Source organism: Flavobacterium sp. PLA-1-15 (genome assembly GCF_049060005.1).
Lineage (GTDB): Bacteria > Bacteroidota > Bacteroidia > Flavobacteriales > Flavobacteriaceae > Flavobacterium.
The window spans coordinates 1-57,671 of record NZ_JBMGQS010000022.1 but is presented as its reverse complement, the minus strand read 5'-3'; the positions used below and the strand labels follow the sequence as shown (position 1 = coordinate 57,671).

The window sequence follows — 57,671 nt, the reverse complement described above, 5'->3', positions numbered from 1 at the left end:
ATAATAATTTTATCATAACGGCAATAAAGATTGAAAAATTGAAAGCCATTCCTGAAAACGTCGAATTGCCAAAATCGGATTTCAAAACAATGGATTTGTTGTCTTACAGGGACCAGCTTTGGAAAGCCAGATTTACAACAATAAAGATTTTTGAGAATGAAATCATTAATTTTTCGGATGCTTCTAAATCAAATGACAGCATTTTACGATTTGGAAACGGAACTATCATTCTTAAAAAAGTAAAAATTCCGAAGATTACATCTGGAAGTCAGATTTATGTAGATTTGACCGAGCAATCAAATGGTGATGCCTACGACAGGACAGGTTCGGTATTTTTGATTCCGATGGATTCTAAAATTTCATTTCTGGATGGCTTGCAAAAAGGAGCCAAGACACTTCCTTCCTACGAAAACGGGAATGGAAAATCCTACTTGGGAATGGTCCGCACCGAAGAATTTTCACCACTGATTGAGTTGATGCGCTTCTTTACTCCTTTCGGAATAAAACAATACAATTATCTTCAACTGAAGGATAAAACTTGGGAAGAAAGTGCTTTTTATCGTCAAGAAATTTCGGAACTTGTTACCGCTTTAGACAATCAAGAAGTGTACATTGGAACTTTCATAGGTAATTATGACAAGGGCGGTCATAAAATCAGTTTGAACTTGACTATTCATGCCGAAGAAAACAAAACGCCAAAAAGCACAATTGCATTCCCTATTTTTAATTCGACAAACGTAATGGAAATGGCCGGTCAGGATTATGCAACGATGTTCAACAACGAGAGTGGCTTGGAAGTAAGCTTTACATTGGATAGAGACATCAAAAATGCTAGATTACGATACATCACTACAGGACATGGCGGTTGGGAAAATGGCGATGAATATTTACAAAAGAAAAACACAATTACTTTAAACGGAAAAGAAGCTTACAGTTTTGTTCCTTGGCGTACAGACTGTGGTTCGTATCGAATGTACAATCCAGCTTCAGGGAATTTTACAAATGGACTATCTTCTTCTGATTATAGCCGTTCCAATTGGTGTCCTGGAATGGCAACCAATCCCATCTATATTGACTTGGGTGATTTGAAGGCAGGAAAACATACAATGTTTGTGAAAATTCCGCTTGGCGAAGTTGAGGGGGGAAGTTTTAGTTTTTGGAATGTTTCGGGAGTTTTGATTGGAGAATAATCCTAAACTTATAAAAACAAAAAAAGCCTGACAAATTAATGTCAGGCTTTGTATTTTATATAAAAATCTACAATTTATTTAATTCCGAAGCTTTGATGGTAATTACTTTTCCATCACGCATAATAACCAATGATTGGTTCTTTTCGATCTTGCTTTTTATCATTCGTTCAGAAGACAATTTTAAACCTTTCAATACTTTTGAAATAAACTCTGAATGACTTTCTTTTCCTTCTTTCATCTTAAATATTTTTAGATTTCAATAAATCCCAATTATTTTTATTTGCAACAATTACTTCTGATCCAATTCCTTCGGCGATCAAGTCTGGGGTTTCATCTGAATTATCAAAAACTGCCCAATCGTTACACAAAGGTATGTAAATTTTAAATAGGTTTTCAATTCCGCGTTCGTATCTTCGTGCAACTACATCATTTGGAATATTGTGTCCGCCTTCGGAAACACGAATTGCAACACGATTCACTGCCATTTCAATTGTGGGCAACCAAAAAAACAAAAGCTTTACTTTGAATCCGTTTTGCTTGGCCCAAATTAATTTCTGCTTGTAGGATTTTGTAGAAAGTGTTGTTTCAAAAGCGAAATTTTCATCTGATTTTAAAAGCACATCAATTCTTTCCAACATAATTCTTCCTGCTTCAAATGCCACTTTTTCGGGTTGAAACGGCGAAAGTCCTTTTGCAATTTCATCTGCATTCACAAATTCCTTACAATCTAATATTTCGGGCAATATGGTAAACGAAGCCGTTGTTTTTCCCGCTCCATTACAACCTGCAATGATATAGATGTTTTTTTCTTTCAATGCTTTTAATTATACCTAACATGTTTTGGAAACCTGTTAGGAAATTATTTTCAAAATTATTTTATCGAACCAATAATATCATATTTTGTAATGATATGATGCTTACCATTTCCTAAATCGACCAAAACGGCTTGATTATCTTTGGTAAAAAGTTTAGAAACTTCCTCGATGGCAGTTCCCACTTTTACAACTGGATAAGGTTTCCCCATTACTTCACGGATTGGCTTTTCAGCTACATTTTTATCGGAAACATAGCTTTGGAACAAATCAGTTTCGTCAACAGAACCAACAAAACCATTTACGTCGATAACTGGAATCTGCGAGATTTTGTATTTACGCATTCTTTCAATGGCATGTGAAACCAATTCTTCTGTACGAACAATTACCAATGGCTTATCGATATGGTCTTTGATTACGTCTTCCGCTTTTTTGATTTCTTCATCAAGGAAACCTCTTTCACGCATCCAATCATCGTTGAACATTTTCCCTACATAACGGCTTCCTGAATCATGAAACAATACCACAACCACATCTTCTGGCTTGAAATGTTCTTTTAACTGCAATAATCCTTTAATGGCAGAACCTGCTGAATTTCCAACAAATATTCCTTCTTCAAGAGCAATTTTTCTGGTATAAACTGCGGCATCTTTATCAGTCACTTTTGTAAAACCGTCAATTAAAGAAAAATCAACGTTTTTAGGAAGAATGTCTTCTCCGATTCCCTCTGTAATATAGGAATAGATTTCGTTTTCGTCGAAAATTCCAGTCTCGTGGTATTTCTTGAAAACAGAACCATAAGTATCAACTCCCCAAATTTTAATGTTTGGATTTTTTTCTTTCAAATATTTCGCAACTCCAGAAATTGTTCCTCCAGTTCCTACTCCAACTACGAAATGTGTAATCTTGCCTTCCGTCTGTTCCCAGATTTCCGGACCAGTTTGTTCGTAATGAGCAATGGCATTAGATGGATTGTCGTATTGGTTCACGTACCAAGAATTTGGCGTTTCTTCACCCAACTTTTTTGAAACTGAATAATAGGAACGTGGGTCAGTTGGCTCGACATCTGTAGGACAAACCACAACTCTTGCTCCAACGGCGCGAAGGATGTCCATCTTTTCTTTTGATTGTTTGTCGGTTATTACGCAGATAAGCTTGTAGCCTTTTACGATTGCTGCCAAAGCCAATCCCATTCCTGTATTTCCTGAAGTTCCTTCGATGATGGTTCCTCCTGGTTTTAAGCGTCCGTCGGCTTCTGCATCTTCGACCATTTTCACGGCCATCCTGTCTTTTACGGAATTTCCTGGATTGAAGGTTTCTACTTTGGCCAAAACCAAGGCATCTACTTCTTTTGTTACTTTGTTTAGCTTTACTAATGGTGTATTACCTATAGTTTCTAATATATTTTTAGCGTATTTCATTTTATTTGCGGTTTTATTGCGAAATGGTTGCAAAGGTATTGATATTTAAGTGGTTTCCAAAAGTGCTATGGTATTTTCTCTAACCCTGATTGAGGCATTGTTGGAGCTCTTGGCATTTTTGACCAAAAAATACCAAAGCGACTGCCGAAAGCAGGAAAACGGATTACTGAAAATGCCCGAGCGTTTCGTTCCTGAGATTACTGGAAGAAATTCCACACGAGTCCAAAACGAACCATAAAATCCCTGTATGGATAGCTTGGTGCCGAGTAGAAATCATTTCCTGTGAAGCTAGAATTGAAATGCTCTGCTTTTAGATAGATTCTGGTTTGACGAATTTTAGCATTGATGAAGAAATCGAACATTGGGAATTCGCCAATTTCTTTTTGATTTTGCACATAGAATTCTCCAATCAACGGATTGTAATCGTTGGCAAAATATTTAGTAAAATAGTTGAACGTTATACCTGTTTGAAGAAACATCGCTTTTTTGAAGAAATGATCAGAAAAATAGAGGGTGTTTCTTGTAACCAATTCGGGAACATTTAAAATTGGATTGTCTTGATCTACTTTTTGATAGAGGATGGTGTTGTCTAACGCAAATTTTCCGAAACGGAACTCTTTACTCACTTTTAGCGAGAGGTAGTTAATTGTATTATTATATTGCTTTGGAGACACTAAAAGTATATCTTCAACATTACTGTCGTCGCTAAAATACAATTTATCGTTTAAGGTTGTAAGTTGTAGTGAGGCACTAGCCCATTGAGTTTCGGCTTTTACTTCAAAATTATTGATTTTTTCATTTTTGAAATCATTCACCCAATTGTAGGCTTTGTAGCTACTTTGGTAAAGATTATACATGTGATCCGGCAATTTACTGAGGTTTTGGTATTGAAACGAGAATACATTGTCTTGGTTCAAAGTATAAGTTGCTGATAAATCCAAATTAGACATTTCTTGATCGGATATGGATTTTGAATAAAGTGCTTTTCCATTCCAACTTCCTTTTTGATAACGGTATTGACCTCCCAAAGTATTTACTCGATCGCCTATGGAACTTGGAATTGTAGGAGCATCATCAAAAACCAGTATGGAATTATAATAATAATTGTATCTGAAATCTTCTACAAAGAACTGAAACTGACCTAATGTTTTATTTTCATAGGTGGCACCAACTTTGTTATACATCCTGTTGTACCTAGTTTTATCTTTTATGTTGGCTGTTATGTATGCATCTCCAAATCTTTGGATGTATATATCTTGTGGCTCATTAGGTATCAATGAAACAAGTGATCCTTGCGTAAATTCAAAAAATTTATTTTCATAATTGAATTGATGATCGAAATATAGATTATTCTCGCCTTCTTCTTTATTAAAACGAAAGTGGTGATCTACGAAATATCGGTTACCGTCCAATAATGACTTTGCGTCTTGGAAATAAACATTAAGCCTGGCCCTATCTTTAAAATTAGCATCCTTTCCTTCGAAATCCTGGGGATTTGTTATTCCTCCATTTTCACCATTTGACATGTCTTGGGAGGTGATGTGAAGATTTACTGCATATCTTTTATTTTTTGTATGATAACTGGTAGTGAATCTAAAGTTTCCGGTACTTGATAATTGATTCACATATTTCCCTAATGACCTAACACCTTTATAAGCGATCGATAAATTTAATCTTTCGGAAGTGTTTAATGTTATAAACGCATCCAATGATTGGCCTTGCTCCATAACAGTTTTGAAATATAACTCTGTTAAAGGAGTAGCAACTGAATAATATTTAATTTGATTTGCTTCAAGGAAGTTAAAATGTTTGGCCTTGAAACCGAATTCTGGAAATGGTGAAAATTCATTTAAACCATATTGCAAGGTTTGATAGGTTTGTCCTTCATTGGCAAATGGCAGTAATCCAAAATTATCTCTTCGGAGATAATTATAAATATATTCTTTCTGAATTGTTAGAGAAGTGTCAATGTAAGTGGTATCTTTTTCAAGGGTTACAACTCTATACATGTCTATTGAAGCCTTTGGTGCTTTTGCTTTTAAAGGTTTTTCTCCGTCCGCATTACTACTTCTATCATTGGAATTCTGGCCAGCAGGAGGAAGATTCCCTTTTTGCTTTCTTTGCGCAACAGCTGTAACTGATAGGAGTAAAATTATAAAAACTAAAAACTTCTTTGCCATCTATGTAAAACATTTGAGCAAAGGTAATTTTTTTTGTGTTAACTAAAATAAAAAACCCGCTATAAAGCGGGTTCTAATTATATTTAAATCAATGTATTTTATTAAGATTACATCTTGATAAACTTCTTAGTTAAAGATTGTCCATTTGAATCAAACTTCACAAAATATACTCCTGCTTGAAGGTTAGAAACATCAATAGTTTTAGAGTTTAAATCAAATTTAGTACTAATAACTTTTCCAGTTATGTCAATTATAGAGATATTATTTATTGACGCAACATCACCTAAATTGAAATTTAGAACATTATTTGTTGGATTTGGATAAATTGACAATTTACTCAACTCAAATTCGGGAGCAGAAAGTGTTGTTGTATTAAAACCAGAAACTACCAAACTCACTGCTTGACTACCGCCTTGCAAAGTACCTTTGTGCGTGATTTCAATTGTATAAATACCAGAAGCATTATCTACATCTATTCTCTCAACGTTATCAACAGTATTATCCGCCCTAATTGCTGCTAATGCAACATCTGATAGTTGCAATTTCCATGGCAAGGTAACTACCGTACCTTTTTTAACTTTTATATCTAAATCGTTCACCAAAGCTGGTGTAGCCAAATTCAATTGATTATCTCTAGAATTTCCAGCTGGATCTAACCAGCAAATAGAGGCTTGTAATTTTTGGGCAGTTGTGACATTTACTTGTGTGGTGAATGTTTCCCCTTGATTTAATACTATTTCTGTTAGGATAGCAGTAGGTTGTGCATCAAATGACTTTTGCATTAGTAATGCCGCTTTTTCAGCATCCAATAATCCCCATCCAAACTTTGCATCAGGACCAGGACTTGGACCACTTTCTACAGCAGTATGACATACTAACCCCTTTAATGTTGACGATCTCATGAAATTTCCTGGATTCAATTGGCTGTAATATTGTTGCAATAACAATAATGTACCCGATGTATTAGGCGCAGCCATAGATGTACCTGACAAAGTATTATAAGAGGTAGGACCTGCATTAAAAGTAGACAATAAACTAGTCCCATCTGCTGCGATATCTGGTTTAATTCTACCATCATCAGATGGTCCTTGACTACTAGAAGTATTAATAACATTACTTATCAACACACCATTAATGGCTGTTGGATTTGCATTTGCTATCACCAAATTATTTTTAGCATTTTTTTCACCTGTTAGCTTATCATACCCAAACTTCAATCCTCCCACATAAGAATCAGTTCCATTATTACCAGCAGATGCTACCATAAGATAATAAGGGGCGTTGTTAGCAATTAAATCCCATGCACGCGCATCTGAGTTATAACAGCCCATATACCAAGTTGGTAATTGAACTCCATTGTCATTTACAATAGGCACCCCATATGAGTGATTAGAAAGCAATAATGCATTATTAGTGATTTCTGAAACCACCTCTGTCTCATCATTAATCCAATTATAAGATACTAGACTTGCTTTTGGAGCCATACCTTTTGCTGCCGGATTAACACCCTTTGCAACCATTGTTCCACCTACGTGAGTACCATGGCTATCAGGAGTAGAGCTTACAGGCTCATCAGGAGTAGTCACTCTTGTAACAGCAGGAATTGCATCGTTCATAAACTCAACATGGTTAGACATAACCTTTCCACCATCCCAGATACCAATTCTCATATCCTGACCTTCTAAATTCAAGCCTAATCCTCCACCATTATGAAGTTTGGCTGTTTTAGTAGCTTGAGCGGCGGCTTGATTTTGATTGGAAATATAAATTGGTTTTCCATCTACAATATCCTTGATCTCATAGAGTGCACCATCAGTGGCTGTATATCTCTTTTTAACATCAGAATTTGTGGCTAGGAACTTTTCAATTCTCTCTTTCTTAGCATTTTCATTTTTTTGAATATCTTTTGATAATGCATTCAAAGCAAAAACATCCGTTTTAGAGATAACGGTTCTTTTTTGCTCTTCTGTTTGTGCAAAGACAACATGCTGAATAAAAAAGAAAATAAATAAAGTAAAATATTTCATGACTATTAAAAATTTATAGAAAAGCAAATATATAAAAATATGTCTGAAAAAAATGTTAATAAAAAAGGCTATCACATTAGTGATAGCCTTTTTAACTAATTATTAGAATTTATTAGTTTGCCGGATCTGGCAAAGAGAAAGAAAACTCTAACATATCTGTAAATGTACCACCTTCAGCATATTTTTTTCCAGTACCTACATTACGCAATAAGAAAGAACCTGCACCGGCTCCGGAATTCATTCCGTCACCATATAAATCATAGATTACAAATTTATAATCACCATCAGGCAAACAGAAAGAGAATTCTTTTTTAGGTTGTGTAACACCAGCAGCTCCTTGAGTATAAGGACCACCTGAAGCCACTACGTTAGTACCTTCGTATAGTTCCCATACTGTTTCTTGACCGTATTGGTCAAGAATTAATTCAAGAACCAAATCATTTGTAGGACATACAACTTTAGGTGTCAACATCAAAGGAGCAGCTCCTTTAAAAGTACCATCCATAAAATCAGCATCAACAAAATCAATTGCTAAAACTTTTCCAATACTAGCAGATTTCATGGTTAAAGTAAATGAACCTTCTCTTGAATTAGCAGGAATTGTTACACTTGCAGGCAAAGTATATTGGCTAGGAGTAGCAGTAGTTAAATCTGGATTAACAACCAAGCTATAAACTCTATCAGAACCAGAAGCTTGAGTAGCATAAACTTTGATTTCGTGGGTTGCAGTAGTAGCACCTGGATCAAAACCAAATATTCCATCATTCTCAAAAGATATATGAGGTACAACTGTAGGGCTATTGTCTTCTTCGCAGCTTAGAAAAAGTCCTGCTGAAAGAAACAACAATAATAAAGATATTTTTTTCATACTAAATATTTTAATGTTTAATTATTCGTTATTGATTGAAGGCTCAATATTAATATTAGCATCAATCTCTAATTGTGGTACTTTTAAGTAAAACAATGGGCTATCCACAGGAACTGTCAATTGCACTCTATGAACATTATCTCTAACTATAGATCTTCTCAAACGTTTAGCATCCATAAATTCTACACCCACTTCACCGTAAAGCTCTTTTCTTCTTTCTAACAAGATCTCTTCCAAAAGTGCAGCACCTGTAGCAGTAGATCTTACAGCAGCTGGATTTCTATCCAATTGCAAAGCAAACAATAAATCTTTAGCACCTTCAGGGTTGTTCAAGTTAAATTGAGCTTCCGCATCGATCAAGACCATTTCAGATTTTCTCATGATTGGAATATCTGCATCGAAAGTAAAAGCAAACTTTGTAGTTACATACTTTCTCCAAGGAGTTGCCACACCATAGATGTCAAAAAATTTCTTTCTAATATCTGTATCCGCAAATTGATTCACAAACACTGAGTTCACATAAGTTGCTTGATAAGACAATGTCAAGTGATCCATCATTGAGTGAGGAGCCGCAAAATAATAAGTTGTTTCAACGTTATCTTGGTACATAGCCCATAACCAATCCTGATCAGTCATATCGTTAAAGCCACCTGCCCAGTTTGTAGACACTACAGCAGCTGCAGCATTTCCACCGTATGCAGCAACAGCAGCATCAGATGCTCCTTGCCAATCATCAGCAGTAACTAATAAAACTTGTGCTAAAATACCATTAGCAACAGATTTATTGATATAACTCTTACCTAATCTAGTTTCTGGTAAATCAGCAATCGCTTCACGCAAATCTGTTTTAATCAAATCATAAACTTCTTGAGTTGTACTAGCTGGCGCTCCAGGTGTATCTCCTGTTACTGGTCCTAACATGATAGGCAATTTTGCAGCTGTAGGATTTGAAGTATAGTTAGGTGCATAATCCAAAGCCAATTGGAAATAGTGGTATGCTCTAAGAGCTTTACCAACAGCGATTAACTCCTTTTTTTCCAATTCTGGTAAATTACTTCTTTCTACTCCAGAAATCAACTGATTTGCATGGAAGATAATTTCATAGTTAAATCTCCAATTGAAAACAGTTCTTCTGTAGTTTGGCTCTCTATTTTCATGCACATAATCAAATGCATACCAGTTATCGGCCTGAATCAAGTCGTTACCTTTCATAGATCTTGCGAAGAACAAAGAATACAAACCTCCTGAATCTGTAGAAGTATATTGTCCTCTATATCTTCTCATTATACCAGTAATATATGACTCTGCCAATGTTTTGCTTGAAAACACCACATCACTTGTCAAAGCTGATTCATCCTTTGGTTCGTCCAAGAACTCATCTGAACAACTTGTAGTCACTACAAGAGCACTTACAAGAATAAAGGCAAATTGAATACCTTTTTTAAACAAATTTATTTTTTTCATAATACTATTTTATTTATTTAGAATGACAACGTTACACCTGTAGAAACAGTTCTAAACTGTGGAGATCTAAAAGCTGTAGTACCTCCAAAAGATTGTTCTGGATCTATTCCTTTGTGAGATTGGAATGTTACAACGTTATCAGCTTGAACGAAGAAACGCACATTGCTAAAACCAATGTTATTAACCATATCAGAAGGCAAGTTATATCCTAATGTTAAACTCTTTAATCTCAAATAATCATTATCAAACAAGAATCTTGTTGATCTAGCATTATCGTTATTATTACCCGCAACCAATCTTGGAACATCAGTAATGTCTCCTGGATTCTGCCATCTGTTTAGGTTATCTGGGTGCGCATTACCACCTGGAGAACCAAATCCATTCATCAAACTAGAATAGTCAGTATCAAGAATTTGACCACCTACACTAAAGTTGAAAATAAGATTCAAATCAAAGTTCTTGTATCTTACATTTGATGTAAAACCTCCTTCAAAATCAGGCAATGAAGAACCATGATATCCTCTTGTAGCTTCAGAGTATACTTTTGTAGTTTCTCTACCTGTAACATTTCCTTCAGCATCTTTGATGTCTTTGAACCACATTGCAGCTCCATCAGCAGGATCAACTCCAGCCCATTCTTCGATAAAGAAATCAAAAGCAGAATAACCTACTAACCATTGCTTACTTCCGCTAAGAATTGGACTATCGGTAACCAATTTTTTAATCTCATTGTTGTTTTTTGAAAAGTTGATACTTGTTTTCCAAGTAAAATCTTTTGTCTCAACGTTAGTAGAATTTAATACTACCTCGAAACCTGTATTATCAATCTTACCAATATTTGTATCTATTGATTCAACACCAAAAGAGATAGGAAGTGGCTTATCTAATATCAAATCCACAGAACTTTTTCTGTAATAATCAAAAGATCCTGTAATTCTATCGTTAAACAATCCAAAATCTAAACCAACAGAAGTTTGTGCTGTTTTTTCCCATTTGATATTTAAATCAGAAACTCCACTCAATAATACTCCTGAAATTCCTTCATTGTTCCAACCTGAACCAAAAAGAGATTGATAAGCAAACAATCTATCAATTTCCTGATTACCCATTTCTCCGTAAGATCCTCTCAATTTCAAATAACTGATGTATTTGCTGTTTTCCAAGAATGCTTCTCTAGAAATGATCCAACCACCACCAGCAGAGTAGAATGTACCCCAACGAGCAGCTCTATCAAATCTTGTAGTACCGTCACGTCTAACACTTCCTTCTACAAAATATTTATCATCATAGTTATAGTTTAACCTTCCGATATAACTGAAAATTTTATTTTGTCCCACAAATCCTGAAACACTTTCTGGAACTGTAGCACTTGTTAAATTTGAAAGTCCTGGTAAAAACCCAGTTCCTTGAGCAAGCATAGTATCACCAGTTCTTGTGTAAGCTTCAATCATAGCATCTGCTGCCAAGTTGTGGTTACCAAAATCTTTGTTGAAATGAAGACCATTTACAGCATTTAAAGTAGTGGTGATATCTCTAGATTGAGAAACCCTTCCACTAACAGGAGCAGCTGCTCCGAACAAATCATCATTAAAACTGAATGAATCAAACAAATAGTTTTCATAATTCAATCTAGTCTTGAAAGTCAACGAATCGAATATTTTTGCTTCAGCAAAAACTGACCCTAAGTAAGAAGTTCTTCTTTCTCTTTCTTTACCTAAAAAGATGTTTGCAACTGCATTCTCTCCACCATTTACTGGTCTTGTTGCATTTACAGATTGCCCAACTAGATTTCCAAAATCATATTGCAAAGCACCGTTTGCATCTAGAGCCAAAGCTCCTGTTGCATCTCTTTGATACAAAGGATAAATGCTTGAAAGATTATAAATCCAACCAATAGCCTGAGTTGTAGATCCTGAAGTTTGATCTGGATTTCCTGAATTAGAGTAAGAAAAACTTGAATTTATTCCCACTTTCAACCAATTTGAAACTTGAGATTCTACATTTAATCTTGTAGAGATTCTTTCAAACGCAGAAGTAATCACTGGACCATCTTCTTTCAAATAATCAACAGACATAAAATATGTCGTTTTATCATCACCACCAGAGATATCAAAACTATGGTTAGTTCTCAACATAGTTCTTCTAGTCAATTCTTTTTGCCAATCTGTTTCCCACAACAATTGTGCTCCAGGAACCAATTCTCCGTTAGAATTGATAGGATTAGCAACACCATAAGGATTATATCCTAATCTATCAATCAAACCAGCAGAAGCATTTGATGCCGCTGTAGTGCTGCTTTGACCCAAATCCATATTTGTATTTCTAAGAGCTTCCCATGTTAATTTCATGTTTTGCTCGGTTCCAACCATATCATGAAGACCAACCGCCAAACTTGAAACCCCTACTTGAGATCTGATATTGATTCTTGGAGCAGTACCTTTCTTACCTTTTTTAGTGGTTACGATGATAACACCATTAGCACCTCTACTTCCGTAAAGAGAAGCAGAAGCTCCATCCTTTAGAACAGACATAGACTCAATATGATCCTGGCTTATAGAATTCAGATTTCCATTGTATGGAGCACCATCCACCACAATAAGAGGATCTTGACCAGCTCTTAAACTGGCAAAACCTCTAATTCTAATTTGTGGATTTGAACCTGGCTGACCACCTGCAGTAACCATACTTACCCCAGCTACAGTTCCCTGTAACGCTTTTAGAGGAGAAGTTACTTGCTGTTGCCCGATTACTTCAGCACTGATTGTACCAATAGAACCCGTTACAGCTTCTCTCTTTTGAGTACCATAAGCTACTACTACTACCTCACCTAAACCAATAGCGTCATCTTCTTCCATAGTTACACTAACTGAATTTGAAGAGCCAACGGTAGCAGATTGAGTTTTAAAGCCTAGGTAGGAAAACTCAATAACTTGTCCCGCACTTGCTTTGATAGAATATTTACCATCAAAATCAGTTTGCGTACCATTTGTAGTGCCTTTTACCACAACAGAAACACCCGGTAAAGGCATCCCTTTCTCTGTAACAATACCTGTGATTGTTTTTTCTTGTGCAAACGAAAACTGCATAGAAAACGCTAATAAAAGCGCAAAAATCCATTTGAATTTCGATCTCATATAAAATTTAATTTGAATTAGTTATCTCGCAAACTTCTTAATAATTTCTTAATTAAACAAATATTTCCTTTGAATAATACGAAAATTAACTTTTGGCAACTCTTCAAAAGTTTGATTGATTCGCTACATTATTCTCTATAGAGATGATTTAATTTTAAATAGGTTGCGTAAATTTCAATCATTTATCAAAAAAAAATATTACAACCTCTTTAAAACGCACATAAATTATGGATTTAATAGTTTTGATAAATTAAGTTAACAAGATGTTTTCATTAAGATTTTGTTTTATATTTTTGACACATGCTACTAAATAATTTCTCAGAATTTGAATTTGAAGCCGGAACTGATGAAGCTGGACGTGGTTGCCTAGCAGGACCGGTTACGGCTGCAGCTGTAATATTACACAATGACTTTAGCAATCAACTTCTAAATGACAGCAAACAGTTATCTGAAAAAACAAGAGAACTTTTAAAGCCTATTATAGAAGAACAAGCAATTTGTTATTCTGTAACTCATCTCGAACCCGTAATCATTGATGAAATAAACATTTTAAATGCTTCCATAAAAGCAATGCAGGAATGCATTTCGAAATTAAAAACGACTCCTTTATATATTATCGTTGACGGAAATCGATTTAAACCAGTTGCCAATATCCCACACAGCTGTATTATTAAAGGAGATTCTCTATATACGAGTATTGCCGCCGCTTCGGTTTTAGCAAAGACTTATCGGGATGAATATATGAATAGAATCCATGAGGAATTTCCAATGTATAATTGGAAACAAAATAAAGGCTATCCGACCAAAGAACACAGGGAAGCCATTCGAAAATACGGCACAACAAAATACCATCGAATGAGTTTTCGATTATTATCCGAACAATTAGAATTGGATTTATAAATTAGACACAGCTGGTTGCAAATCAAAATTGCATTCGAAGAGTTGTGCAAAATGCTTTAGGATTCTTTCCTTTACTTCAGCCTCGTCAACTTTTTCCACGCCAAGCTCCACATTTAAGGAAGTAACTGCTTTTCCGCGAATACCACAAGGAATGATATTATCAAAATAACCCAAATCAACATTTACATTTAATGCAAAGCCGTGCATCGTTACCCAACGCGAAGCACGAACACCCATGGCGCAGATTTTTCGGGCAAATGGAGTACCTACATCGAGCCAGACACCCGTTTCTCCTTCACTTCTGGTAGATTTCAAACCATAATCGGCAAGCGTCAAGATAATAGCTTCTTCCAAGAAACGCAAATACTTGTGAATATCGGTAAAGAAATTTTCTAAATCAAAAATCGGATAACCCACAATTTGACCTGGACCGTGATACGTAATATCGCCACCACGATTGATCTTATAAAAAGTAGCCCCTTTTGCTTCCAATTGCTTTTCCGACAAAAGCAAATTCGTGAAGTCGCCACTTTTTCCTAAAGTATAAACGTGCGGATGTTCTACAAACAAAAAATGATTCGGTGTTTCGAAATTGGTTTGTTCCCTCCTATTTCTGATTTTCAAATCTACAATATCTTTGAACAAGCCTTCTTGATATTGCCAAGTTTCGTTGTAATCCTTTAATCCTAAATCCTGAAGTTGTACTGATTTGTTCATGTTGCAAAATTACGATTTAAAATCGAATGGAATCACTTTTCAAGCACCACTTCCAAAAATGCGATTTCAGGGTTATCCAAGCAATCAATTGCGGACATTTTTAAAGTCAACATTTTCTTATCAGCAGACAATAAAGCATCCGGATTCGAAACCGATTTTATTTTTCTTGGAAAATGGTAATTCGCCGTATAACTGAAATTCGAAATATTCAAAACCTGCTTGTAGCTTTGAATGGTTTCTTTGTATTCATCATATCGTGCTTGATTCAAAACCTTAAAATTCCGTCTAAAAATTGTTCCATCAAATGTATAATTCAAATGCGTCCGCTTTCCCTCAGGTTTCATAGGATAATTATGCTGTAAATCATCCACATAATCATAGACATTAGTCAAATCTTCAACTTCATTTATATTTTTGAAAGCCATTGAAACCATTTTCCTATAATCCTTTGCATAAGAATCTTTTTTAGTACGAACTTTTACATTTTCATATCTTCTCATCAACGCCTGATGTTCTGGCAGGAACCGTGAAAAGATTTCCTTTTCTTTTTCAATGACATCCTTTACCACATAAGTCGAATCGGTGAATTCTTCATGCGTGAAGTATTCCTCTTCCATAGACTGCATATAAATATTTTCATCTCGAAGGCATTCAGCCTCAATCCTGCCACTTCCGTCTTCATGGATGTAAATATCTTCCTTGAAATGACAGCTTGTTGCTAAAAACAATACGAAAAATGCTTTGAATAGATTTATTTTCATCGACGAGTATTTTTCTGACATAAACTAACGGAAAAAATTCCACAATCAATCTAGAGTTTCCTTCATTAACCTCTCATTAACATTTTTGGATGTTAGCTTAACCGATAGCTCTTTTTTAATTCAAAAATCCAACCGTTTGAAACATTGCGGCTTTAAAACTTATGCGTTACATTTGCAACTTCAAAAATTACATCAAAATGGCATTATCGGAACAAGAAATCATCAGGAGAGAAAAACTTTCTGCTCTCCGCGAACTCGGCATCAATCCTTATCCTGCGAATTTATTTCCAGTAAACCACACTTCGAAGCAAATAAAGGAAAGCTTTGAAGAAGGCAAGAAGGTGATTGTTGCAGGTCGTTTGATGAGTGTTCGCGATCAAGGGAAAGCCAGTTTTGCGGAATTGCAAGACAGTGAAGGTCGTATTCAATTGTATCTGAACCGAGATGTGATTTGTCCAGAAGAAGACAAGACACTTTACAACCAAGTATTCAAAAAATTGACCGATTTAGGTGATTTTATTGGAATTGAAGGTGAATTATTTACCACAAAAGTAGGTGCTCAATGTATCAGAGTGGATAATTTTTCTGTTTTAAGCAAAACGTTACGTCCGTTGCCTTTACCTAAGGTTGACGAAGATGGAAAAGTGCACGATGCCTTTAATGATGCTGAATTGCGTTACAGAATGCGTTATGTAGATTTAACAGTAAATCCGCATGTTAAGGAAACTTTCATCAAACGCACTAAGTTGTTTACTGCAATGCGAGGTTATTTTAATGATGCTGGATATCTTGAAGTTGACACACCGGTTTTGCAATCTATTCCTGGTGGCGCCGCTGCACGTCCGTTTGTTACACATCACAACTCGCTTGATATTCCGCTTTATATGCGAATTGCAAATGAATTGTATTTAAAAAGATTAATTGTTGGTGGTTTTGAAGGTGTTTATGAGTTTTCTAGAAACTTCCGTAACGAAGGAATGGACAGAACGCATAATCCTGAATTTACCGCAATGGAAATATATGTAGCCTACAAAGACTACAATTGGATGATGGACTTTGCCGAAGGCTTGCTTGAACACTGTGCAATTGCCGTAAATGGAACAAGCGAAGTGACTTTTGGCGAGCATACAATCAACTTTAAAGCGCCTTATGCTCGTGTTACAATGACCGATTCTATCAAGCACTTTACTGGTTTTGACATTTCTGGAAAATCCGAACAAGAATTGTTTGAAGCCGCAAGAGGAATGGGAATTGAGGTAGATAATACAATGGGGAAAGGAAAATTGATTGATGAAATTTTCGGTGCAAAATGTGAAGGAAATTACATTCAGCCAACTTTCATTACTGATTATCCAAAAGAAATGTCTCCGCTTTGTAAAGAGCACCGTGATAATCCAGACTTGACGGAACGCTTTGAATTGATGGTTTGCGGAAAAGAAATTGCAAATGCCTATTCTGAATTGAATGACCCAATTGACCAAAGAGAGCGTTTTGAAGATCAAATGCGTCTGGCCGCAAAAGGTGATGATGAAGCAAATGGAATTATCGACGAAGATTTCCTTAGAGCTTTAGAATACGGTATGCCGCCAACTTCTGGTATGGGAATTGGAATGGATCGTTTGATTATGTATTTAACAAATAATGCTTCGATTCAAGAGGTTTTATTGTTCCCACAGATGCGTCCAGAAAAGAAACAAGTGGAGCTCACAGAGGAAGAAAAATTGGTTATTACACTTCTAAAATCCAATGAAAGTAAAATGGAATTGGGTGGCCTAAAAATGGCATCTGGTTTAAGCGGAAAAAAATGGGATGCTGCCATGAAAAACCTTTCTAAACAAGGCCTGACTAAAGTTTTAGTGGATGGCGATTCAAAAATTGTGGAATTGGTTGGATAATAATTCAACTTAATAATAAAAAAACGGGACTCAATTGAGTCCCGTTTTTTTATCAATGATTAAAAATTAATTCAATTTGTTTAGCACATCTGTATAAGTTCCTGTAATAGTAACGTTGCCATTCTTTGCAACATTACCGTGAACAGTGATGGAAGAATTTGGACCTAAGAACTCCAATTTTGCACCACTGTTTAATGTTAAATTACCATAGATTACGACACTACCTTCTACTCTAAAAGTACCATTCACATGCATTGTCGTACTACCATTTTGGCCTTGAGCCAATGAACCTTTTAAAGTAAAAATTCCGTTGCTATTCACATTTAATTGTTGAGAAACAGATAATGATCCGCAGAAAGTTAAGTTTTGATTTACGTTAATACCTTGCAAAGCCGCAGAACCCTGATAGTTCAACGTTTCTCCTGAGTTCACATTCAACCATTGCCCTCCATTGTAAGCAGCAAAACCTGTACAATCAATAGAAGAGACGGTCACTTTTTTGATGATTTTTAAACCACCTGTACCTGTTGCAACAAAAATATAATCGCCAACACTTTTTACATAATTAGAAGATCCTCCTAATTGGATTGACCCTAATAAATTCAGGTTTCCGCTAACTTTTTTATAAACATAAACCCCCGCAGCACCGTTGGCAACATATACGAAATCTCCGTTTACAGAAACTGCATTTGTAACCACATCATTCTGATCTACATCAGGCAAACCGTTTGGAAGAGATAGTGTTTGCAATAGGCTTCCAGAAGTCAGGTTATATACCTTCAAACCTTGATAACCTTCAGAAACAAGTAAATTATTTCCTTGAAAATCAATTGTTCTTTTTGCATCCAAAACATCAGAAGAGGTAGAAAAAGAAGATTGCAAAGACAAATTATCTGCATTAAAAACTTTCACACCTTCAGATCCACTCAATACAACAATTTTATTATTGATGTGTCCCATGGCTCTTAAATCAGCTATTGCTATCGTAGTTTCAATTGTATTGGTAGTCTTGTCAATTTTAGCAACAACTCCATTATTTCCTGAAACACCAAAATATTTTGAATCGGCTACAGCCAATCCTGTTGCTACATTCCCTACCAATGAAACCGAAGTATAATTAGTAGTAAGCATTCCGTTTTGAAGTGGCATCTTGGCCACAAAAGCAGGAGATGATAAAGTTCCATTACTATCAACATCAGTCGCTCCTGCAATATAGAGCTGACCGTCACGATAAACAACAGTACTAATATCTGTATTGGGTAAAATTGCCTGAACAATTAATTGAGGATTATTAGGCTGAGAAATATCGATAACATCAATTCCACCTAAATAAACATCACCTTGAGTATTATATGAAACGTAAACATAATTATCTTTAACATCGACATGTGAAGCTGTCAATGTTATCCCAGAATAAGTTGGAGGATTGACCTCTGCAAGCAATGACATTGGGAAATCTGACGAAGAACCTCCATCCTTTGCCGCAAGGTTAGCATCAGCTGACAAATTAATGACTCCAGAATTTTCAAAATTCATTCTCTTGGAGAGCTTTTGAATATCTGTATCAAGAATTACTTTTTGTTCTTGATTGTTTACTGAATTGATGTCATCACTCTGACAGGCTTGCAAAATAACGAACGCACCTACTAAAAGTGCAACTAAACTTTTTCTCATATTGAATGTGGGGTTTTCGGCTACAAAGTTACATCTTTTCAAATATCTAAGACAATATTAACTAGCTGTTTAACTGCTGTTTTGTGCCGTTAATCGAATTTAACAAAACGAAAATTTAAACATTCATTAAACCTTTTTTTATATCGAATGTCAAAGTGGTATAACTTTAAAAAATTACATAATGAAAAAATTAATTGCAGGTGCATTATTACTAGTTGGAATGACTGGTTTTGCGCAAGAAAAAGTTTCTTTACAAGACAGAGCTGACAATGAAAAATTTACAGCTGAACAAAGAAATGAATTACAGTTAAAAAAATTGACCCTCGAACTAGATTTGACTGCTTCTCAGCAAAAGGAAATGTCAAAAATTATTGCTGAACAAAACAGTAAGCGTGAAGCTGCAAAGGCTGATTTCAAATCTACAAAAACCAGCAACAAAAAACTCACAGCCGATGAACGATTTGTGATGAAAAACAAAATGTTGGATGAGAAAATTGCAATGAAAGAAAAAGTAAAAAAAGTACTTACTCCTGAACAAGTTGAAAAATGGGAGAAAATGAAGAAAGATAGAAGAAAACACTTTAGAAAGGATCTGAAAAAATTCGAAGGAAAACAAATTGAGAAGAAGTAATAGAAAATAAATGTTGTGTCTTTATCTAAAATTAATTAGATTTGACACAACTAAAAAACTAATTCTTTATCAATTATGAAAAATATATTTGTAGCATTGGCCTTTTTTCTTGCTGTTGGAGCAAGTGCTCAGGTTAAAAAAACTCCTGTAAAAGCAACTCCTGTAAAAGCAACTCCTGCAAAGGCAATTCCTGCTAAAGAATTGACAACCTTAGAGGCTGCTCAGAAAGATTTTACAGCTTTAAATGCGATTGTTAGCATAACTAATGAGTCTACAAAAGCAAATATCATCAAAACTTTCGAAACAAAACACAGGTCTTTGGCTAATGAGGCAAGCTTATCTCAAGATAGAAAAGATGCTCTTTCCGGATTTGTTATTTCTAGACTTGAAGAGCTTTTGGGAACTGAAGATTTTGCAAAATTTAAAGCGAACACCAAATTGTTTGCTCAATTGACAAAATAATAATTTTCATCTTATAAAAAAACGTCCTGAATTTCAGGACGTTTTTTTTAGAATGATTTTGATACTTTTCGTATCGCTTCTATTGTAAAATCTAAATCTTCGTAGCTTAAAGCATCTGTTATAAACCAAGTTTCATAAGCTGACGGCGCGATATAAACACCTTCTTTCAATAGTCCGTGGAAGAATTTCTTGAACAAAGGATTATCTCCTTTTCCAGCCGTTTTGAAATCAACAACTGGATCGGCATCAAAATGAACCGATATCATTGATCCTACCCTATTGATCGTAAATATTACATTATTTTCTTTTAAAACCCTATCAATCCCAGCTTCCAAATAAGCTGTTTTTTCTTCTAATCTTTTGAAAATCTCTTTATCTTCATTCAAAGCCTGCAGCATTGCCAAACCAGCCGCCATAGCCAACGGATTTCCAGACAATGTTCCTGCTTGATAAACCGGTCCAATTGGAGCCAAATAATTCATGATTTCTTCTCGAGCGGCAAAAGCACCAACTGGCAAACCACCACCGATTACTTTTCCAAAACAAACAATATCGGCTTGAATATTATACAACTCTTGCGCTCCACCTTTTGCAAGACGAAAACCCGTCATTACTTCATCAAAAATCAATAAGATACCGTTCTCATCACAAAGCTTTCTCAAAGCTTCCAAAAAGTCTTTTTGTGGTGGAATACAGCCCATATTTCCGGCAACTGGCTCAATGATTATCGATGCGATTTCACCTTTATTAGCATTGATTAAAGTTTCCACTGATTCTAGATCATTATAATTTGCCAATAACGTATCTTTCGCAGTTCCAGCCGTTACACCTGGACTATTTGGCGAACCAAAAGTCACAGCTCCACTTCCCGCCTGAATCAAAAAGGAATCAGAATGGCCGTGATAGCAGCCTGCAAATTTTATAATCTTATCTCTATTGGTAAAGCCTCTTGCCAAGCGAATGGCGCTCATACAAGCTTCCGTGCCTGAATTTACAAACCTGATTTTGTCAATTCCTGGCACCATGTTTACTGCCAAAGCTGCAATTTCAGTTTCCAAAGCGGTAGGCATCCCGAAAGAAGTTCCCAATTTGGCTCTGCTGATTACGGCTTCTACAACCGGCTCATACGCATGCCCTAAAATCATTGGTCCCCAAGAATTGATATAATCGATTAATCGTCTATCGTCTTCATCATATAAATAAGCGCCACGTGCATATTTTACGAAAATTGGCGTTCCTCCTACTGCTTTAAAAGCTCTTACAGGTGAATTTACGCCTCCGGGAATCACTTTTTCTGCTTCAGCAAAAAGCTGACTACTTCTTTGGTATATCATTTTAGATTTCAGATTTCAGATTTCAGATTTTGTTCTCTTTTATTGAACACATCTAAATCCAATAATTATTTTACGATTAATTTTTGTCCGATTGAAAGTGTATTATCGGAAAGGTTATTTTTCTGTTTCAACTGGTCAACCGTCAGATTAAATTTCTTTGAAATGGAATAAAAAGTATCACCTTTCTGCACTTCATATAGATTTCCTACCTGATGATCTGCAATTTGAACAGGCTTGATTGTTTTCTCAGAAGGAACAAAATTATTCCCTAAAACTTCCGCATCATATTGATGCAAATTGTATCTTTCAATGTAGCCAATCAATTTTTCAGGATATTTAGGATCAGTAGCATATCCAGCTTTTCTCAAGCCTCTTGCCCAAGCTTCATAATCATCTTTTTCCAATTCAAAAAGACTTGCATAACGGCTTCTTCCAGTTAAAAATAACGCATGATCTCTGTATGATTCGGCAGGATCATTATATTTTCTAAAACATTCTTGTTCAGCATCATCGTCGTGATGTACGGTTTCTCCTGTCCAACCAGTGTGGCATTTAATACCAAAATGGTTGTTTGATCTTTTGGCCAAATCGCCTCTTCCTGCTCCAGATTCCAAAATTCCTTGCGCCAGAATAATACTTGCCGGAATACCATAGCTTTTCATGTTGCCTTTTGCTACGTTCTTGAATTCCTCAACATACCCAAAAACCACATCACTATAAACAACAGTTTTTGAAGTAGATTCAATCACTTCTTGCTGTCGGGTTGAATTAGAATTTGTCGTAGCGACCGGTTTTTTTGTTGGAACTGGCTTTTTAGTCGCTACCGATTTATTTGTTTTTGGAGGTGTTTTTTTAGTGGTTCGAACATATTTCTTGGATGAATTACAGCCAACGAAAACTAGAATGGTGAGTAGGAATAGGATTTTTTTAAACATCTGTATTTATTTTGGATAATTTCTTTTTTTCGAGCAACTGATTCATTCCTGCGATGCCTTGAATACCACCAGTATGAATGATTAATATCTTGGAGTTATTGGGAAAGTAATTGTTTTGGATCAAATTTATAACGCCAAAAACCATCTTTCCTGTATAAATCGGATCTAAAAGAATTTTAGTTTTCTCTGAAAATTGATTCAAAAACAGCACTAATTCCTCTGTAATTTTCCCGTAACCTCCAAAATGATAATCCTTTATCAGTTGCCAATTATCGTGCTGGGCAAAATTACGAATTTCATTTTGTAAAAAGTCCCCTTTTAACGCTGGAAAGCCCAAAACTTTCTGATTTGGACGAGCACTATTGATTAATCCTGAAATGGTTCCGCCTGTTCCAACTGCACAACATACATAATCAAAAGCAGTATCATCTTTTGTCAAAATCTCTTCACATCCCTTAACAGCAAGAGGATTCGTTCCGCCTTCGGGAACCAAATAAAAATCTCCGAATTTCAATTTTAAATTTTCTAAAAAATCAACATCTGTTTTCTTTGAATAGGCTTCTCTTGAAACAAATTCGAGTTGCATTCCGTTTTCTTGAGCAAACTTGAGCGTTGGATTTTCTTCTATCTTATCTGCCAATTCATCACCTCGAATGATTCCAATTGTTTTGAAACCTTCCAATTTCCCAGCCATTGCAACTGCCGAAATATGATTGGAAAATGCTCCGCCAAATGTCAATAATGTCGAGTGATTTTCTTCTTTTGCTTGAAGCAAATTGTATTTCAGCTTCCTGAATTTATTACCCGAAACAAAAGGATGCATCAAATCTTCACGTTTGATGAAAACATCTATATTTCGTTTTTCGTCTTTGAAAGCAAATTGATTTTCAGACTGTATTATTTCAATCATTTCTCAAGTATTTAAGAAAATTCCAAAATCGCATTTCGTTTAAATAATTCAAATTATGCTCATTTGCATAGGCTTCACGTTCAAAACTTATGTTCCGATACGCTTTATTTTTATCTCCGAATTGCATCCATCGAAACAAAAATTCGAGCAGATACCAAATCAAAAAAGGTAAAACCAACAGCTGAATTTGTTGTTTGATATGGATTTTTTCGTGATTGATGAGCACCTTATTTTCCTTGTCGAAATTATTCCGAAGCATCACAAAAGGGAACAACGTCAAGCCATTATATCCTTTCGGAATTAAATATTTCGTAACGATAACAAACATTCGTTGTAAAGTTTATATTTTTGTGATTATGAACGAGCAAAATAAGGAAAATAAATTAATTGAAGGCGAAGATTTTTATTATACGCCCGAAGGTTACAAATGTTTTACCGAAAAACACCATCTAAAACGTGGTTATTGTTGTAAAAGCGGTTGCAGACATTGTCCTTATGGGTATGATAAAAAAACAGGAACGAACAAAAAGACTTCTTAGATTTTTAGACGTTTTAGATTGAATTAAATTGAAAATAATTTTATAAAAAACATATTGAGTTTACTTTCTTAGAAACTTAGCAACTCAAAAACTTAGCAACTTAAAAAATGACTTTCCAAGAACAAATACAACAAGGAATTCCATCGGTTTTACCACAACCAAAACCTTACGAAACGGCTATTAATCATGCTCCAAAAAGAAAAGAAATCCTTTCGGACGAAGAAAAAAAACTGGCCCTTCGTAATGCTTTGAGATATTTTGAACCAAAAGACCATGCAGTTTTGGCAAAGGAATTTTTAGACGAATTGAATACCTACGGAAGAATTTACATGTACCGCTTTCGTCCGGATTATCGAATGTATGCAAGGCCGATATCGGAATATCCAGGAAAATGCGAACAGGCAAAAGCAATTATGCTGATGATTCAAAACAACTTGGATTATGCCGTGGCACAACACCCTCATGAATTGATTACGTATGGCGGAAATGGAGCCGTTTTTTCGAATTGGGCCCAATACCTGCTTACGATGAAATACCTTTCGGAAATGACCGAAGAGCAAACGTTGGCGATTTATTCAGGCCATCCGATGGGATTGTTTCCTTCGCACAAAGATGCTCCAAGAGTTGTGGTTACAAACGGAATGATGATTCCAAATTATTCAAAACCGGACGATTGGGAGAAATTCAATGCTTTGGGAGTAACACAATACGGCCAGATGACGGCGGGAAGTTACATGTATATCGGACCACAAGGAATCGTTCACGGAACTACGATTACGGTTTTGAACGGATTTAGAAAGATAAAAAAATCACCTTCTGGTGGATTATTTGTGACTTCTGGATTAGGAGGAATGAGTGGAGCTCAGCCAAAAGCAGGAAATATTGCAGGTTGCGTAACCGTTTGTGCAGAAGTAAATCCGAAAATCACCACAATCCGTCACGACCAAGGTTGGATTAATGAAATTTTTGAAAATATTGAAGAATTGGTTCCAAGAGTCAAAACCGCCTTGGAAAATAAAGAAACGGTTTCAATTGCCTATTTAGGAAATGTGGTGGATGTTTGGGAACGTTTTGACCAAGAAAATTTGCACATCGATTTGGGCTCCGACCAAACCTCACTGCATAATCCTTGGGCTGGCGGTTATTATCCAACAGGTTATACTTTTGAGGAATCAAACAAACTGATGGCTAAAAATCCTGAAAAATTCAAACAGGAAGTACAGAGAACCTTACGCCAACACGCAACAGCTATCAACAAGCACACTGCAAAAGGAACGTATTTCTTCGATTATGGAAATGCCTTTTTGTTAGAAGCTTCTCGTGCTGGTGCTGATGTAATGTCTGAAAATCCAACTCTTGGAAGAGAATTCAAATACCCAAGTTACGTTCAGGACATTATGGGACCAATGTGTTTCGATTATGGTTTTGGACCCTTCCGTTGGGTTTGTACTTCAGGAAATCCTGAAGACTTAGCCAAGACCGACAAGATTGCTTGCGATGTTTTGGAAGAAATGATGAAGAATTCTCCAGAAGAAATCCAACAGCAAATGGCCGATAATATCCAATGGATTAAAGGTGCTCAAGAAAATAAATTGGTCGTGGGTTCGCAGGCCCGAATTTTATATGCTGATGCTGAAGGCAGAATCAAAATTGCCGAAGCCTTCAACCAAGCAATTGCCAGAGGTGAGATTGGCTATGTGGTTTTAGGCCGTGACCACCATGACGTTTCCGGAACGGATTCTCCTTACAGAGAAACTTCGAATATCTATGACGGTTCTCGTTTTACAGCCGATATGGCGATTCAAAACGTCATTGGCGACAGTTTCAGAGGCGCCACTTGGGTTTCTATTCATAATGGTGGAGGCGTTGGCTGGGGCGAGGTTATCAACGGTGGCTTTGGTATGGTTCTTGATGGCTCTAAAGATGCCTCAAGACGTTTAGAATCAATGCTTTTCTGGGACGTAAACAATGGAATTTCCAGAAGAAACTGGGCTCGAAACGACGGTGCTATTTTTGCAATAAAACGAGCAATGGAAACGCAACCTTTATTAAAAGTGACCATCCCTAATTTAGTAGACGATGCTATTTTAGATTTTTAGTTTTAAATATGAAAAAAGGAAATAGTGTATATTTATTGGCTCTAGGCTGTATCCTACTACCAATAGGTATTTTTACCAAAAACCCTTTTCTTTTATATGGTTCCATTATCATTAACATTGTTGCAATCGTACTCAGCTTCAAAGAGAAAAAAGAAAATAATTAAATAATTTGCTATGAAAATATTACGATTTATACCGGTTTTAATGCTACTTGTTTTAGGCTCTTGTGCTTCTGTTAGAGTGGCAAGTGACTTTGACAAAAATGTAGATTTCACTCAATACAAGACTTTTGCGTTCTACAAGACTGGGATCGACAAAGTGGAAGTTTCTGATTTGGATAAGAAAAGAATTCTTCGCGCCATCGAAGAGCAAATGTTAGCCAAAGGATTTACCAAAAGTGAAAATCCTGATTTGTTGGTGAACATCTTTACAAAATCCAGAGAGCAAGTTGACGTAAATACGTTCAATGCGGGTTGGGGTTACGGCTGGGGTTGGGGTTGGAATCCTTGGATGTATGGAGGTAACAGAACTTCTGTTTCCCGTTCTACCGAGGGAACGCTGTTCATTGATTTGATTGATGCGAAAAAGAAAGAAATGATTTGGCAAGGAGAAGGCGAAGGCGATTTGACCAAGAACAATGATAAAAAAGAAGAACGAATCAAGGAGTTTGTGACTAAAATTTTAGAGCAATATCCTCCAAAGAAAAAATAATTTTTTTTTCGATAGAAACACTACGAACCGTAATAGAAATATTACGGTTTTTTTTAGTTCCAAATGTTAAATTCTTTTGTCTTTAATTGTAACTTTGCCGTCCAAAAACAAAACAAAAGTGGAACAGAAAAAGAAATCTTTACTGCTAAAGATATTAAAAATCAGTGGCATTACGCTCGGAACTATCTTAGCACTTCTCATCATATTGCCCATTATTTTCGCCGATACCATAACCGAAAAAATAAAGATTTTAGCCAATGAAAATTTGGATGGTGAACTAAATTTTTCTGATTCTGAGCTTTCTTTTTTCAAGCATTTTCCTTCACTTACCTTGACTTTAAATGATTTTAATTTAAACGGTTCGCAACCTTTTAAAGAACAGTCGCTAGTTTCGGCGAAAGAAATTGGGTTGGGAATCGACATTCCGAGTTTGCTTTTTGGAAGTCAGATGAACATTGACGAAATTTATATTGACAACGCCAAAATCAATGTGCAAGTCAATAAAAAAGGAGAAGCCAACTATAATGTTTATAAATCCGAAAGCAAGGAAACCACTTCAAATTCCGAAAGTGCTTCGATGAAATTAGAGCACATTCAGATTGAAAACACGTCTCTAATTTACAATGATTTGGCATCCAAAATCAACATCAAAGCAACTGGATTCAATTATACAGGAAAAGGCGATTTGGAAAAATCAAATTTTGATTTGGAAACCAAAGCCGAGATTGCCAGTTTGAATTTTGCATTTGACAAGGAAGAATATCTTACCAACAAGAAAGTTTCTGCGAAGCTTTTAACGAAAATAAACACCAATTCGCTTTCATTCGTTTTTGCTGAAAATGACTTGGTCATCAACAAACTTCCAGTTGAATTTAAAGGCAGTTTCGATTTTCTAAAGAACGGTTATGCATTGGATTTTAATGTAAAAACCGAAAACAGCAATTTGCACGATTTGTTTACGGCACTTCCACCAAAATTCATTACGTGGTTGAGCAAGACCGATATCAAAGGAAAAACGGATGCTTATTTCACCCTGAAAGGAAAATACATCGCTTCGGAAAATTTAAAACCGAGTGTAACTTTTGGACTGAAAGTCAGAGAAGGTTATGTTGCCTACAATAAAGCGCCAAATCCTGCCGAAAAAATCTACTTGAATTTCCAAACACAGTTGCCTGATTTGGATGTTTCAAAGTTAAAAGTAAACGTCGATTCGCTTTATTTTGTGCTTGGGAAGGATTACTTCAGCGGAATCGTAAAAACCGAAGGATTAGGAAAATCTATTGCAATCAACAGCAAAATCAAGTCGAATATCGATTTGGAAATGCTCAACAAAGCCATTGGAGTCAATAATTTAGTCGTAAAAGGAAAGCTGAACATTGATGCTGTTGCGAATGGAACGTATAATGCGGATGAGCGAAAATTCCCTATAACGAACGGAAAATTCAACCTAACGAATGGGTATCTTAAAACAGAATATTATCCGAATCCGATTCAAAACATCAACATCAAGGCAAATCTGGAAAATAAGACTGGGAACTTCAAGGACATCGCCTTTGTAATTCCACAAGCCGGATTTAAATTTGAAGGAGAACCGTTTGATGTAAAGGCATCTTTCAAGAATTTTGATGATATTTTGTATGATGTAAAAGCAAAAGGAACCCTCAATGTGGCGAAAGTTTATAAAGTTTTTTCGCAGAAAGGACTTGAACTTGACGGATTTATCAAAGCTGATTTGAGCCTTGCCGGAAGACAGAGCGATGCTACAAATAAAAACTTTAGCAAACTAAAAAACAGCGGTTCGTTGGAACTGAAAAATATTGTCACTAGAAGTGAATACCTGCCAAAACCATTTACCATCAAAAATGGTTTGTTTACGTTTAATCAGGACCAAATGAAGTTCCAAAATTTCAATGGTGTTTATGGTTCAGCCAATGTTACGATGAACGGTTATGTGGAGAATGCCATCAATTTTGTCTTGGCGAAAAATCAGATTTTGCGTGGGAATTTCAGTTTTTCATCTGATGAATTGAACATCAACGAATTGATTCCGACCGAGGAAATTAAAGTCAATCCAGCCGATGACGATGAAAAACCAAAAACGGTTTCGACTGTGATTGAAATCCCGACGAATCTGGATTTGAATATGCGTTTCAATGCTTCAAAAGTTTTGTATGATGATTTGGTGGTGAAGAATTTAAGTGGAAATGTAAAAATCAATAAGGGAACTTTATCGTTGCAAAACGGAACATTGAATATTATTGATGCCGTGGCAAAAATGGATGCTTTCTACAAAAATGAAGGTACCCAAAAAGCCAAATTCGACTATAAAATTGTAGCCGATGATTTTGACATCAAACGTGCTTACAACGAAATCAAGATGTTCAAAGAAATTGCTTCTTCGGCAGAAAGTGCAGAAGGAATTGTTGGCTTGGATTACAAAATTTCGGGCGTTTTGGACCATAACATGCAACCAATTATGCCGTCGTTGAATGGTGGCGGAACGCTTTCGGTAAAGAAGGTAAAAATGAAAGGTTTCAAATTACTGAATGCTGTTTCGCAACAAACCGAAAATGAGGCGATTAAAAATCCGGATGTTTCAAAAGTGGACATCAAAACGACCATCAAGAACAACATCATCAACATTGAACGTTTCAAGATTAAAGTGGCAGGTTTCAGGCTTCGATTTGAAGGCCAGACAAGCCTTGACGGAAATCTGAATCTGAAAATGCGTTTGGGATTACCACCTTTTGGAATCTTGGGAATACCGATGAAAGTAACCGGAACTCAAGAAAATCCAAAAGTGCGATTGGGCAGAAAAACGGAGGATTTGAAGGAAACAGAATATGATGAGAATGCTCCAGCCCCTGTGGAAGTGAAGGCTGTGAATGCTGTGAATGCTGTGATGGAATAAAATATTCTCAAAATAAATTGAAACCGTGGTAGAAATACTACGGTTTTCTTTTTACTCAAATCTTCAAATTAACTACTACTGCCCTAGCCCGGATTGAAATGGAAATCCTTTTTCGTGAAAACCTATTTTTTCTTGAACCGGCAGAGCGACCGGAGGAAGCTCCTGACGGTTCGTAGAAAAAAAGGTTTTCGGGGAAAAGATTGTAATGGAAAGCCGGAAACAGCTTCAAAAAAAAATCGTAACTTTACGACAAACTACAACGTTGAAGTTATGACAAATTCATTTGAAAGTAACCCTTTGATTGACAGGTTGCCAAAGCATTTAAAGCAGTTTATAAAACCTCAGGATTATGCGGATTATACGCCGATAAATCAGGCGGTTTGGCGTTATGTGATGCGAAAAAATGTGGATTACTTGAGTAAAGTAGCTCATAATTCGTATTTGGAAGGCTTAAAAAAAACGGGTTTGGAGATTGAAAATATTCCGAATATGTACGGTATGAACCGAATTTTGAAAGAAATTGGTTGGGCTGCCGTGGCTGTTGACGGGTTTATTCCGCCAAATGCTTTTATGGAATTTCAGGCTTACAATGTGTTGGTGATTGCTTCGGATATCCGCCAATTGGAGCATATTGAATATACTCCGGCTCCGGATATCATCCACGAAGGTGCTGGTCACGCTCCGATTATTGCGAATCCAGAATATGCGGAATATTTGCGTCGTTTTGGTGAGATTGGTTGCAAGGCGATTTCATCGCACAAGGATTATGAAATGTATGAAGCGATCCGATTGCTTTCTATTTTGAAGGAAGCGGAAGGAACACCTCAACAGGAAATTGACGCTGCTGAAAAAGCGGTAGAAGATTTGCAGAACAATATGGGCGAAATGTCTGAGATGGCAAAAATCCGAAACCTGCATTGGTGGACGGTTGAATACGGCTTGATTGGAACGGTTGAAGACCCAAAAATATACGGTGCGGGATTGCTTTCTTCGATTGGAGAAAGTGCTTGGTGCATGACCGATGAAGTGAAGAAAATCCCTTATTCGCTTGATGCAGCAGAGCAAAGTTTTGACATTACGAAACCGCAACCTCAACTTTTTGTGACGCCTGATTTTGCGTTTTTAAATCAGGTTTTGGAAGAGTTTGCCAATACGATGGCATTGAGAACGGGAGGTTTGTCGGGTATTCAAAAATTGATTGATTCGAATGCTTTGGGAACAATCGAGTTGAGTACTGGTTTGCAAATTTCGGGTGTTTTTACGAATGTTATCGAACACGAAGGAAAACCAATTTATATTCAAACGACTGGAAAAACAGCTTTGTCTTCGAGAGAAAAAGAGCTTGTTGGCCACGGAACAAATACGCACGCAGAAGGTTTTGGAAGTCCGATTGGAAAACTTGTAGGCATAAACCTTGCGATTGAAGACATGAGTCCGAGGGATTTGAAAGCCTATAATATTTATGAAGCTGAAACGGTTACGCTTGAATTTGAAGGCGATATTACCGTTAGTGGAGAAATCATCACGGGTTCGCGAAATCTTCAAGGTGAAATTATCTTGATCAGTTTTAGAAATTGCACTGTAAAACATGGTGATGCGATATTGTTCAAGCCAGAATGGGGCATTTACGATATGGCTGTTGGAAAGAAAGTTGTTTCGGCGTTTTCTGGTCCGGCTGATGTGAACAGTTTTGATCTGATTACGCATGTTCCGTCGAGCAAAACGATTAAGGCGAAAAAATCGGAAGAGCGTTCTAATCTGGAAGAATTGTATCGTGAAGTGCGAAATATCCGTGAAGGCAACAGTAATAATGATTCGCTAAAAAATATCTTCCATACTTTAAAAACGGAACATCCGAAAGATTGGTTGCTGTCGGTTGAAATTGCAGAAATTTTAAAGGATAAAAACGAACCTGAATTGATGCAGGAAATTTTAATCCACCTTGAAAAACTGAAAGAAAACCGCCCTGAATTGAATAAATTAATTTCAAACGGATTGGAATTGATTTTTGAGAAGGAGAGTGTGAATTAAAAATATTTCAACACAGATTCCACAGATTAACGCAGATTCTATTTGTGTAAATCTGTGGAATCTGTGTTTATCAACCTTTGATATTTGTATTCAAATCCGCTTCCTTTTCAATTATATTTCCTTCAAACTTCAACGTCCATCCCATCGAATTCGTTAAGATTAGCATCTTCGAAAGTTCACTGACTAAACGGTTTTTGGCATTTGATTTTAAAGTAGATTTTGCGATTTTTTTCTCCAGATTCGCTCGAACGGTTTTGTTAACCTTATTGTAATCGTCTCCTGAAAATGGATTCATCCTGCTTTGTTGGATATCGTAAAACTTGATATCCGGACTTATTTTGATTTCTTCTTCGGGAATATTGGTGATGGTAATGGTCTTGTTTTTCTCATCAATGTCGTATTTCACTTCGTGTAAATCATAGGAAACCGTAACATCAGCGTTGACAATGATAAGCGCCTTTTTCTCAAACGAAATCATATCCATCAAGTATTTGTCCTGGTCTTTATAGGTAAGTACTTCTGAAAAATGACCTTCGGTAACGACCAGTTTCCCTACATTTAGGATTTGTTGCTGGATAAGATTGGTATTGTATTCAATATTGGATTCGTCTTTCTTGAAATCGCAAAACTTGAACAGCAAAATTACTGACACAATCACTACTGCTCCAATGAGAATTCTTTTCATTTTCTTTTTTCTATAAAAATAAGAAAAAAAGCCAATATTCCGTTTTGAAATTACCCTATTAAGTTGTTGCTTTTCGCTTTTTGAACCGCTTCGAGCTTGTTGTGCACTTGGAGTTTTGCATAAATATTTTCGATATGCTTTCGGACTGTACTTGGCGAAAGAATCAAATTATCAGCAATATTGTTGTAGTTCAAACCTTTGCTCAATTGCTCCAAAACTTCGATTTCCCTTGTAGATAGTTTAATATTTTCCTGACATTCTTTATTTTCAAAATCCTGTGGATTGCGTAGCAATTTCAAGGTTTTAAAGGCAATCGACGGATGCATCGCGGCACCACCATTCAAAGTTTCGAGGATTCCCTGATGCAAATCTTTCGGGTTGATTTCTTTCAGCAGATAACCATCGGCTCCAGCCTTAATGGCATTGAAGATATTTTCATCGTTATCAAAAACGGTAAGCATCAGGATTTTGATATGAGGATATTTTGATTTGATAAAACTTGTAGCTTCGATTCCATTCATTTCAGGCATTTCGATGTCCATTAAAATCAAATCGATGTTGTGGTTGATTTCGAGTTTTCCGATTAAATCCTTGCCGTCAACAGCAATTATTTTCACCGTCAAATCATCAAAAAAGGACAATTTTTCCTGTGCCGTTTTTATTAAAAAAGAATTATCATCGGCGATTGCTATTTTTATCATTTGCTTTGCTTTTTATTTTTTGCCACATATTTCACTGATTAACAAAGATTTTAGATGTTTTTATCCTGTAGTCTGTGGTAAATATTCTACTTAGGAACGGTCAATGCTATGGCTGTTCCTTTTCCTATTTCTGATTGCAACATAAATGTTCCCCCAATATCTTTTATGCGTTTTTTGATGTTTTGAAGACCGTTTCCTTGGACAATAGTATTTTCATCAAACCCAATTCCATTATCCAAAATATTGATACAAATCTTATCTCCGAAACTTTTGACATCAATTGTAATTTCACTCGCCTTGGCATATTTGATGCTGTTGTTTATTGCCTCTTGAATCGTCCTGTAAACGTTCATCCCTTTTATTGAAGTGAATTTTTGCTGGCTTAGATTTTCATCAATATTGAACTTGAATTCGATTTCTTCGGTTGCGGTTTTGGCTTTTTCGATAAAATTAAAAATCCTCATCTTCAAATCTTCAAAAGAAATCTCGTCGTTGTTCATCGCCCAAATCGTGTCCCTAAGTTCTACGATTGTTGTCTTTGTGAAATTACTGATGCTTTGCAATTTGCCATCAAGCTTCGTATTTTCTAAATCAAAAACATATTTGATATTATCCACCGATGAAATTATAAAAGTCAGCTGGGCTCCAATATTATCGTGCAAATCCCTAGAAATACTCAATCGCTGATCCTGCAATTTATTTTGTGTTTCGATTTGTGCAATGGCCGATTTCAATTGAAATTCCTGTTGCTGTTGTCTATTCTTTAACTTCTGCTGACGGTAAAAAAGATATCCCAAGACAATCGCCGAAACTACTAAAACCACCAAAATGATTAATAATGCATTTCGTTGTTTTGCTTCAGCATCTTTCTGGATGAGCAGTTTCTCTTTTTTTTCGGTGTTGTATTTTGTTTCGAGTTCGAAGATTGCTTTTGTTTTTTCGGCCTTAAAAAGACTGTCGATTCCCGTCGTATAAAGACTCGAATATTTATAGGCCTCTTGGAAATTACCCAGTTTTGAATTGGCTTTCGCCAAATTATGATTTGCATTTACTTCCAGGAAAAAGGCGCTTACTTTCTTGGAAAACGCTTTCGCCTTGTTCGAAATCAGAATGCTTTCCTTATACTTTTTCTGCTTGATGAGGCATTTCGCGTAAGCATTGCAAATATTGGCAACTTCGTACGAATTCAAGTACTTCTCGTGCAATTTTATAGCTTCGGTATAATATTTATTGGCTTCCTGAAAACGATGCAAACTGTCGTAGACCACAGCAATATTAGAAACTGGATAAGCCACATATCGGTCATAGCCCAACTTTTCATAACCTTCCTTCGCAATTTTAGAATATTTTATCGACTCTTCATATTTCCCAAAATCAATCAAGATAGAGCCCATATTTCCGGACGAAACCGTAATTCCAAATTCTGATTTAATCCTTATGTACAGTTCGTTTGCCTTTTTGTAATACTGAAATGCCTTCTTATATTCTTTCTGGGTTTTATAAACAATTCCAATATTCGTGTAGGTCATGGCCAACTTTTCGAGGTCTTTTTTCTTGTCGTAATAATAAAGCGCCCTGAAATAGTTGTGTAAGGATTCTGAAAACAAACCTTTCGAATCATAGGCGATACCCAGATTATTATAGGAGTCAGCAATACCAATCGTGTCATTTATTTTTGTACGATATTGCAATGCCTTCTGGTGAAAAAACAGAGCAGAGTCGAGTTCGCTTTTGTATTGGAATATATTGGCTACGGAATTATAGGAAAGCGCAATTAAGGTATCTTGCTTGGCATTCAATGCTTTCTGTAGCGATGTTTTTGCATACCGTAAAGCTATATTCAAATCTGTGTTGCTGTACTCGTCGGATAATAATAGAAGTGAATTGCAACTTGCACTGACATCGTTTTTAGTAGCTATGACTTTCAAGCTGTCCATTTTTTTGCTTGACAGACTTTGAGCATCTGCGGACAACTGAAAAAAAATAAGAGAAAAAATGTAGAGTTTCTTCATATTTTTATGATTTTAACGACTTTGTAGGTTAAAAGTTATTAAATATATAAAACTTTGGCATTCAAAATGATTTCTTATCGTGTTAAATTGTTTTTTGAGATAATTTCTAATAGCTCCAGTTGCAGCGAAACAATTTTATCGGTCAATATTATCTTTGAATCATTGAATTTCACTCTGAATTCATCTGCCAATTGTATTTTTTCCTGATTTATTTTTTGATTTTTAGTCAGTTCCAAAATAATCAAATGCAAGTCTTCCAATTTCTGAAGATGAACCTCCTGCATTTTCCTAAACTTTACAACCATCAAAAAAACAATGCACAACAATGCAACTATTATTAAAACCAGTATTACAATCATCTTCCTTCTCTTTACCGTTTTTAAAAGGAGAAAGCCCTCTCCACTTCTGAAAAAAATGACCCTACATCATCCATCCATTATGAAAAGGAACTTTCAACCACCCTTAACTATTTCATCAAATCATATCCGTAGATGGATCTGTCATTTGCCCTGTAATATAAAACTCCTGCGATTTCATCTACCACATATTCTGGTTTCTTGTCCTTCAAAACAATTTCCTTGTGCTTGTTTCCAGAATCCTTGTCCACTTTTACCAATCCTACACCATCTTCCAATTTGGTCAAGATAAATTGGGCGTTTTCGGTTGCGGCAGTTGCCTTGAACCTTTTGCTCATTTCGCTAAAAGAAGCCGATGCAATAGCCGAGAAATTATCCTGAATATTTTTTGCCTGCTGCCCGCGATCGTTGTATTGGCCAATTGCATTTTTATTCATTCCTGCCTCATAAGCCGCAGAAGTTGCAACTGCCATCGAGGCTACGCCAACAACACCCATCACGATGGAACCAAAAGCACTTTTTCCCGGTGACCTGTGGTATTCATGAAATTTTTTTGATCCATCAAAATTCAACATCATCATGTTCTGGTCAGACGAAAGCAAAAGGCCTCCGTCTCTGGCCTGTAAACTTGTAGGCACTTCTTTTTCTTCAAATTTAAAGGTTGAAAGTGTACTGATATCGCCCGAATTCTCGTCAATGGCAAGCATTTCTTCTCCTGTAGAAATCAAATATCTTTTGTTGTTCTTATCAAACGTACTGCAAACCGATTTTGCTTTTTTGTATTTGATAGGCTTGCTCCAGATGGATTCACCTGTGGATAGGTTGATGATATCTGCATCGGTATCGGTAATATAAATCATCCCCTTTGGTGTCAAGGCCATCGTATGGATATTCTCTCCAGTTTTTAATGGTTTCTTGAAAAGTGTTTTCCCGTCAAACGAGATCTTGTTGATACCGCCTTGCCTGATTCCAAACAAAATTCCATCCTCCATTACATAAAAATGCTGTACATACCCTTTTGTCTTTGGTGCCTTCTCCCATAAGTCTTCTCCATTTGACGCACTCATGAACCCAATTTTTGATTCTGCGGCGGCCGCAAAAACGCTTTTGCTTCCCGTATCGGCAACATCACTCACCACTGCCAAACCTTGCGGAAGGATTTGAAAATTGCTCACTCTTCCTTTCACCTTTTGAGCTTCTTTCCAAAGTACCTGTCCTGTATTGCTGATCTTGTGAATTTTCGTGTCGCCACCTGGTTTTTCTTCAAAAGCATAAATCTCTTTCCCAGTGGTATCGGCTGTCATCCAAGTAATATCATCCACCTTGGCTTCCCAAGTTACGTTACCGGTTTTGGAGTCTATGTGCATCAAGGATTTGCTCGTTGGAACGATCAATCCGTCACCTACCATAAGCGGTCGTCCGGTAACCATAGTTGCAGCCCCTTTTAATTTGAAAAGTTTTTCCTCTGCCCCTGTAGCCAGATCATAAACTCCAACAGCCATTGCATATTGATCGGCCGCTTTCCTTTGTCCGCTTACAACAAGTTTGTTTTGTGGTAAAATGATGTTGAAAGTATAGGTCAGTTTCCAACCGTTTTCTTCCGTAGCAAAAAGCTTTTTCCCTGACACAAAATCGATAACACTTTTCTTGGAACTAAAAACGCCTCCCTGGGAAACGATCACGTAAGGCGACATCGGAATAAAATCCAATTCTTCTTGCTTTACTTTTCCGTAATCCTTGAAATTAAAATGCAAGTTGGTTTGTCCGGGTTTTATTCCTGCAAATCCATCGCCATTTGCAACTACAAGAACGCCAGAATCTGTGAGTTTCATAAAATCAATCTTGCCGTCAAAATTGTAGGTGAAGTTTGGGGCTTCGGCTTTTTGTGCCATCAAGTGGTTACTGTTGAAGGCAAAAAAAGTACAAAAAACGATTGTTGTCAAAAGATGTTTCATATCTGGAAGTATTTGGTTTTAAAACAAACCCGACAACTTTCTCAAACTGTCGGGCTATTTAAACTGTTTTTTTTTTGCTTAAAACTGCATGAAATTAACATTGAATGAACCACGAGTGATTTCTTTCGTATCCTGGGCATCTTCCTGATTTCTTGCTTTAAAATTGAAAGTTCCTTTGATGTTGGTATCTGAAATTTCACTAATCGTGATAGACCCTGCAACTCCTGAATTTTCAAATGGAGCCATCCAAGTCTTGGAAGTAAAAGTTGTGGTATTTACTTCGATATAAGATCCAATTGCAGATATTGCCGCCTCTTGACTGATTTCGTAAGTGCCTGTTTCGCCATCAACACCGTTAAGTATCAATTGGATTTGTCTTCCTCCTAGGTCTGTACCTTGAATGGTAATGGTATAAGTTCCTCCTACAGCAACTTTCATTGCTGTTGTTCCTTGTACTATTGAAGTAAAATTAGCACCTCCTACGTTAGCAGTAATGGTTCCTTCTACAGCAACTGGATCTACGTTATTGCCATCATCATCGCCTGAGCAAGAAATAACAGAAGTGGACAATACCGTCGCCAAAAATAAAATACTGATTTTTTTAAGTGTTTTCATGATAATAAATTTTGTTAGTTAAACTTGTTCCAAAATTGCGATTATCAAATACTTAAATCAATACGGCATTTGCCCTATTTTACTTAAAAACTTAGATAAGATTATTATTTTTTGCCTTTTGAATGGCTTCCAATTTGTTGTGAACCTGAAGTTTCGTATAAATATTCTCTACGTGTTTGCGCACTGTTCCCAACGAAAGAATGAGGTTGTCGGCAATGTTATTGTATTTCAAACCTTTGCTCAATTGCTCCAGGACTTCAATTTCTCTAGACGTCAGCTTGATTTCTTCGCAATTGCTTTTGGTTTCAAATTCGATTGGATTTCTAAAAAGCTTCAAGGTTTTCAAGGCAATGGAAGGCGTCATGATCGCACCGCCGTTTAAAGTTTCAATAATGCCCTGATTCAAATCATTCGGACTCACTTCTTTCAACAAATAGCCATCGGCTCCAGCCTTGATTGATTTGAAGATGTTTTCATCATTGTCGAAAATCGTCAGCATGATGATCTTGATGTGCGGATATTTTGTCTTGATGATTTCCGTTGCTTCAATCCCGTTCATTTTGGGCATTTCGATATCCATCAAAATCAAATCGATATTATGATTGGCTTCCAGCTTTTCCAGAAGGTCCTTTCCATTATTGGCGGTAAACTTGCAAGTGAGTTCTTCGAAAAAAGACAACTTTTCAGCTATTGCTTTTTGAAGAAATATATTATCATCAACGATTACAATCTTGGTCATCTTGTTTTATTTTAATTGTTTAAAAAAGGCTTGTCGATAACGATACTTATTCGGGTTCCCTTTCCCATTTCCGATCCAATCTCAAAAACACCTCCTATGTCCTCCATTCTCTTCTTCATATTGTGCAGTCCGTTTCCAATTTCGGTAGCTTCAAATTCGAATCCTTTTCCGTTGTCATCAATTTCAACTCTAATCGCGCCATCAGTGAGCCTTGCCAAGATGATAATTTCCGAGGCATTGGCATGTTTTATGGCATTATTCAAGGCTTCCTGAATTGTCCTATAGATGTTTATACCTTGAACAGAGCTAAAACTCACGTCCTCCAACGAATCCTCAATGCTGAATTTAAAATGAATATCCTCCTTCGCCAGCTTTGCTTTTTCGATAAAATTCAAGATCCTAACCCTCAAATCTTCAAAGGTGATGTGATTGTTGTTCATCGCCCAAATGGTATCCCGGAGTTCAATAATCGTTTCTCTTGTAAAATTGCTGATGTTGTCCAGCTTGCTCCCCAAAACCGTATTCTTCACCCCAAATCCATACTTCACGTTATCTACTGATGAGATGATAAAAGTGAGCTGTGCGCCAATATTATCATGCAGATCCCGTGAAATCGAAAGCCGTTGTTCCTGTAATTTGTTCTGCGTCTCGATTTGAGAAATAGCCGACTTCAATTGAAATTCCTGCTGTTGCTGATTTACCTTTAACCGTTGTTGGCGGTAAATCATATAACCCACAATAATCACAAAAAAAACCAAAACCGAAAGGATTAGAATAGTGGTATTCTTGCGTTTTGATTCTACTTCCCGCTTCAAGAGCTCCACCTTGTTCTGCGCCAGTTTCTTCTCTTTCTGCTGTGTTTCATGAATGATGCGGAACTCTGCCAGCGAGGCTTCTTTCCTTTCATCAATCATCAGCTTGTATTGCTTGTAAAATTCCTTTTGTGTTTCAAGCGCCTGTTTGAATTTTTCTTGTTGCTCATAAACACCTACCAGCAAACTATATGATTTTGCAAGATTAGGTTTGTGTTTGATTTCTTTTAGGATTTCAATACTCTTGAAGAGCAACTTCTCGGCAGTAGGAAAATCCTTTTTCAGTGAAGCCAAAAAACCCAGATTTCCATACGAATCGGCAATCTGTTTCTTGTTTCCAATCTTATAGTCGAGCTTCAAGCATTCGTCAAAATAATACTGGGCACTGTCGAGCCGATTGGTGTACATAAAACAATTGGCCTTGTTGTCTAAAAACATAACCTTTATCTTATCCGATCCAATCTTCTCAGAAATCCGGATGCCTTCCTCATCAAGTGCCAACGCCTTGTCATACTCACCATTCATCCCATAAACATTGGCAAGCGAATGTGATGTGGTCAGATAAAAACCATCTGTTTTATCCTTTTCCAATGTTTTCAAAGCAATTTGCAAATACTGTTTTGCCAGCTGCGAATCCCCTTTTTGCATATAAACATGAGCGAGGTTAGCATTTACGTCGGCAATTCCTCTACGGTCGCCCAATTTTTCATAAATCGCAAGTGCTTTATATAAATTAGCAAATGCTTTCGGATTGTTTCCATTGACTTTTGCACAGCTTCCTATACCGATATATAACCTGCATTTTAGCGAGTCAGCCTTAGAATCCTTTAGCAATAGAAGTCCTTTTTCATACCCTTCCATCGCCAACTGATAGGAATTGAAATTAGCATAGTAAATTGACTTTACAATCACGGCCATCGCTTTGTATTCATTGGGCTGACGAGCTGTTTCCTTCTCTAATTTTTCTGCGTAAAACTGAAGTGAATCAGGGAATACTGTTGACAGATAAAAAACCCTCCTGTAGTCCCTCTCTGTCTGTTTTCTATCTGGGGATAAAGGATCGCTTTTGGTTGCAACTTCTTTTTTACAAGAAATAATAATTATCAGAAAGACAAAAAAGATTAAAATTTTCTTCATAAGCGCACAATAAAAAAACCAATGCGAGATTATATTCCAGCTTCAAAAACCGCAATCAATCAACAGTCTAAGGCAGTTGTCAAATAAAAGGTTAAGAAAAGAAATTCGGGGTTATAGTCTTATAAAAGTAATCAAAACTTCACAATCCCAAGAAATAATTTTCATAATGAAAGACTTCAATAGTGATCCGCTTGATAGTAATAAAAGAAATACGGCTTTCGCCGTATTTCCTACCATTTTCAGAAATCATTCAAAACAATAAATCCATTCTGATTCCGGTTCTGCGAAAAAACATGAAAAACTAGTTCAAACCTCAAATTTCATAATTCAATGACTGTTTTAGTTCATAAAAGTTCCTCTGAACGAGCCATTGGTCACGTTCTTGGTACTGTTACAATTTTCTCCATCGGCACCTGTAAAGGTAAAAGTTCCTTCAATTTTAGTGTCGTTAAGCATAGTCACTACAACTGTTGCAGTTCCTGCATCACAGTTTCCTGAATCCCAGCTTTTGTCGGTTGCTGTTTCAAAATAAGACAACACACCTGCATTCGTATTCGCATTTAGCGTATAGGTTCCGGGACCTGTAACGTCCATCAAGGCAATCGTAATCACTTTTTGTTCAGTAGCAGTAACCGATTCCTGAGAAATACCCGTAACGGTCACAAAAGATCCGTCTCTTGAGGCTGTCCCTAAAGAAATTCCTTGTACAGAAAATGTTTCGAAGTTTACGCCATCTACTTTTGCATTCACGTAAGTATCCAAGTTCGAGCCTGGCAATACTGTTTCTCCTCCATCGTCAGAACCACAAGAAGTAAACATTAATGATAAAGCTGCAAAAGCCATGTAGCCGATTTTTTTAAAATTTTTCATTGTAAAATTGTTTTAGAGTGTTAAAAATTAGAGTTAATTAAATTTATTTTAATGTACATATACGTCAAAGATATTCTCGTCATTGTTTTCAAAAGGTACTTCCACAACACCCGTTTCTCTATTGAAAACATACGTTTTAGACTTTGTATAATCCGATCCGGTAATCGTGACAATGCCTCTTTTGCCATCCGAAGCCATCTCCAAATGATAATTGGTCCATCCAGTGCCAAGTCCGGTTATCAGCGTAAGTGTTTCAGAAGCTTTGGTGGCCATATCAACAACTTTAGCCTTAATGGTGCTGTTTTCTTTATACGGAATCACAACATATTTGCCATCATTGGTAAAAACGCCATCACCAATATCATCGGCACTGCTCAGATTTTCCGTATGATACATTCCCGGCAAGCCATTGTCAGCATCAGCATCCAAAATTTGTGCTCCAGCAGTCGTATTCACAAGATAATACGCCCTGTCATCCGAGGCATCGATAATATCCGAACCCCAGCTCACATTAGTAAGTCCGGTTCCATCGGCATTCATCACGTGGAGGTTTTGAGTAACATCAGGAAAATTAGTGTAGGTCCTAAAAAAAATCTTGCCATCACTGCAGTATTTGATTTTACCGATATGTGTTTCAGGATTTGGAATTTCATAGAGTTTCACATCTCCTGTACCATCAATATTGGCTTTTCTAATTTCCCTCACAAAAACCAAATTCGGAACCGTGCCCTCCATTTGCTGGTTCACGTAGATGAATTTAGTCCCGTCAGGACTGATGCAGAAATCCCCTATATAACTGCTTGAGTTCACAAGCTTGTTCAGAATCGTTTGCTCATTTGTTCCCGTAATACTGATGGTGTTTACCTTTGCTGTATCGATGGCAATAAGTTTAAGTTCGCCAGAATTGATTGGTCCAGTAGAGTTTCCAGAATCGTCGCTACTGCAAGAAACCATCGATAAGGTAATTACAGCAAAGAAAATTTTAAGTAATGTGGTAATTGTTTTCATGATTGTATCTTTTTTGTTAAAGCAAAGTTGCTCTTAATACAAAAGGGATACAATACGCAGAAATTCGTATATTTTCCAAACCGATACTGCAACGTCCTAAAACATTGTAGCATCCTTTATGTAAAAATATTAGAAACGAATGTGAGGTACTTTTTCCTGTATCTTCTTAATCTTATCCTGAAGATTGGATAAGAATTTCTGATGCTCGGCACCATTTTCATCAAAAGGCCGGTGGTTGATTGCTTTTTGAATATTTTCCACCAATGTCATCACTGAAAAAGTTTCAGTAGAGAAATGCGCTTCTGCGAATAGTTTCCAGATATAATCAATTGCCGTTTGATTCGGATGAAGCATGTCCTCGGCATAAAAACGATAATCACGCAACTCATCCATCATGATCTCATAACTGGGGAAATAGCTGGAAGATGGGAAACCGGAGATGGAAGAATGCAAGGCTGTTATCAGCTGTGCCTTGCTTATTTGATTTTCTACAAAACCATCCTTGATGTGGCGAACAGGCGAAACCGTAAAAACAAGGCTCGCATCTGGATTCAGTTGATGGACCATATCTATAGTGCTTCGAATTGAATTTTGATTTACTTCTACAGAAAGCAACTCCTTATCAAATTGCTTTTGAGGTAACTTATGGCAATTGGCTACTATTTCAGAATATTCCTTCTCTCTATAAACCCATGAAGTTCCGTAGGTAACAATTATATGGGTTGATTGAGAAATCGCAATAAAAACATGCTCAATTAGCTGATTTAATTTTTCGATAAAAGATTCCTTATCTGAACTGCTCAATTCCGAATGCACTTCGAAGCAATGCCATCTGCCATTGGCAAAAAAAACATCTTTCCCTGTATAATAATCCTTCTCTACAACTCTTCTTACAATCTTTTCTATTGAAACCGGATTGAAGATGATCCCAAACGGATTGACGGTATTCTGAAACTTGAAATACTCAAACTTATCCCCAATATTTTCTGCAAAGCAAGAGCCAATAGACACTATCTTGGAATTGTAATCGATCTGACAATTACTTTTAGAAATCGGTATTTGGGTTCTGAATTGCATAATTTCCAGTTATTGAATGGGATAAAATTAATAACTTTTGATTTGAACACAGGAAACATTATCAACCTTTAAATTCTGTCCCACTTGTTGCAACATTCCCGTTTGAAAATCTCGTTTAAAAACCACAACATCCGATGTTTTTACATTCGTAACAATCAAAAAATTACCCGATGGATCAATCGCAAAAGTTCTCGGATGATTCCCCATTGTAGATTGATACCCCACGTTTTTCAGGGTTCCATCATTTAGGATTGAAAAAATAGCGATGTTATTTTCCGTTCCACGGTTGGAAGCATATAGGAATTTACCATCCGGAGAAATATGAATATCGGCACTCTCAAAATTGTCTGTAAGATTTTCGGGATGCGCTGCTATTTCTTGTATGTTTTTCAAATTGCCTGCTTCATATTGATAAACGCTCACATTACCCGAAAGTTCTTCAATCGAATAACCAAATCTCCCATTAGGATGGAATGTAAAATGTCTTGGTCCGCTTCCTGGTTTGGTTTTTATAGAAATTTCTGTTGGTACCAGAGGTTCTTTTTTATCCTGCTCAAAACGATAATTTCTTATCTTATCTGACCCTAAATCGGGAAAATAAACAAATCGGTCATCCAGAGAAAAAATGGCACTGTGGGGATGCGAGCGTTCTTGTCGCTTAGGGTTAATGCTTCCTTCTGTAAAATGCATATTTTGAGAAATCGTTCCGATTCTCCCATCATCTGATAAAGGAAAAACCGAAATACTCCCTCCATTGTAATTGGCACCAATAAGCCATTTTCCATTTTTATGCACCGAAACATAAGCGGGATTCTCTCCTCCACTTGGCTGGCTGTTCAAGAAGGTCAACTTCTTTTCTTTCGAACTAAAGGCATAACTGCTAAAGCTTCCTCCATTTGGAACCCTCGTATCCGTACAGGCATATAAAAATTTCCCATCAGGCGATAACGTAACATACGACGGATTAAAAACGTCCTTTACTTCAATAAAAGGCTTCAATTCACCCGTTGTGGCATCCAATTCATAAACATAGATTCCAGGCTTACTTTTATCCCCATTGTAAGAACCTAGAAACACATAGGTTTGGGAAAGCATTGCAATAGAAAACAACAAGAAGAATAAGGAAAGTAGCTTTTGCATTTTTTTGGGGTATAAATTAAAAAGTAAATATCCGATTTTATACGCTAAAAACAAAGAAAGCCATAACATTGCTGTTATGGCTTTAGGTATTTTATAGTTGAGAATTTATTTTACAAAATCAATTGCTTTCTCCAACGCTTCAGGAATTCCTAAAACATCTTTTCCTTTTCCGGATGCAAAGAAAGGCTGTCCTCCTCCGTTTCCTTCGATGTATTTTCCTAATTCGCGTATTACATTTCCAGCATTTAAACCTTTTTCAGCTACTAAATCCTTAGAAATAGAACAGTGAATATTTGGTAAATCATCTTCTATTGAAGCTAAAAATACAAATGAATTTGGTTTTGATGCTCCAATTGCTTGCGCCAAATCTTTAGTTGCACTCATTGATAAATCAACTTGCTTGGATAAGAAATTTACACCATTCACAACTTGAAATTCAGCCACTAGATTATTTTTCAAACCTTCAATTTTCTCCTTCAACAATTGCTCCACTTGTTTTTTCAATTTCGCATTTTCATCTTGCAATGAAGTAACTGATTTTAAAACATCCTGTGGATTTTTAAGCGTTTCTTTGATTTCCTTCAAGGCATTTTCCTGAGCATCATAAAACTCTTTTACACCTTTGTTGGTTATCGCTTCAATTCGACGGATTCCTGCCGCAACAGCTCCTTCCGAAACAATCTTAAATTGCCAGATGTCGGCCGTATTTTTCACGTGAATTCCACCACATAATTCCATACTTTCTCCAAATTTGATGGCACGGACATTGTCACCGTATTTTTCCCCAAACAAAGCCATTGCTCCTTCTTCTACTGCTTGCGCAAAAGGAATATCCCTTCTTTCAATCAAAGGCAATTGCTCTTGAATTCTTTCGTTTACAAACATTTCCACCTGATGCAATTCTTGTTCCGTCACTTTTGCAAAATGCGAAAAATCGAAACGCAGATAATTCGGACTCACAAGCGAACCTTTTTGCTCTACATGTGTTCCTAAAATCAGTCTTAATGCTTGGTGCAACAAATGCGTAGCCGAGTGATTGCTTGCTGAATCTGATCTTAAATTCTTATCAACCTGGGCAATAAAGCTTGCATTAACATTTTCTGGAAGATTTTTCGTGAAATGCAAAATCAAGTTGTTTTCCTTTTTTGTATCTAAAATTTCAATCGTGTCGTTAGCACTGGTAAGAATTCCTTTGTCACCAACCTGACCTCCGCCTTCTGGATAAAATGGTGTACTGTCCAAAACAATTTGGTACAGTTTTCCATCCTTTTTAGAATCGATTTTTCTGTATCTGGTGATTTTTACTTCGTTTACCAAAAGATCGTATCCAACGAAAGTTTCGGTGTTTCCTTCAACCAAAATTGTCCAATCGTCGGTAGAAGTTTCGGATGCAGCTCGTGAACGTGTTTTTTGTTCGAACATCGCATTCTCAAAACCCTTCTCATCCAATTCCAAACCTCTTTCTCTTAAAATCAAGGCCGTCAAATCGATTGGAAAACCGAATGTATCGTATAATTCAAATGCTTTTTGTCCCGAAACAATTTTTCCTTCCGTAGCTGAAATTACATTTTCTACCAATTGCAAACCTTGATCCAAGGTTCTCAAAAAAGAAGCTTCTTCTTCACGGATTACGTTTGTAACCAATTGCTGTTGCGACTTGATTTCTGGGAAAAATTCGCCCATCTGATTCGCCAAAACTTCCACCAATTTGTTGATGAAAGGCTCTTTTGTATTTAAGAATGTAAATCCATAACGAATTGCGCGACGTAAAATCCTACGGATTACATAACCCGCTCCGGTGTTCGAAGGCAACTGTCCATCGGCAATAGCAAATGCTACAGCACGAACGTGGTCCACAATCACACGGATGGCGATATTGGTTTTATTCTGTTCTTCTGAAATGTCTTTTATTTCGTTAGAAGTATACTTGAACCCTGTTATTTCTTCCAACTTTTCGATAAGGGGTGTGAAAACATCAGTATCATAATTCGACGTTTTTCCTTGCAAAGCCATACACAAACGCTCAAATCCCATTCCGGTATCAACGTGTTGAGCTGGTAATTTTTCCAAGGAGCCATCGGCTTTACGGTTGAATTCCATGAATACATTGTTCCAGATTTCCACTACTTGTGGATGGTCGTTGTTGACCAAACTCTTTCCTGAAACCAAAGCTTTTTCTGCTTCTGGACGCAAGTCAACGTGAATTTCAGAACATGGTCCACACGGTCCTTGGTCACCCATTTCCCAAAAATTATCTTTTTTATTTCCTAAAATGATTCGGTCTTCATCGATTAGTTCTTTCCAGATGTCCCAAGCCTCTTGATCAAACGGAACATTCTCGGCAGGATTTCCTTCGAAAACGGAAACGTATAAATTTTCTTTTGGAATTTTATAAACTTCGGTCAATAATTGCCAAGCCCAGTTGATGGCTTCTTTTTTGAAATAATCGCCAAACGACCAGTTTCCTAGCATTTCAAACATCGTGTGGTGGTAGGTATCAAAACCTACATCCTCCAAATCGTTGTGCTTTCCAGAAACACGAAGACATTTTTGCGTATCGGCTATTCGGGGACTTTTCGGGGTTCCGTTTCCAAGAAAATATTCCTTGAATTGTGCCATTCCCGAGTTGTTGAACATCAGGGTTGGGTCGTCTTTTAGGACAATTGGAGCCGAAGGAACGATCAGGTGTCCTTTGCTTTGGAAAAAGTCTAAGAATTGCTTGCGAATGTCTTGTGATTTCATTTTTTAAATTTGATAATTTGATAATTTGGCAATTTGATAATTTGGTTTCTCTACAACATTTGAATTATTTTCAAACGATTTAAATTTTCAAATTATCCAATCAAAATTCCCCGAACCAATGAAACATTTATTAAATTTGTTCGACCAACCTCTATAAAGGTGCAAAAATAGCATATTTTAAAATATGAAGAAGGTAAAATATTACTACGATTCCGAAAATTTAGCGTACAGAAAAATCGTTACCAAAAAAAGGAAACGCTTTGGCTATATTGCTTTGTTTTTGCTGTCTTCGGGCTTATTTGGAGTGCTCGGATTTGTGGTTTTATTGAATACGCCTTTTTTTGAAACTCCGAAAGACCGACTTCAGGCACGTGAAATTGAAAATTTGAAATTGAGGTATTCGATTTTGAATAAGAAAATGGACCAGATTGACGAGGTTTTACAGCATGTGGAGGAACGGGATAATAATTTGTACCGTGTGTATTTTAATACTTCGGCGATTCCCGAAGAGCAACGAAAGGCTGGTTTTGGTGGTGTAAACCGTTACAAGGATTTGGAAGGGTATAATAATTCTGAACTGGTGATGAGCACGACAAAAAGGGTTGATGTGCTTTCGAAACAATTGGCAATACAGTCAAAATCGTTGGATGAAATATTGAAATTGGCGAAGGAAAAAGAAAAGCTTTTATCGGCAATTCCAGCCATCCAACCGATAAAGAACGAACAGTTGAACCAAATGGCTTCGGGTTTTGGATACAGAAGCGATCCTTTCACTAAAGTGCGAAAATTTCATGCCGGCATGGACTTTTCTGCCAAGACGGGAACTCCGATTTATGCCACCGGTGATGGCGTTGTAGATAGAGCTGATAATACTGCTTCGGGTTATGGAAATCACATTGTAATCAGGCACGGTTTTGGATACGAAACTTTGTACGGACATTTGAGCAAATACAAGGTGCGTGCCGGACAAAGAGTCAAACGTGGCGATGTGATCGGATATGTGGGAAGTACGGGACGAAGCGAGGCGCCACACTTGCATTATGAAGTGCATAAAAATGGCGAAGTCGTGAATCCTTTGAATTTTTATTACGGAAATATTTCGGCGGCAGAGTTTGTAGCCATTTCAAAATTAGCGAACCAAGAAAACCAATCGCTGGATTAACGATTGATGAATGCAGATTGATGATTTAAGATTTTAAACTTTGAACCAAAACTAATAAATGCATATAGATTTAAACCCAGACAAGCGATATTACAGTATTGGAGAATTGGCGAAAGCCTTTAATGTAAACGCATCGTTGATTCGTTTTTGGGACAAGGAATTTGACATCCTAAAACCAAAAAAAAATGCAAAAGGCAACAGGATGTTTACTCCCGAAGACGTAAAAAACTTGCAATTGATTTATCATTTGGTAAAAGAAAGAGGTTTTACACTGGAAGGCGCCAAAACGCATTTGAAGGAAGGACAAAAGAAAACGCTTGACAAATTTGACATCATCAGCAAGCTGGAAAGCATCAAAGTACAGTTGACGAATATCAAGAATGAATTATAAATTAGAACATTAAAAACAAATAAAAACTAAAACAAAAAAAGAAAATGAGAAAGTGGTTATTACCTGTATTAATTATTGTTGGACTAATAGTAGTTATCGGATTTTGGGTTGTAGGAATCAAAAACACAGCCTTGAAACACAACCAAGCGGTTGGAAAAGAATGGGGAAATGTTGAAACGGCTTACCAAAGAAGAAACGACCTTATCGGAAATTTAGTAAATACCGTAAAAGGTGCTGCAGATTTTGAAAAAGGAACTTTGACAGCAGTTGTTGAAGCACGTGCTAAAGCAACTTCGGTAACAATCGACCCAAGTAATGTGACTCCGGAGCAAATGGCACAGTTCCAACAAGCACAATCGAATGTTTCTTCTAGCTTGTCTAGATTATTGGTTTCGGTTGAAGCGTATCCACAATTGAGAGCGAATGAAAATTTCTTGAAATTACAGGATGAATTGGCTAGTACGGAAAACCAAATTTTGACTGCGAGAACAAGATTTAACGAATCAGTTCAAGTGTATAACGGCTATGTACTTTCTATTCCAAACAGTTGGTTTTTGAGCGGATATCCTGAAAAACCTTATTTCAAATCGACTGAAGGTGCTGAAAAACCAGTTGAAGTAAAATTCTAAAAACAGACAATATGTCAAAAGTTGAAGATTTTCTAACTGCTGAAGAAGAAGCAGAAATTGTGAAAGCAATTACAATTGCCGAAAAAAACACTTCAGGAGAAATACGAATCCATATTGAAAATCATACTGAAAAACCTCCGCTCGAAAGAGCCCAGGAGGTTTTTCATTTTTTAGGCATGGATGCAACTTCTCTTCGAAACGGCGTTTTGTTTTACGTTGGCGTTGCCGACCATACATTTGCCATAATCGGCGACGAAGGCATTGACAAGGTGTTAGAAAATGACTTTTGGGACTGCACGAGAGATATTGTCATAACCAATTTCAAGGAAAGAAAATTCAAGGACGGTTTGGTTGCTGGAATTTTAAGAGCCGGCGAACGTCTGGAACAGTATTTCCCTTTTTCTGGCGACGACAAGGACGAATTATCGAATGAAATATCTAAAGGATAAAGCATGAAATTCCAAAAAATGAAAAATACAAATTCCAATTGGAAACTTAAATCCTTGTTGATTGCTTTATTGCTCCAAGTCAGTTTTGGTTTTGCGCAATATACGATTCCACCTATTCCTAAATTCCAGACGAGTGTTTACGATTATGCAGGTGTTTTAAGTGCTTCCGAGAAATCATCTTTGGAAGAGAAACTCATTAAGTATTCCGATTCTACTACAACCCAAATTGTGGTCATTACAATTGAAACACTTCAAGGAGAAGATATTGGTATTTTAACGCCAAAATGGGGACATACGTGGGGAATTGGCGGAAGCCAACAAAACGACAACGGTGTCATTATTCTTTTAGCCGAAAAAGAACGAAAAATTTGGATTTCCGCAGGATACGGTGTAGAAGATCGTTTGACTGCTGGAATTGGCGGGGAAATCACGCGAAATTACATCCTCCCAGAATTCAAAGCAGGAAGCTATTACAATGGTTTAGACAAAGGGACAGATGCAATTTTTGAGGTTTTAAAAGGAAAATACAAAGGCGAACGAAAAGGAAACAAATCTGATGGAAGTCCGATTCCATTTATCTTCATTATAATTTTTATCATCATCATAATCATCATTGCTAAAAATAAAGGCGGTGGCAATTCTGGAAACCGTGGTGGCGGTGGCGGATTTGATCTTTCCGACATTATTATCTTGAGCAGTTTAGGTCGAGGTGGCTTTGGCGGAGGTTCATCAGGCGGTGGGTTTTCTGGCGGAGGCGGTGGCTTCGGTGGCGGTTTTGGCGGAGGCGGATTCTCAGGTGGAGGTTCTGGCGGAAGCTGGTAATTTAAAATTTTAAAGATGACAGTACACGAATTGATTAATCAACAAATGGATCATTTCATTGGGAAACTGATTGCTACCAATCAGATTTCTATTGAAAAGGTGATTGAAGTGGCGACCCATATCGGAGCGTATCTTATCCGAAATCGACACATCCAAAACAAAGGAATTTCTGAAGAAGAAGTTGGAATGGTTTTGCAAAGCCTGGCGGATTTCATCAATCATAATTTTGAAAACCAATTCAATCAGGACGATTTTATTCTGATTAAAGACAAGACTTTAGCACTCTTGAAAAACCCCGGATTCGATCAGGACATTCAGGAATATTTCAAACAATTTTATCAATAAAAAAAGGGAGCTAATTGCTCCCTTTTTTTTATTACTGTTCCTCCCACGGATTCTTTTTCTTCCCTCCGAATTTTTCAATCTTATACGTCAACGAGAACATTGCATAGCGTCTCAAAACCGTATTTTCAACATCCTGAATTGCTGTTGGCGTAATCGTTCGAGTTGCATTCACATTTTGATTCAGCAAATCATATACTTTTACCTTCGCTAATAGTTTATCGCCAAAGAAATTGTAGCCCAAACTCATATTCCACAGATAGAAATCCTTTTGGAAACCATCAGCAATATTGGAATTGTAATTGTACCCGAAATCATTACCAAAAACCACATGCTTTGGCCATCTAGAAGTGGTTTCAAGCTTCAACGAATGTGTATAATTGGAAGTATAATCAATCATATAATTGGTAAAATCGGTACGATTGAAAGTATACTTATAGGACGGAGTTATCGACAATAAATCGCCATAATCCCAAGTAATTGCCAGTTCTGGCGTTAGCTGGTAGCCTTGTGCTTTATACAAACTATTGTTCGTCAAACCCTTGCTATAGTTAAAACTCGAATTCAAACCAGTACTGAATCGGAAAGAATGCCCTTCAGTTTTCACGGTTTTATCGATACTGAAACCCATATATCCATTAGCCATGTTGGTTATGTTTTGGAATTCCGTAACGCTTATCAAGTCCGTCGGATTGAACACGGTTGACATCACGATTTGTTGCTCGTGATAATTCACTCCCGCATAAAGATAAAATCCTGATTTAGATGCATAATCATAATTATTGAAATTCAAATACACATTATGGCTTTTTTCTGGATCTAGGTTTGGATTTCCTGTAATTCTCGAAAGCGGATTCGATAAATCTACAATCGGAAGAAGTTGCTCCGCTGTTGGCATCGTCACATCAAAATTATAATAAACGTAAGCCGATTTCGATTTCGAGATGTTGTAATTCAACCATAAATTAGCCGAAGGATACATATAGTCCTTGTTCACCTCACCTATCGAATTTGCAAACAAAGAACTATTTTCGAACTTGATGATTTGAGTTCCCAAACTCAAACCCATGCTGTATTTTTTCTTACGGATATTAATACCTATGCTCGGATTTACATTTTGTGTCCTTGAATCTAAACTGTATGACAAGGAATCGTTTAAAACATTATACTGATTATCGGTATCATTAAAATCAAAAGTAGATCGATCCGCCGTTTTTTTATTGGTTGTATAAGCCGCCCTGAAAGTCAAACTCAACGAATCTGTAATGGGCTCGCTGTAGCCTAATCTTACATAATACCCTTCCTCTTTTCTGTTATTAAAACGCCTCTGATTTCGGATATCATCATCCAAAGACGGATCTTGGAAATAATAGGTTTCCGATTTTGTTATGTTATCCGAGTCGTCGTCCTTATGTGTATTGTTAAACGTAAACCCGAAAGACCTTCCCTTTTTCTTGAATCTCCTATTGAAATACAACTGATTTTCAAAATTTACATTTTCGCTTTTGCTAAAATTATCGCTTGTCGTTTGGTTGATCAGACCTAAATTATTTGTAGAAGTTTGCTGAAATCTATTGCTATAGTCAGCCGTGTTTTTAGTCAAATTCGGACGAATGGAAAGCGTTGTCAAAGAATCGATCTTGTATTCAAAATCCAGACTCAAATTATGTCCGTCGTTAATGTTCTTCGTCCTTCCACTTGATTCGGTTATAAAAGAATTCCCTCCTGCAGAATCGCCTGTCAGGAAATTCTCCACCCTGCTCCTGTTGTCGTTATTAGTTTCCGAATTCGTATAAAAATAACTTCCACCCGCATCCAATTTCTTGAACCATTTGTCGGCAAAATTCAAACCAATCATCCCGGATTCCGTAATACCGGTTCCACCGCCAAAACGCATTCCGTCAACACCAAAACTACCGTCGCCATTGGAATAAAAATTTCGTCCACCTCCCATGGCGTCAAAAATCTCATCCATCGAAAATCCGACCGAATTGATGTTATTGGCAGAGCCGAGAACGCTTATCTTTTGCTCATTTTTAAAATAATTGACCAAACCACTGGCCTCATAACGATCATCCGTTCCCATTCCGCCACTGAATTTCCCAAACAAACCTTTGTTCTTGTCTTCCTGAATGGTCAAGTTGATGGTCTTTTCCTGGGAACTTGCGGCATCTCCAGAGAGTTCTTCTTCCTTAGTTTTGGTATCGGTAATTTGGACTTTATCAATAATTTCAGCAGGTAGGTTCTCAGTTGCTATCTTACCGTCTTTACCAAAAAAGGGCTTACCGTTTACCAAGATGTTGTTTACTTCTTTTCCGTTTACGGTAATTTTTCCGTCCGATGTAATTTCAACACCTGGCAATTGTTTCAATAACGCCTCAACATTTGCATCGGGCCTAATTTTAAAAGAAGCTGCATTAAATTCAAGCGTATCTTTTTTGATACGAACCGGAGGTGCTTCGCCTTTAATGACAACCTCTCCAAGCTGATTGGGCTGCTCTTGAATAAAAAGCTGTCCGAAATCTTTACTGACAGTAAGTTCCTTAATTTCCTGCTTATAATCCTGATAGCCCATAAAGGAAACCTTCAAGAAAGCAGGCTTGGTAATTTTTTTTGTAGCAAGGGAAAAAGAACCATTTTTATCCGAAATGGTATAATCAATAATAGTTGAATCTTTTGCAGAAGTCAAGTAAACAGTCGCAGATTCAAGAGCTAATTTGGTACTGTCATCAATAATTTTTCCTTTCAGCGTAATAGTTTGTCCGAAAGAAGAAAAGCTGACCAATAAAAATAAGAGCAGGGTTGCATAAACTCTGTGCATAAATGATTTGTTTTTTGATTGTTTTTTGTTTTTGATGAAATAATAACTGCGAATTAAAAGCTTTAGTATTAGATGCTAAAATTACTTACACAATTTTAACAGAAAAAAGATTGCAAGTCGATTTCAATACAACAAAATAATTTTATGTAATTGTAAAAATGGAATCATTTAAATTATTTCAAAATTTATTCAAGACAAGAAGCAAAAAACCCGAAACTTTCGCTTCGGGTTTTCTATTTTTTATTTATTTCTCTCAATTGCTGGATGTCTAGTAAATCTTTAGGTCTATTGGCTTTTACTTTACTGGTAATCAAATCTTCAAGAGAAAGCACATTCCATCTTAAAAATTCATTGTTTTTTACCGTAACTTTTTCACTGTCGGCAAATGCTTCATCAAATGGCTTGTTTACAGAAAAATTAGTGATTAATTCTAAATCCAAATCTAATGGAGAAAATTTTATCGAAATATTTTGCTCACTATTTTTAACAGCTTCAGGAAAATCATCTATCTCATAACCCATTTCATTGAAAACAATCACTAAATTTCTGAAATTTTCTTCCGTTGTTTCAATCCAGAAATCCACATCAGCAGAATGTCGTTGATAGCCGTGAAAATTCACCGCTCCACCTCCAACCATTATCATTCTAACATTATGTTTGCTTGCTAAGGTTATAAAACTTTCAATATTTTCTTCCCACTTTTGAAGCATTACTTGGATGGAATTGTAATTAAGAAATTCTCTTTTTTTGATGATTCTTTTTTCTGTGGAAACTGCTTCATACGATACATCAATTTCAAAAAGCTATAAATACGCTCTGCTTTGGATAATTTCAAAAAATCCTCCAATTGCTTTTTATTGCTGTCATCTTTCGTTTGAAATTGAATTTTCATATCAAATATTTACAATTTTTATTAAACCGTACTATTTCTCTCTAATATAAATATCAATCGGCACTCCCGAAAAATCCCAATTCTCACGAATCTTATTCTCCAAGAAACGTTTGTAAGGATCTTTTACATACTGTGGCAGATTCGCAAAAAACACAAACTGAGGCGTTGGCGTTGGCAATTGCATACAATACTTAATTTTCACATACTTACCTTTCAAAGCCGGTGGCGGATAACCTTCAATCACTTTCAACATATAATCGTTGAATTTGGAAGTCGGTATTCTTTGTTTTTTATTCTCATATACCTGAACTGTCGTCTCCAAGGCTTTCAACAAACGTTGCTTGGTCAAAGCCGAAACAAACAAAATCGGCACATCCGTAAACGGCATCAATTCTTTTCGGATCGCATTTTCATAATCACGCGTCGACATCGTGTCTTTCTCCACCAAATCCCATTTGTTCACCAAAATCACAACACCCTTGCGGTTTTTCTCGGCCAACCAAAAAATACTCTGGTCCTGACCTTCAAATCCACGCGTAGCGTCGATAACCAATATACAAACATCGGCATGTTCGATTGCACGAACGGAACGCATCACCGAATAAAATTCCAAATCTTCCTTCACCTTCGCTTTTCTTCGAATTCCGGCAGTATCCACCAAATTGAATTCAAAACCAAAACGGTCAAATTTAGTATCGATGGCATCACGGGTTGTTCCCGCAATATCCGTTACCATAAAACGATCCTGCCCTATCAAAGCATTGATAAAGCTCGACTTTCCAGCATTCGGACGACCTACTACTGCAAAACGGGGCAATTCGATTTCTTCCTGTGTCGGTTGTGGTTTTTCCGGGAAAGCCTCAATCAAGGCATCCATCAAATCTCCTGTTCCACTTCCAGAAATACTCGCAAACGTATAATATTCACCTAATCCTAAGTTATAAAACTCTACCGCATCCTTCTCACGCATGGCGTTATCCACCTTGTTTACCGCCAATAGAACCGGCTTAGTAACCTTACGCAAAAGTTTCGCAACAGTATCATCCATCGGTGTGATACCTTCTTCAACATCCACCACAAAAATGATTACATCGGCCTCATCAATAGCAAGTTCCACCTGTTTTCTGATTTCTGCTTCAAAAACATCTTCAGAACCGCGGATATAACCACCCGTATCAATCACAGAAAATTCCTTCCCGTTCCATTCGCTTTTACCATAATTTCTATCACGGGTCACACCCGAAACCGAATCTACAATCGCTTCTCTTCTCTTAATCAATCGGTTAAACAACGTCGATTTCCCTACGTTTGGTCTTCCTACAATGGCAACAATGTTATTCATTTCTTTAATTTTAGAATGCAGATTTTAGATTTTAGATTCTCAAAACCGCATCTTATATTTTTTGCAAAGGTACTCTTTTTACTTCACAGTTCACAGCAACCCTTTGACGTGATTATTTCTTATGTTTTTTAGGAGCGAAACCTAAGGCATTTTTTCAATCCATATTCCCGCCTTCCTTCCAAATCTTTTTGTTTTTAAAGAAAAAACAAAAAGGATTTTCCCTCCAGTCGGGGCTAAATGAAAACTTTAGGCTCCTTTTAAACTTTCAGCCAAAACTGAGAACTGACAACTGAATTACTGGTTATACCCGAATCGTTTCAACATATTCGCATTGCTTCTCCAGTTCTTGTTTACCTTCACATACATTTCAATATGGATTTGCTTTCCAAAGAATTTCTCCAAATCTGCTCTTGCTTCTATTCCCACTTTTTTCAAAGCGGCACCTTTATGCCCGATGATGATTCCTTTTTGCGTATCGCGTTCCACCATAATAAGCGAACGGATTCTGATGATATCTTCATCTTCCAAAAATTCCTCTGTTTCAATTTCCACCGCATACGGAATTTCCTTGCTGTAATTCAAAAGGATTTTCTCACGGATGGTTTCGTTTACAAAGAAACGTTCCGGTTTGTCCGTCAAGGTATCTTTTGGATAATAGGCCGGCGATTCTGGAAGCAAGTCAATAATTCTAGTAAAGACTTCCTTTACATTAAAATTCTGCAAAGCCGAAATCGCAAAAATCTCAGCATTTGGAACCTTCTCTGTCCAAAACGCTACCTGCTCTTCCAATTGCTCTTGATTCGAATTGTCAATCTTGTTCAACAAAAGCAAAACGGGAATCTTCGCGTAGATGATTTTATTAAAGAACACTTCGTCTTTCAAAGCCTGTTCCCCAATCTCCACCATATAAATCAGGATATCCGCATCTTCAAAAGCCGATTTCACAAAATTCATCATCGATTCCTGCATTTCATAAGCCGGCTTGATGATTCCTGGCGTATCGGAAAGGATTACCTGGAAGTCATCTCCATTTACAATTCCTAAAATTCTATGACGTGTTGTTTGTGCTTTTGATGTAATGATGGACAATCTTTCCCCAACAAATGCATTCATCAAGGTCGATTTTCCAACATTTGGATTACCGATAATATTTACAAAACCTGCTTTGTGTGACATTTACTCTCTATTTTATTCTGCAAAGGTAATCATATCAGTCCAATAGAGGAAATAAAACATTTTTTACGAAAATGCTTGTTTTTCAATATAATCGTTGTAAATTTGCACTCGAAACATCGCGGGATAGAGCAGTAGGCAGCTCGTCGGGCTCATAACCCGAAGGTCACAGGTTCGAGTCCTGTTCCCGCTA

The 57,671-nt window shown here is 36.7% G+C and carries 49 protein-coding genes and 1 tRNA gene (1 of these 50 running past the window's edge); 17 read left to right on the top strand and 33 right to left on the bottom strand.

Annotated elements, in window-relative coordinates:
- Positions 1-1,190: the 3' portion of a GLPGLI family protein gene (locus ACI6PS_RS12550; RefSeq protein WP_421012919.1), read on the top strand. The gene continues 484 nt to the left of window position 1, outside the view; the window shows 1,190 of its 1,674 coding nt (coding positions 485-1,674); its start codon lies beyond the left edge, outside the window; it ends in the stop codon at positions 1,188-1,190.
- Between the two features lie 67 nt (positions 1,191-1,257).
- On the opposite strand, the gene ACI6PS_RS12545 is transcribed toward ACI6PS_RS12550, so the two are convergent.
- The 8 genes from ACI6PS_RS12545 to ACI6PS_RS12510 all read right to left on the bottom strand — a co-directional run bounded on the left by ACI6PS_RS12545 (position 1,258) and on the right by ACI6PS_RS12510 (position 13,096).
- Complete coding sequence (locus ACI6PS_RS12545; protein ID WP_421012918.1) at positions 1,258-1,428, bottom strand: hypothetical protein; 171 nt, start codon at positions 1,426-1,428, stop codon at positions 1,258-1,260.
- Between the two features lies 1 nt (position 1,429).
- Complete coding sequence (locus ACI6PS_RS12540; protein WP_421012917.1) at positions 1,430-2,005, bottom strand: zeta toxin family protein; 576 nt, start codon at positions 2,003-2,005, stop codon at positions 1,430-1,432.
- 56 nt (positions 2,006-2,061) lie between these two features.
- The gene (locus tag ACI6PS_RS12535) at positions 2,062-3,423 is read right to left on the bottom strand and encodes a pyridoxal-phosphate dependent enzyme (RefSeq protein WP_421012916.1); all 1,362 of its coding nucleotides are present in this window, start codon (positions 3,421-3,423) and stop codon (positions 2,062-2,064) included.
- Between the two features lie 197 nt (positions 3,424-3,620).
- Positions 3,621-5,603 (bottom strand): putative porin, encoded by a 1,983-nt coding sequence (locus ACI6PS_RS12530; RefSeq protein WP_421012915.1) that lies wholly within the window; start codon positions 5,601-5,603, stop codon positions 3,621-3,623.
- A gap of 107 nt (positions 5,604-5,710) precedes the next feature.
- Positions 5,711-7,630 (bottom strand): S8 family serine peptidase, encoded by a 1,920-nt coding sequence (locus ACI6PS_RS12525; protein WP_421012914.1) that lies wholly within the window; start codon positions 7,628-7,630, stop codon positions 5,711-5,713.
- A 112-nt stretch (positions 7,631-7,742) separates the two neighbouring features.
- Positions 7,743-8,498, bottom strand: coding sequence for a hypothetical protein (locus tag ACI6PS_RS12520; protein ID WP_421012913.1), 756 nt, complete (start codon positions 8,496-8,498; stop codon positions 7,743-7,745).
- A 21-nt stretch (positions 8,499-8,519) separates the two neighbouring features.
- Entirely contained in the window at positions 8,520-9,896 is a 1,377-nt protein-coding gene (locus tag ACI6PS_RS12515; RefSeq protein ID WP_421012912.1) for a RagB/SusD family nutrient uptake outer membrane protein, read from the bottom strand.
- A gap of 83 nt (positions 9,897-9,979) precedes the next feature.
- A complete protein-coding gene (locus tag ACI6PS_RS12510; RefSeq protein ID WP_421012911.1) occupies positions 9,980-13,096 on the bottom strand; it encodes a SusC/RagA family TonB-linked outer membrane protein in 3,117 nt (1,038 codons plus the stop codon).
- Positions 13,097-13,396: 300 nt separating this feature from the next.
- Between ACI6PS_RS12510 and ACI6PS_RS12505 the strand changes: the two genes are divergently transcribed.
- The gene (locus ACI6PS_RS12505; RefSeq protein WP_421012910.1) at positions 13,397-13,996 is read left to right on the top strand and encodes a ribonuclease HII; all 600 of its coding nucleotides are present in this window, start codon (positions 13,397-13,399) and stop codon (positions 13,994-13,996) included.
- On the opposite strand, the gene lipB is transcribed toward ACI6PS_RS12505, so the two are convergent.
- Complete coding sequence (gene lipB / locus ACI6PS_RS12500; RefSeq protein ID WP_421012909.1) at positions 13,991-14,713, bottom strand: lipoyl(octanoyl) transferase LipB; 723 nt, start codon at positions 14,711-14,713, stop codon at positions 13,991-13,993. The two genes, ACI6PS_RS12505 and lipB, sit on opposite strands and share 6 nt — an antisense overlap.
- 32 nt (positions 14,714-14,745) lie before the next feature.
- Positions 14,746-15,474: a hypothetical protein gene (locus ACI6PS_RS12495; RefSeq protein WP_421012908.1), complete on the bottom strand. Its 729-nt coding sequence runs from the start codon at positions 15,472-15,474 to the stop codon at positions 14,746-14,748.
- Between the two features lie 197 nt (positions 15,475-15,671).
- Here ACI6PS_RS12495 and lysS point away from each other — a divergent pair, with 197 nt between their 5' ends.
- Positions 15,672-17,369, top strand: a complete 1,698-nt coding sequence (lysS, locus tag ACI6PS_RS12490) for a lysine--tRNA ligase (protein ID WP_421012907.1) — start codon at positions 15,672-15,674, stop codon at positions 17,367-17,369.
- A 66-nt stretch (positions 17,370-17,435) separates the two neighbouring features.
- Here the strand turns inward: lysS and ACI6PS_RS12485 are convergent, their stop codons facing one another.
- Positions 17,436-19,043: a hypothetical protein gene (locus ACI6PS_RS12485; protein ID WP_421012906.1), complete on the bottom strand. Its 1,608-nt coding sequence runs from the start codon at positions 19,041-19,043 to the stop codon at positions 17,436-17,438.
- 181 nt (positions 19,044-19,224) lie between these two features.
- Between ACI6PS_RS12485 and ACI6PS_RS12480 the strand changes: the two genes are divergently transcribed.
- Together ACI6PS_RS12480 and ACI6PS_RS12475 are read left to right on the top strand one after the other, a co-directional pair.
- Positions 19,225-19,674 (top strand): hypothetical protein, encoded by a 450-nt coding sequence (locus ACI6PS_RS12480; protein ID WP_421012905.1) that lies wholly within the window; start codon positions 19,225-19,227, stop codon positions 19,672-19,674.
- A gap of 75 nt (positions 19,675-19,749) precedes the next feature.
- A complete protein-coding gene (locus ACI6PS_RS12475; protein WP_421012904.1) occupies positions 19,750-20,136 on the top strand; it encodes a hypothetical protein in 387 nt (128 codons plus the stop codon).
- A 47-nt stretch (positions 20,137-20,183) separates the two neighbouring features.
- On the opposite strand, the gene hemL is transcribed toward ACI6PS_RS12475, so the two are convergent.
- The 4 genes from hemL to ACI6PS_RS12455 form a co-directional block, all read right to left on the bottom strand.
- Complete coding sequence (hemL, locus tag ACI6PS_RS12470) at positions 20,184-21,470, bottom strand: glutamate-1-semialdehyde 2,1-aminomutase (RefSeq protein ID WP_421012903.1); 1,287 nt, start codon at positions 21,468-21,470, stop codon at positions 20,184-20,186.
- A 65-nt stretch (positions 21,471-21,535) separates the two neighbouring features.
- Complete coding sequence (locus ACI6PS_RS12465; RefSeq protein ID WP_421012902.1) at positions 21,536-22,405, bottom strand: glucosaminidase domain-containing protein; 870 nt, start codon at positions 22,403-22,405, stop codon at positions 21,536-21,538.
- Positions 22,398-23,315: a 1-aminocyclopropane-1-carboxylate deaminase/D-cysteine desulfhydrase gene (locus ACI6PS_RS12460; protein WP_421012901.1), complete on the bottom strand. Its 918-nt coding sequence runs from the start codon at positions 23,313-23,315 to the stop codon at positions 22,398-22,400. The genes ACI6PS_RS12465 and ACI6PS_RS12460 overlap by 8 nt, the downstream gene beginning before the upstream one ends.
- On the bottom strand, positions 23,308-23,643 hold the full coding sequence (locus ACI6PS_RS12455) for a hypothetical protein (RefSeq protein WP_421012900.1): 336 nt from the start codon (positions 23,641-23,643) through the stop codon (positions 23,308-23,310). Before ACI6PS_RS12455 ends, ACI6PS_RS12460 begins: the two co-directional genes overlap by 8 nt.
- A 28-nt stretch (positions 23,644-23,671) precedes the next feature.
- Here ACI6PS_RS12455 and ACI6PS_RS12450 point away from each other — a divergent pair, with 28 nt between their 5' ends.
- From ACI6PS_RS12450 to ACI6PS_RS12430, 5 genes are all read left to right on the top strand, one after another.
- Entirely contained in the window at positions 23,672-23,854 is a 183-nt protein-coding gene (locus ACI6PS_RS12450; protein ID WP_421012899.1) for a DUF5522 domain-containing protein, read from the top strand.
- A 107-nt stretch (positions 23,855-23,961) separates the two neighbouring features.
- Positions 23,962-25,953 (top strand): urocanate hydratase, encoded by a 1,992-nt coding sequence (locus tag ACI6PS_RS12445; protein WP_421012898.1) that lies wholly within the window; start codon positions 23,962-23,964, stop codon positions 25,951-25,953.
- 174 nt (positions 25,954-26,127) lie between these two features.
- A complete protein-coding gene (locus ACI6PS_RS12440) occupies positions 26,128-26,664 on the top strand; it encodes a DUF4136 domain-containing protein (protein WP_421012897.1) in 537 nt (178 codons plus the stop codon).
- Between the two features lie 76 nt (positions 26,665-26,740).
- Positions 26,741-29,575: an AsmA-like C-terminal region-containing protein gene (locus tag ACI6PS_RS12435; RefSeq protein WP_421012896.1), complete on the top strand. Its 2,835-nt coding sequence runs from the start codon at positions 26,741-26,743 to the stop codon at positions 29,573-29,575.
- A 270-nt stretch (positions 29,576-29,845) separates the two neighbouring features.
- Positions 29,846-31,606, top strand: coding sequence for an aromatic amino acid hydroxylase (locus ACI6PS_RS12430; protein WP_421012895.1), 1,761 nt, complete (start codon positions 29,846-29,848; stop codon positions 31,604-31,606).
- Between the two features lie 70 nt (positions 31,607-31,676).
- Here the strand turns inward: ACI6PS_RS12430 and ACI6PS_RS12425 are convergent, their stop codons facing one another.
- The 13 genes from ACI6PS_RS12425 to alaS form a co-directional block, all read right to left on the bottom strand.
- A complete protein-coding gene (locus ACI6PS_RS12425; protein WP_421012894.1) occupies positions 31,677-32,291 on the bottom strand; it encodes a DUF4230 domain-containing protein in 615 nt (204 codons plus the stop codon).
- Positions 32,292-32,341: 50 nt separating this feature from the next.
- Positions 32,342-32,992: a response regulator gene (locus ACI6PS_RS12420; protein WP_421012893.1), complete on the bottom strand. Its 651-nt coding sequence runs from the start codon at positions 32,990-32,992 to the stop codon at positions 32,342-32,344.
- An 86-nt stretch (positions 32,993-33,078) separates the two neighbouring features.
- On the bottom strand, positions 33,079-35,004 hold the full coding sequence (locus tag ACI6PS_RS12415; RefSeq protein WP_421012892.1) for a tetratricopeptide repeat protein: 1,926 nt from the start codon (positions 35,002-35,004) through the stop codon (positions 33,079-33,081).
- A 74-nt stretch (positions 35,005-35,078) separates the two neighbouring features.
- Complete coding sequence (locus ACI6PS_RS12410) at positions 35,079-35,363, bottom strand: hypothetical protein (RefSeq protein ID WP_421012891.1); 285 nt, start codon at positions 35,361-35,363, stop codon at positions 35,079-35,081.
- A gap of 107 nt (positions 35,364-35,470) precedes the next feature.
- A complete protein-coding gene (locus ACI6PS_RS12405) occupies positions 35,471-37,315 on the bottom strand; it encodes a PQQ-binding-like beta-propeller repeat protein (protein WP_421012890.1) in 1,845 nt (614 codons plus the stop codon).
- A 78-nt stretch (positions 37,316-37,393) separates the two neighbouring features.
- Complete coding sequence (locus tag ACI6PS_RS12400) at positions 37,394-37,930, bottom strand: DUF6252 family protein (protein ID WP_421012889.1); 537 nt, start codon at positions 37,928-37,930, stop codon at positions 37,394-37,396.
- A 91-nt stretch (positions 37,931-38,021) separates the two neighbouring features.
- Positions 38,022-38,669: a response regulator gene (locus ACI6PS_RS12395; protein WP_421012888.1), complete on the bottom strand. Its 648-nt coding sequence runs from the start codon at positions 38,667-38,669 to the stop codon at positions 38,022-38,024.
- Between the two features lie 11 nt (positions 38,670-38,680).
- Positions 38,681-40,618: a tetratricopeptide repeat protein gene (locus tag ACI6PS_RS12390; protein ID WP_421012887.1), complete on the bottom strand. Its 1,938-nt coding sequence runs from the start codon at positions 40,616-40,618 to the stop codon at positions 38,681-38,683.
- Between the two features lie 339 nt (positions 40,619-40,957).
- A complete protein-coding gene (locus ACI6PS_RS12385; RefSeq protein WP_421012886.1) occupies positions 40,958-41,488 on the bottom strand; it encodes a hypothetical protein in 531 nt (176 codons plus the stop codon).
- 48 nt (positions 41,489-41,536) lie between these two features.
- Complete coding sequence (locus tag ACI6PS_RS12380) at positions 41,537-42,496, bottom strand: hypothetical protein (protein ID WP_421012885.1); 960 nt, start codon at positions 42,494-42,496, stop codon at positions 41,537-41,539.
- A 129-nt stretch (positions 42,497-42,625) separates the two neighbouring features.
- Positions 42,626-43,573 carry a GSCFA domain-containing protein gene (locus tag ACI6PS_RS12375; protein WP_421012884.1) on the bottom strand — a complete coding sequence of 316 codons (948 nt, stop codon included), beginning with the start codon at positions 43,571-43,573 and terminating at the stop codon, positions 42,626-42,628.
- Between the two features lie 27 nt (positions 43,574-43,600).
- Positions 43,601-44,713 (bottom strand): lactonase family protein, encoded by a 1,113-nt coding sequence (locus ACI6PS_RS12370; protein WP_421012883.1) that lies wholly within the window; start codon positions 44,711-44,713, stop codon positions 43,601-43,603.
- A gap of 105 nt (positions 44,714-44,818) precedes the next feature.
- Positions 44,819-47,455, bottom strand: coding sequence for an alanine--tRNA ligase (alaS, locus tag ACI6PS_RS12365; protein ID WP_421012882.1), 2,637 nt, complete (start codon positions 47,453-47,455; stop codon positions 44,819-44,821).
- Between the two features lie 184 nt (positions 47,456-47,639).
- Between alaS and ACI6PS_RS12360 the strand changes: the two genes are divergently transcribed.
- From ACI6PS_RS12360 to ACI6PS_RS12335, 6 genes are read left to right on the top strand one after another with little or no spacing between them, the layout of a single operon-like run.
- Entirely contained in the window at positions 47,640-48,617 is a 978-nt protein-coding gene (locus ACI6PS_RS12360; RefSeq protein WP_421012881.1) for a M23 family metallopeptidase, read from the top strand.
- A 58-nt stretch (positions 48,618-48,675) separates the two neighbouring features.
- A complete protein-coding gene (locus ACI6PS_RS12355; protein ID WP_421012880.1) occupies positions 48,676-49,008 on the top strand; it encodes a MerR family transcriptional regulator in 333 nt (110 codons plus the stop codon).
- 44 nt (positions 49,009-49,052) lie between these two features.
- Entirely contained in the window at positions 49,053-49,637 is a 585-nt protein-coding gene (locus tag ACI6PS_RS12350) for a LemA family protein (RefSeq protein WP_421012879.1), read from the top strand.
- Positions 49,638-49,648: 11 nt separating this feature from the next.
- Positions 49,649-50,086, top strand: a complete 438-nt coding sequence (locus ACI6PS_RS12345; RefSeq protein ID WP_421012878.1) for a TPM domain-containing protein — start codon at positions 49,649-49,651, stop codon at positions 50,084-50,086.
- Positions 50,087-50,104: 18 nt separating this feature from the next.
- Complete coding sequence (locus ACI6PS_RS12340) at positions 50,105-50,908, top strand: TPM domain-containing protein (RefSeq protein WP_421012877.1); 804 nt, start codon at positions 50,105-50,107, stop codon at positions 50,906-50,908.
- Positions 50,909-50,923: 15 nt separating this feature from the next.
- A complete protein-coding gene (locus tag ACI6PS_RS12335; protein ID WP_421012876.1) occupies positions 50,924-51,253 on the top strand; it encodes a hypothetical protein in 330 nt (109 codons plus the stop codon).
- 31 nt (positions 51,254-51,284) lie between these two features.
- Here the strand turns inward: ACI6PS_RS12335 and ACI6PS_RS12330 are convergent, their stop codons facing one another.
- From ACI6PS_RS12330 to era, 5 genes are all read right to left on the bottom strand, one after another.
- Entirely contained in the window at positions 51,285-54,071 is a 2,787-nt protein-coding gene (locus ACI6PS_RS12330) for an outer membrane beta-barrel protein (RefSeq protein ID WP_421012875.1), read from the bottom strand.
- A 233-nt stretch (positions 54,072-54,304) separates the two neighbouring features.
- On the bottom strand, positions 54,305-54,781 hold the full coding sequence (locus ACI6PS_RS12325; protein WP_421012874.1) for a nucleotidyltransferase: 477 nt from the start codon (positions 54,779-54,781) through the stop codon (positions 54,305-54,307).
- The gene (locus ACI6PS_RS12320; protein ID WP_421012873.1) at positions 54,781-54,963 is read right to left on the bottom strand and encodes a hypothetical protein; all 183 of its coding nucleotides are present in this window, start codon (positions 54,961-54,963) and stop codon (positions 54,781-54,783) included. Before ACI6PS_RS12320 ends, ACI6PS_RS12325 begins: the two co-directional genes overlap by 1 nt.
- A gap of 31 nt (positions 54,964-54,994) precedes the next feature.
- Positions 54,995-56,305, bottom strand: a complete 1,311-nt coding sequence (gene der, locus ACI6PS_RS12315) for a ribosome biogenesis GTPase Der (RefSeq protein ID WP_421012872.1) — start codon at positions 56,303-56,305, stop codon at positions 54,995-54,997.
- A 294-nt stretch (positions 56,306-56,599) separates the two neighbouring features.
- Entirely contained in the window at positions 56,600-57,481 is an 882-nt protein-coding gene (gene era, locus ACI6PS_RS12310) for a GTPase Era (protein ID WP_421012871.1), read from the bottom strand.
- A gap of 117 nt (positions 57,482-57,598) precedes the next feature.
- Here era and ACI6PS_RS12305 point away from each other — a divergent pair.
- A tRNA-Met gene (locus tag ACI6PS_RS12305) sits at positions 57,599-57,671 on the top strand.

What these genes read in the sequence shown, in the direction of transcription:
- ACI6PS_RS12545 (WP_421012918.1), bottom strand. Translation starts at nt 1,428, where the DNA reads ATGAAAGAAGGAAAAGAAAGTCATTCAGAGTTTATTTCAAAAGTATTG.
- ACI6PS_RS12535 (WP_421012916.1), bottom strand. Translation starts at nt 3,423, where the DNA reads ATGAAATACGCTAAAAATATATTAGAAACTATAGGTAATACACCATTA.
- ACI6PS_RS12530 (WP_421012915.1), bottom strand. Translation starts at nt 5,603, where the DNA reads ATGGCAAAGAAGTTTTTAGTTTTTATAATTTTACTCCTATCAGTTACA.
- ACI6PS_RS12525 (WP_421012914.1), bottom strand. Translation starts at nt 7,630, where the DNA reads ATGAAATATTTTACTTTATTTATTTTCTTTTTTATTCAGCATGTTGTC.
- ACI6PS_RS12520 (WP_421012913.1), bottom strand. Translation starts at nt 8,498, where the DNA reads ATGAAAAAAATATCTTTATTATTGTTGTTTCTTTCAGCAGGACTTTTT.
- ACI6PS_RS12510 (WP_421012911.1), bottom strand. Translation starts at nt 13,096, where the DNA reads ATGAGATCGAAATTCAAATGGATTTTTGCGCTTTTATTAGCGTTTTCT.
- ACI6PS_RS12505 (WP_421012910.1), top strand. Translation starts at nt 13,397, where the DNA reads ATGCTACTAAATAATTTCTCAGAATTTGAATTTGAAGCCGGAACTGAT.
- lipB (WP_421012909.1), bottom strand. Translation starts at nt 14,713, where the DNA reads ATGAACAAATCAGTACAACTTCAGGATTTAGGATTAAAGGATTACAAC.
- ACI6PS_RS12495 (WP_421012908.1), bottom strand. Translation starts at nt 15,474, where the DNA reads ATGAAAATAAATCTATTCAAAGCATTTTTCGTATTGTTTTTAGCAACA.
- lysS (WP_421012907.1), top strand. Translation starts at nt 15,672, where the DNA reads ATGGCATTATCGGAACAAGAAATCATCAGGAGAGAAAAACTTTCTGCT.
- ACI6PS_RS12485 (WP_421012906.1), bottom strand. Translation starts at nt 19,043, where the DNA reads ATGAGAAAAAGTTTAGTTGCACTTTTAGTAGGTGCGTTCGTTATTTTG.
- ACI6PS_RS12480 (WP_421012905.1), top strand. Translation starts at nt 19,225, where the DNA reads ATGAAAAAATTAATTGCAGGTGCATTATTACTAGTTGGAATGACTGGT.
- ACI6PS_RS12475 (WP_421012904.1), top strand. Translation starts at nt 19,750, where the DNA reads ATGAAAAATATATTTGTAGCATTGGCCTTTTTTCTTGCTGTTGGAGCA.
- hemL (WP_421012903.1), bottom strand. Translation starts at nt 21,470, where the DNA reads ATGATATACCAAAGAAGTAGTCAGCTTTTTGCTGAAGCAGAAAAAGTG.
- ACI6PS_RS12465 (WP_421012902.1), bottom strand. Translation starts at nt 22,405, where the DNA reads ATGTTTAAAAAAATCCTATTCCTACTCACCATTCTAGTTTTCGTTGGC.
- ACI6PS_RS12460 (WP_421012901.1), bottom strand. Translation starts at nt 23,315, where the DNA reads ATGATTGAAATAATACAGTCTGAAAATCAATTTGCTTTCAAAGACGAA.
- ACI6PS_RS12455 (WP_421012900.1), bottom strand. Translation starts at nt 23,643, where the DNA reads ATGTTTGTTATCGTTACGAAATATTTAATTCCGAAAGGATATAATGGC.
- ACI6PS_RS12450 (WP_421012899.1), top strand. Translation starts at nt 23,672, where the DNA reads ATGAACGAGCAAAATAAGGAAAATAAATTAATTGAAGGCGAAGATTTT.
- ACI6PS_RS12445 (WP_421012898.1), top strand. Translation starts at nt 23,962, where the DNA reads ATGACTTTCCAAGAACAAATACAACAAGGAATTCCATCGGTTTTACCA.
- ACI6PS_RS12440 (WP_421012897.1), top strand. Translation starts at nt 26,128, where the DNA reads ATGAAAATATTACGATTTATACCGGTTTTAATGCTACTTGTTTTAGGC.
- ACI6PS_RS12430 (WP_421012895.1), top strand. Translation starts at nt 29,846, where the DNA reads ATGACAAATTCATTTGAAAGTAACCCTTTGATTGACAGGTTGCCAAAG.
- ACI6PS_RS12425 (WP_421012894.1), bottom strand. Translation starts at nt 32,291, where the DNA reads ATGAAAAGAATTCTCATTGGAGCAGTAGTGATTGTGTCAGTAATTTTG.
- ACI6PS_RS12420 (WP_421012893.1), bottom strand. Translation starts at nt 32,992, where the DNA reads ATGATAAAAATAGCAATCGCCGATGATAATTCTTTTTTAATAAAAACG.
- ACI6PS_RS12415 (WP_421012892.1), bottom strand. Translation starts at nt 35,004, where the DNA reads ATGAAGAAACTCTACATTTTTTCTCTTATTTTTTTTCAGTTGTCCGCA.
- ACI6PS_RS12410 (WP_421012891.1), bottom strand. Translation starts at nt 35,363, where the DNA reads ATGATTGTAATACTGGTTTTAATAATAGTTGCATTGTTGTGCATTGTT.
- ACI6PS_RS12405 (WP_421012890.1), bottom strand. Translation starts at nt 37,315, where the DNA reads ATGAAACATCTTTTGACAACAATCGTTTTTTGTACTTTTTTTGCCTTC.
- ACI6PS_RS12400 (WP_421012889.1), bottom strand. Translation starts at nt 37,930, where the DNA reads ATGAAAACACTTAAAAAAATCAGTATTTTATTTTTGGCGACGGTATTG.
- ACI6PS_RS12395 (WP_421012888.1), bottom strand. Translation starts at nt 38,669, where the DNA reads ATGACCAAGATTGTAATCGTTGATGATAATATATTTCTTCAAAAAGCA.
- ACI6PS_RS12390 (WP_421012887.1), bottom strand. Translation starts at nt 40,618, where the DNA reads ATGAAGAAAATTTTAATCTTTTTTGTCTTTCTGATAATTATTATTTCT.
- ACI6PS_RS12385 (WP_421012886.1), bottom strand. Translation starts at nt 41,488, where the DNA reads ATGAAAAATTTTAAAAAAATCGGCTACATGGCTTTTGCAGCTTTATCA.
- ACI6PS_RS12380 (WP_421012885.1), bottom strand. Translation starts at nt 42,496, where the DNA reads ATGAAAACAATTACCACATTACTTAAAATTTTCTTTGCTGTAATTACC.
- ACI6PS_RS12375 (WP_421012884.1), bottom strand. Translation starts at nt 43,573, where the DNA reads ATGCAATTCAGAACCCAAATACCGATTTCTAAAAGTAATTGTCAGATC.
- ACI6PS_RS12370 (WP_421012883.1), bottom strand. Translation starts at nt 44,713, where the DNA reads ATGCAAAAGCTACTTTCCTTATTCTTCTTGTTGTTTTCTATTGCAATG.
- alaS (WP_421012882.1), bottom strand. Translation starts at nt 47,455, where the DNA reads ATGAAATCACAAGACATTCGCAAGCAATTCTTAGACTTTTTCCAAAGC.
- ACI6PS_RS12360 (WP_421012881.1), top strand. Translation starts at nt 47,640, where the DNA reads ATGAAGAAGGTAAAATATTACTACGATTCCGAAAATTTAGCGTACAGA.
- ACI6PS_RS12355 (WP_421012880.1), top strand. Translation starts at nt 48,676, where the DNA reads ATGCATATAGATTTAAACCCAGACAAGCGATATTACAGTATTGGAGAA.
- ACI6PS_RS12350 (WP_421012879.1), top strand. Translation starts at nt 49,053, where the DNA reads ATGAGAAAGTGGTTATTACCTGTATTAATTATTGTTGGACTAATAGTA.
- ACI6PS_RS12345 (WP_421012878.1), top strand. Translation starts at nt 49,649, where the DNA reads ATGTCAAAAGTTGAAGATTTTCTAACTGCTGAAGAAGAAGCAGAAATT.
- ACI6PS_RS12340 (WP_421012877.1), top strand. Translation starts at nt 50,105, where the DNA reads ATGAAAAATACAAATTCCAATTGGAAACTTAAATCCTTGTTGATTGCT.
- ACI6PS_RS12335 (WP_421012876.1), top strand. Translation starts at nt 50,924, where the DNA reads ATGACAGTACACGAATTGATTAATCAACAAATGGATCATTTCATTGGG.
- ACI6PS_RS12330 (WP_421012875.1), bottom strand. Translation starts at nt 54,071, where the DNA reads ATGCACAGAGTTTATGCAACCCTGCTCTTATTTTTATTGGTCAGCTTT.
- ACI6PS_RS12325 (WP_421012874.1), bottom strand. Translation starts at nt 54,781, where the DNA reads ATGCTTCAAAAGTGGGAAGAAAATATTGAAAGTTTTATAACCTTAGCA.
- ACI6PS_RS12320 (WP_421012873.1), bottom strand. Translation starts at nt 54,963, where the DNA reads ATGAAAATTCAATTTCAAACGAAAGATGACAGCAATAAAAAGCAATTG.
- der (WP_421012872.1), bottom strand. Translation starts at nt 56,305, where the DNA reads ATGAATAACATTGTTGCCATTGTAGGAAGACCAAACGTAGGGAAATCG.
- era (WP_421012871.1), bottom strand. Translation starts at nt 57,481, where the DNA reads ATGTCACACAAAGCAGGTTTTGTAAATATTATCGGTAATCCAAATGTT.